Annotated in this window: 55 protein-coding genes (1 of these 55 cut by a window edge); 26 read left to right on the top strand and 29 right to left on the bottom strand. The window is 71.2% G+C overall.

The window, feature by feature from the left end; translation table 11 throughout:
• Positions 1 to 12: 12 nt before the first annotated feature.
• On the bottom strand, positions 13 to 348 hold the full coding sequence (locus ACQEUX_RS31745; protein WP_074316807.1) for a hypothetical protein: 336 nt from the start codon (positions 346 to 348) through the stop codon (positions 13 to 15).
• 31 nt (positions 349 to 379) lie between these two features.
• Entirely contained in the window at positions 380 to 724 is a 345-nt protein-coding gene (locus tag ACQEUX_RS31740) for a hypothetical protein (protein WP_433056328.1), read from the bottom strand.
• Positions 725 to 988: 264 nt separating this feature from the next.
• Between ACQEUX_RS31740 and ACQEUX_RS31735 the strand changes: the two genes are divergently transcribed.
• The 3 genes from ACQEUX_RS31735 to otsB all read left to right on the top strand — a co-directional run bounded on the left by ACQEUX_RS31735 (position 989) and on the right by otsB (position 2,840).
• Positions 989 to 1,432 (top strand): XRE family transcriptional regulator, encoded by a 444-nt coding sequence (locus ACQEUX_RS31735; RefSeq protein ID WP_089021730.1) that lies wholly within the window; start codon positions 989 to 991, stop codon positions 1,430 to 1,432.
• Positions 1,433 to 1,594: 162 nt separating this feature from the next.
• Positions 1,595 to 1,948, top strand: a complete 354-nt coding sequence (locus ACQEUX_RS31730; RefSeq protein WP_433056326.1) for a hypothetical protein — start codon at positions 1,595 to 1,597, stop codon at positions 1,946 to 1,948.
• 67 nt (positions 1,949 to 2,015) lie between these two features.
• Positions 2,016 to 2,840 carry a trehalose-phosphatase gene (otsB, locus tag ACQEUX_RS31725; RefSeq protein WP_433056324.1) on the top strand — a complete coding sequence of 275 codons (825 nt, stop codon included), beginning with the start codon at positions 2,016 to 2,018 and terminating at the stop codon, positions 2,838 to 2,840.
• A gap of 37 nt (positions 2,841 to 2,877) precedes the next feature.
• Here otsB and ACQEUX_RS31720 read toward each other — a convergent pair whose 3' ends face one another.
• The 4 genes from ACQEUX_RS31720 to ACQEUX_RS31705 all read right to left on the bottom strand — a co-directional run bounded on the left by ACQEUX_RS31720 (position 2,878) and on the right by ACQEUX_RS31705 (position 7,987).
• Positions 2,878 to 3,648: an isoprenyl transferase gene (locus ACQEUX_RS31720; RefSeq protein WP_433056322.1), complete on the bottom strand. Its 771-nt coding sequence runs from the start codon at positions 3,646 to 3,648 to the stop codon at positions 2,878 to 2,880.
• A gap of 31 nt (positions 3,649 to 3,679) precedes the next feature.
• Positions 3,680 to 4,822: an NAD(P)/FAD-dependent oxidoreductase gene (locus ACQEUX_RS31715; RefSeq protein ID WP_433056320.1), complete on the bottom strand. Its 1,143-nt coding sequence runs from the start codon at positions 4,820 to 4,822 to the stop codon at positions 3,680 to 3,682.
• Positions 4,823 to 5,250: 428 nt separating this feature from the next.
• Positions 5,251 to 6,105, bottom strand: coding sequence for a hypothetical protein (locus ACQEUX_RS31710; RefSeq protein ID WP_433056318.1), 855 nt, complete (start codon positions 6,103 to 6,105; stop codon positions 5,251 to 5,253).
• A gap of 37 nt (positions 6,106 to 6,142) precedes the next feature.
• Complete coding sequence (locus tag ACQEUX_RS31705; protein ID WP_433056316.1) at positions 6,143 to 7,987, bottom strand: phosphoenolpyruvate carboxykinase (GTP); 1,845 nt, start codon at positions 7,985 to 7,987, stop codon at positions 6,143 to 6,145.
• A gap of 439 nt (positions 7,988 to 8,426) precedes the next feature.
• On the opposite strand from ACQEUX_RS31705, the gene ACQEUX_RS31700 reads away from it, so the two are divergent.
• From ACQEUX_RS31700 to ACQEUX_RS31690, 3 genes are all read left to right on the top strand, one after another.
• The gene (locus ACQEUX_RS31700) at positions 8,427 to 8,963 is read left to right on the top strand and encodes a GtrA family protein (RefSeq protein WP_433057281.1); all 537 of its coding nucleotides are present in this window, start codon (positions 8,427 to 8,429) and stop codon (positions 8,961 to 8,963) included.
• A 63-nt stretch (positions 8,964 to 9,026) separates the two neighbouring features.
• Entirely contained in the window at positions 9,027 to 9,731 is a 705-nt protein-coding gene (locus ACQEUX_RS31695) for a GtrA family protein (RefSeq protein WP_433057279.1), read from the top strand.
• On the top strand, positions 9,728 to 10,381 hold the full coding sequence (locus ACQEUX_RS31690; protein WP_433056314.1) for a MaoC/PaaZ C-terminal domain-containing protein: 654 nt from the start codon (positions 9,728 to 9,730) through the stop codon (positions 10,379 to 10,381). Before ACQEUX_RS31695 ends, ACQEUX_RS31690 begins: the two co-directional genes overlap by 4 nt.
• A gap of 42 nt (positions 10,382 to 10,423) precedes the next feature.
• Here the strand turns inward: ACQEUX_RS31690 and ACQEUX_RS31685 are convergent, their stop codons facing one another.
• Both ACQEUX_RS31685 and ACQEUX_RS31680 read right to left on the bottom strand, forming a co-directional pair.
• Complete coding sequence (locus ACQEUX_RS31685) at positions 10,424 to 10,996, bottom strand: PH domain-containing protein (RefSeq protein ID WP_433056312.1); 573 nt, start codon at positions 10,994 to 10,996, stop codon at positions 10,424 to 10,426.
• A gap of 173 nt (positions 10,997 to 11,169) precedes the next feature.
• On the bottom strand, positions 11,170 to 12,045 hold the full coding sequence (locus ACQEUX_RS31680; protein ID WP_433056310.1) for a biotin--[acetyl-CoA-carboxylase] ligase: 876 nt from the start codon (positions 12,043 to 12,045) through the stop codon (positions 11,170 to 11,172).
• An 84-nt stretch (positions 12,046 to 12,129) separates the two neighbouring features.
• Here ACQEUX_RS31680 and ACQEUX_RS31675 point away from each other — a divergent pair, with 84 nt between their 5' ends.
• Positions 12,130 to 13,713 carry an acyl-CoA carboxylase subunit beta gene (locus tag ACQEUX_RS31675; RefSeq protein WP_433056308.1) on the top strand — a complete coding sequence of 528 codons (1,584 nt, stop codon included), beginning with the start codon at positions 12,130 to 12,132 and terminating at the stop codon, positions 13,711 to 13,713.
• A gap of 36 nt (positions 13,714 to 13,749) precedes the next feature.
• On the opposite strand, the gene ACQEUX_RS31670 is transcribed toward ACQEUX_RS31675, so the two are convergent.
• The 4 genes from ACQEUX_RS31670 to ACQEUX_RS31655 all read right to left on the bottom strand — a co-directional run bounded on the left by ACQEUX_RS31670 (position 13,750) and on the right by ACQEUX_RS31655 (position 16,933).
• Positions 13,750 to 14,610: a hypothetical protein gene (locus ACQEUX_RS31670; RefSeq protein ID WP_433056306.1), complete on the bottom strand. Its 861-nt coding sequence runs from the start codon at positions 14,608 to 14,610 to the stop codon at positions 13,750 to 13,752.
• A complete protein-coding gene (locus ACQEUX_RS31665; protein WP_433056304.1) occupies positions 14,603 to 15,103 on the bottom strand; it encodes a SigE family RNA polymerase sigma factor in 501 nt (166 codons plus the stop codon). Before ACQEUX_RS31665 ends, ACQEUX_RS31670 begins: the two co-directional genes overlap by 8 nt.
• A 62-nt stretch (positions 15,104 to 15,165) precedes the next feature.
• Positions 15,166 to 16,149, bottom strand: a complete 984-nt coding sequence (locus tag ACQEUX_RS31660) for a ketopantoate reductase family protein (protein WP_433056302.1) — start codon at positions 16,147 to 16,149, stop codon at positions 15,166 to 15,168.
• Positions 16,150 to 16,189: 40 nt separating this feature from the next.
• Positions 16,190 to 16,933, bottom strand: coding sequence for a M50 family metallopeptidase (locus tag ACQEUX_RS31655; RefSeq protein WP_433056300.1), 744 nt, complete (start codon positions 16,931 to 16,933; stop codon positions 16,190 to 16,192).
• A 409-nt stretch (positions 16,934 to 17,342) separates the two neighbouring features.
• Between ACQEUX_RS31655 and ACQEUX_RS31650 the strand changes: the two genes are divergently transcribed.
• Complete coding sequence (locus ACQEUX_RS31650) at positions 17,343 to 18,095, top strand: GH25 family lysozyme (protein WP_433056298.1); 753 nt, start codon at positions 17,343 to 17,345, stop codon at positions 18,093 to 18,095.
• Between the two features lie 82 nt (positions 18,096 to 18,177).
• Here the strand turns inward: ACQEUX_RS31650 and ACQEUX_RS31645 are convergent, their stop codons facing one another.
• Both ACQEUX_RS31645 and ACQEUX_RS31640 read right to left on the bottom strand, forming a co-directional pair.
• Positions 18,178 to 18,405: a hypothetical protein gene (locus ACQEUX_RS31645; RefSeq protein ID WP_433056296.1), complete on the bottom strand. Its 228-nt coding sequence runs from the start codon at positions 18,403 to 18,405 to the stop codon at positions 18,178 to 18,180.
• Positions 18,406 to 18,470: 65 nt separating this feature from the next.
• On the bottom strand, positions 18,471 to 20,534 hold the full coding sequence (locus tag ACQEUX_RS31640; protein WP_433056294.1) for a protein kinase domain-containing protein: 2,064 nt from the start codon (positions 20,532 to 20,534) through the stop codon (positions 18,471 to 18,473).
• A gap of 90 nt (positions 20,535 to 20,624) precedes the next feature.
• On the opposite strand from ACQEUX_RS31640, the gene ACQEUX_RS31635 reads away from it, so the two are divergent.
• Both ACQEUX_RS31635 and ACQEUX_RS31630 read left to right on the top strand, forming a co-directional pair.
• Entirely contained in the window at positions 20,625 to 20,819 is a 195-nt protein-coding gene (locus ACQEUX_RS31635; protein ID WP_433056292.1) for an acyl-CoA carboxylase subunit epsilon, read from the top strand.
• A gap of 88 nt (positions 20,820 to 20,907) precedes the next feature.
• Positions 20,908 to 21,366, top strand: coding sequence for a hypothetical protein (locus ACQEUX_RS31630; RefSeq protein WP_433056290.1), 459 nt, complete (start codon positions 20,908 to 20,910; stop codon positions 21,364 to 21,366).
• A 292-nt stretch (positions 21,367 to 21,658) separates the two neighbouring features.
• On the opposite strand, the gene ACQEUX_RS31625 is transcribed toward ACQEUX_RS31630, so the two are convergent.
• The gene (locus tag ACQEUX_RS31625) at positions 21,659 to 21,811 is read right to left on the bottom strand and encodes a hypothetical protein (protein WP_433056288.1); all 153 of its coding nucleotides are present in this window, start codon (positions 21,809 to 21,811) and stop codon (positions 21,659 to 21,661) included.
• Positions 21,812 to 22,741: 930 nt separating this feature from the next.
• Here ACQEUX_RS31625 and mycP point away from each other — a divergent pair.
• The 3 genes from mycP to ACQEUX_RS31610 all read left to right on the top strand — a co-directional run bounded on the left by mycP (position 22,742) and on the right by ACQEUX_RS31610 (position 25,443).
• A complete protein-coding gene (gene mycP / locus ACQEUX_RS31620) occupies positions 22,742 to 23,872 on the top strand; it encodes a type VII secretion-associated serine protease mycosin (RefSeq protein ID WP_433056286.1) in 1,131 nt (376 codons plus the stop codon).
• Positions 23,873 to 24,124: 252 nt separating this feature from the next.
• Positions 24,125 to 24,793, top strand: a complete 669-nt coding sequence (locus tag ACQEUX_RS31615) for a Maf family protein (protein ID WP_433056284.1) — start codon at positions 24,125 to 24,127, stop codon at positions 24,791 to 24,793.
• Positions 24,790 to 25,443, top strand: coding sequence for an O-methyltransferase (locus ACQEUX_RS31610; RefSeq protein WP_433056282.1), 654 nt, complete (start codon positions 24,790 to 24,792; stop codon positions 25,441 to 25,443). Before ACQEUX_RS31615 ends, ACQEUX_RS31610 begins: the two co-directional genes overlap by 4 nt.
• A 74-nt stretch (positions 25,444 to 25,517) precedes the next feature.
• Here ACQEUX_RS31610 and ACQEUX_RS31605 read toward each other — a convergent pair whose 3' ends face one another.
• The 3 genes from ACQEUX_RS31605 to ACQEUX_RS31595 all read right to left on the bottom strand — a co-directional run bounded on the left by ACQEUX_RS31605 (position 25,518) and on the right by ACQEUX_RS31595 (position 27,982).
• A complete protein-coding gene (locus ACQEUX_RS31605) occupies positions 25,518 to 26,273 on the bottom strand; it encodes an ABC transporter permease (RefSeq protein ID WP_433056280.1) in 756 nt (251 codons plus the stop codon).
• 16 nt (positions 26,274 to 26,289) lie between these two features.
• Positions 26,290 to 27,249, bottom strand: a complete 960-nt coding sequence (locus tag ACQEUX_RS31600) for an ATP-binding cassette domain-containing protein (RefSeq protein ID WP_433056278.1) — start codon at positions 27,247 to 27,249, stop codon at positions 26,290 to 26,292.
• A gap of 121 nt (positions 27,250 to 27,370) precedes the next feature.
• Positions 27,371 to 27,982, bottom strand: coding sequence for a PadR family transcriptional regulator (locus ACQEUX_RS31595; protein ID WP_433057277.1), 612 nt, complete (start codon positions 27,980 to 27,982; stop codon positions 27,371 to 27,373).
• A 150-nt stretch (positions 27,983 to 28,132) separates the two neighbouring features.
• Here ACQEUX_RS31595 and ACQEUX_RS31590 point away from each other — a divergent pair, with 150 nt between their 5' ends.
• Positions 28,133 to 29,884 (top strand): acetyl/propionyl/methylcrotonyl-CoA carboxylase subunit alpha, encoded by a 1,752-nt coding sequence (locus ACQEUX_RS31590; RefSeq protein WP_433056276.1) that lies wholly within the window; start codon positions 28,133 to 28,135, stop codon positions 29,882 to 29,884.
• A 21-nt stretch (positions 29,885 to 29,905) separates the two neighbouring features.
• On the opposite strand, the gene ACQEUX_RS31585 is transcribed toward ACQEUX_RS31590, so the two are convergent.
• On the bottom strand, positions 29,906 to 30,799 hold the full coding sequence (locus tag ACQEUX_RS31585) for a LysR family transcriptional regulator ArgP (protein WP_433056274.1): 894 nt from the start codon (positions 30,797 to 30,799) through the stop codon (positions 29,906 to 29,908).
• A gap of 69 nt (positions 30,800 to 30,868) precedes the next feature.
• On the opposite strand from ACQEUX_RS31585, the gene ACQEUX_RS31580 reads away from it, so the two are divergent.
• Complete coding sequence (locus tag ACQEUX_RS31580; protein ID WP_433056272.1) at positions 30,869 to 31,465, top strand: LysE/ArgO family amino acid transporter; 597 nt, start codon at positions 30,869 to 30,871, stop codon at positions 31,463 to 31,465.
• Between the two features lie 90 nt (positions 31,466 to 31,555).
• Positions 31,556 to 32,995, top strand: coding sequence for a GuaB1 family IMP dehydrogenase-related protein (locus ACQEUX_RS31575; RefSeq protein ID WP_433056270.1), 1,440 nt, complete (start codon positions 31,556 to 31,558; stop codon positions 32,993 to 32,995).
• 24 nt (positions 32,996 to 33,019) lie between these two features.
• Here the strand turns inward: ACQEUX_RS31575 and ACQEUX_RS31570 are convergent, their stop codons facing one another.
• On the bottom strand, positions 33,020 to 33,580 hold the full coding sequence (locus tag ACQEUX_RS31570) for a TetR/AcrR family transcriptional regulator (protein ID WP_433056268.1): 561 nt from the start codon (positions 33,578 to 33,580) through the stop codon (positions 33,020 to 33,022).
• A gap of 83 nt (positions 33,581 to 33,663) precedes the next feature.
• On the opposite strand from ACQEUX_RS31570, the gene ACQEUX_RS31565 reads away from it, so the two are divergent.
• From ACQEUX_RS31565 to ACQEUX_RS31550, 4 genes are read left to right on the top strand one after another with little or no spacing between them, the layout of a single operon-like run.
• Positions 33,664 to 34,110 (top strand): DoxX family protein, encoded by a 447-nt coding sequence (locus ACQEUX_RS31565; RefSeq protein WP_433056266.1) that lies wholly within the window; start codon positions 33,664 to 33,666, stop codon positions 34,108 to 34,110.
• Positions 34,111 to 34,135: 25 nt separating this feature from the next.
• Positions 34,136 to 34,618, top strand: coding sequence for a MarR family winged helix-turn-helix transcriptional regulator (locus ACQEUX_RS31560; protein WP_433056264.1), 483 nt, complete (start codon positions 34,136 to 34,138; stop codon positions 34,616 to 34,618).
• The gene (locus ACQEUX_RS31555; RefSeq protein WP_433056262.1) at positions 34,612 to 36,345 is read left to right on the top strand and encodes an ABC transporter ATP-binding protein; all 1,734 of its coding nucleotides are present in this window, start codon (positions 34,612 to 34,614) and stop codon (positions 36,343 to 36,345) included. The genes ACQEUX_RS31560 and ACQEUX_RS31555 overlap by 7 nt, the downstream gene beginning before the upstream one ends.
• Positions 36,342 to 38,408, top strand: a complete 2,067-nt coding sequence (locus tag ACQEUX_RS31550; protein WP_433056260.1) for an ABC transporter ATP-binding protein — start codon at positions 36,342 to 36,344, stop codon at positions 38,406 to 38,408. Before ACQEUX_RS31555 ends, ACQEUX_RS31550 begins: the two co-directional genes overlap by 4 nt.
• A gap of 59 nt (positions 38,409 to 38,467) precedes the next feature.
• Here ACQEUX_RS31550 and thrS read toward each other — a convergent pair whose 3' ends face one another.
• Entirely contained in the window at positions 38,468 to 39,685 is a 1,218-nt protein-coding gene (gene thrS, locus ACQEUX_RS31545) for a threonine--tRNA ligase (protein ID WP_433056258.1), read from the bottom strand.
• A 518-nt stretch (positions 39,686 to 40,203) separates the two neighbouring features.
• Here thrS and ACQEUX_RS31540 point away from each other — a divergent pair.
• Complete coding sequence (locus ACQEUX_RS31540) at positions 40,204 to 40,824, top strand: DedA family protein (protein WP_433056256.1); 621 nt, start codon at positions 40,204 to 40,206, stop codon at positions 40,822 to 40,824.
• A 183-nt stretch (positions 40,825 to 41,007) separates the two neighbouring features.
• Positions 41,008 to 41,637: a DUF998 domain-containing protein gene (locus ACQEUX_RS31535; protein ID WP_433056254.1), complete on the top strand. Its 630-nt coding sequence runs from the start codon at positions 41,008 to 41,010 to the stop codon at positions 41,635 to 41,637.
• Here the strand turns inward: ACQEUX_RS31535 and ACQEUX_RS31530 are convergent.
• Entirely contained in the window at positions 41,615 to 43,018 is a 1,404-nt protein-coding gene (locus ACQEUX_RS31530; protein WP_433056252.1) for an NAD(P)H-quinone dehydrogenase, read from the bottom strand. The two genes, ACQEUX_RS31535 and ACQEUX_RS31530, sit on opposite strands and share 23 nt — an antisense overlap.
• A gap of 106 nt (positions 43,019 to 43,124) precedes the next feature.
• On the opposite strand from ACQEUX_RS31530, the gene ACQEUX_RS31525 reads away from it, so the two are divergent.
• Positions 43,125 to 43,580, top strand: a complete 456-nt coding sequence (locus ACQEUX_RS31525) for a gamma-glutamylcyclotransferase (protein ID WP_433056250.1) — start codon at positions 43,125 to 43,127, stop codon at positions 43,578 to 43,580.
• Between the two features lie 75 nt (positions 43,581 to 43,655).
• On the opposite strand, the gene ACQEUX_RS31520 is transcribed toward ACQEUX_RS31525, so the two are convergent.
• The 4 genes from ACQEUX_RS31520 to ACQEUX_RS31505 form a co-directional block, all read right to left on the bottom strand.
• Positions 43,656 to 44,615: a GNAT family N-acetyltransferase gene (locus ACQEUX_RS31520; protein ID WP_433056248.1), complete on the bottom strand. Its 960-nt coding sequence runs from the start codon at positions 44,613 to 44,615 to the stop codon at positions 43,656 to 43,658.
• A 60-nt stretch (positions 44,616 to 44,675) separates the two neighbouring features.
• The gene (locus ACQEUX_RS31515; protein WP_433056246.1) at positions 44,676 to 45,410 is read right to left on the bottom strand and encodes an SCO6745 family protein; all 735 of its coding nucleotides are present in this window, start codon (positions 45,408 to 45,410) and stop codon (positions 44,676 to 44,678) included.
• Positions 45,411 to 45,514: 104 nt separating this feature from the next.
• Positions 45,515 to 46,486, bottom strand: a complete 972-nt coding sequence (locus ACQEUX_RS31510; RefSeq protein WP_433056244.1) for a hypothetical protein — start codon at positions 46,484 to 46,486, stop codon at positions 45,515 to 45,517.
• A 3-nt stretch (positions 46,487 to 46,489) separates the two neighbouring features.
• The gene (locus ACQEUX_RS31505; RefSeq protein ID WP_433056242.1) at positions 46,490 to 47,122 is read right to left on the bottom strand and encodes an MBL fold metallo-hydrolase; all 633 of its coding nucleotides are present in this window, start codon (positions 47,120 to 47,122) and stop codon (positions 46,490 to 46,492) included.
• Positions 47,123 to 47,215: 93 nt separating this feature from the next.
• On the opposite strand from ACQEUX_RS31505, the gene ACQEUX_RS31500 reads away from it, so the two are divergent.
• Complete coding sequence (locus tag ACQEUX_RS31500; protein ID WP_433056240.1) at positions 47,216 to 48,178, top strand: DUF4349 domain-containing protein; 963 nt, start codon at positions 47,216 to 47,218, stop codon at positions 48,176 to 48,178.
• On the opposite strand, the gene ACQEUX_RS31495 is transcribed toward ACQEUX_RS31500, so the two are convergent.
• Together ACQEUX_RS31495 and ACQEUX_RS31490 are read right to left on the bottom strand one after the other, a co-directional pair.
• Entirely contained in the window at positions 48,135 to 49,394 is a 1,260-nt protein-coding gene (locus ACQEUX_RS31495; RefSeq protein ID WP_433056238.1) for an amidohydrolase, read from the bottom strand. The two genes, ACQEUX_RS31500 and ACQEUX_RS31495, sit on opposite strands and share 44 nt — an antisense overlap.
• 444 nt (positions 49,395 to 49,838) lie before the next feature.
• On the bottom strand, positions 49,839 to 51,422 hold the full coding sequence (locus tag ACQEUX_RS31490; protein WP_433056236.1) for an acyl-CoA mutase large subunit family protein: 1,584 nt from the start codon (positions 51,420 to 51,422) through the stop codon (positions 49,839 to 49,841).
• Positions 51,423 to 51,628: 206 nt separating this feature from the next.
• Between ACQEUX_RS31490 and ACQEUX_RS31485 the strand changes: the two genes are divergently transcribed.
• A complete protein-coding gene (locus ACQEUX_RS31485; protein ID WP_433056234.1) occupies positions 51,629 to 53,689 on the top strand; it encodes a serine/threonine-protein kinase in 2,061 nt (686 codons plus the stop codon).
• Between the two features lie 48 nt (positions 53,690 to 53,737).
• Positions 53,738 to 55,405, top strand: coding sequence for a phospho-sugar mutase (locus ACQEUX_RS31480; protein WP_433056232.1), 1,668 nt, complete (start codon positions 53,738 to 53,740; stop codon positions 55,403 to 55,405).
• A 98-nt stretch (positions 55,406 to 55,503) separates the two neighbouring features.
• Here the strand turns inward: ACQEUX_RS31480 and ACQEUX_RS31475 are convergent, their stop codons facing one another.
• Positions 55,504 to 55,595: the end of a GOLPH3/VPS74 family protein gene (locus ACQEUX_RS31475; RefSeq protein WP_433056230.1), read on the bottom strand. The gene runs 586 nt beyond the window's last position; only the last 92 of its 678 coding nucleotides appear in the window; its start codon lies off the right edge, out of view — the gene reads right to left on this strand; its stop codon occupies positions 55,504 to 55,506.

Below are 55,595 nucleotides of genomic sequence, written 5' to 3'. Positions count from 1 at the left end.
CGCCGACCGACCTCAACCGGTACGTCGAACGAGCGTGCCGGTCGGGTGCCGCCCGGTGATCGGGGCGGCCGGCGCGGTGAACGACGAGCCGGTGTAGGTGGTGCCGGGGCGGGCGACGGTGCCTGCGGAGCGGACGACGCCCGCCGGGGAGACCGACAGCGCGGAGGCGATGGCCGCCTGTGCGTCCCGTCGCCGCCGGTTCCAGGCGCCCCGGTCACCGTCGAAGTAGCCCTGCCGGTAGCCGAACCGGTAGCCGATGCGGTAGCTGAGCTGCCCGTGCAGCCGGCCGGCCGCGTAGCTGGTGGCTCCGAGCACCAGCACGAGGAACACCGCGAGGAAAGGGCTCATCGGGCAGCTCCGGCCCAGCCCGGACGCCAGGTCATCGCTCCTCCGGCTCGATCGTGGTGGGATCCGCGACGAGCAGCCGGTCCAGGTCGTCGGTGCTGACCTCCTCGACCAGCTCGACGCTGATCCGGCAGCCGTCCAGCATCACCTCGGCCACCGAGGATCGGCGGATCTCGCCGCCGGCGTCGTAGACCCGGACGCTCAGCTCCGGGCAGCCGAGATGGGTACGCCAGGCGTTCCATTCGGCGCGGTCACCAACGCTCAGCGACAGGTAGCGGCAGCCTCGGGCGAGGTAGAGGCGCCAGGGGGCGGTCAGCCCCGCGGCCACCCCCTCGGCGATCAGCCCGAAGGCCTGGGCGCGGGTGGCGAGCTCGGTCACCACACCCCCCTGGCACCGGGGGCATGACGCATGTGAGCACCAATCGTCTCATGCACGTGACACACCGTAGATTGTCCCATGGGCGTGACAGTATCAGCTTTTCGTCCGCTTACGTTCGCCACTATGGGCATCTATTCTGCCCGCGTGACACCCCTCAACAGCGGCACTGAATCGTTTACCGGAAATCCGAAGATCCCGTCACGTCTGCGTGACAGTGGCGCGCCGGGGGGCGCGCTCGCCGCCGGCTGGCCGTACCGTCACGGGGTGACCGAGACGGCCAATGCGCGGAAGATCGCCTTCGCCACCTTCGTCCGGCGAGCTCTGGACGAGGCGCGGGCGACCCGAGCCTGGAGTGGCACCGAGGTGTCCCGGCGCACCGGTGTCTCCCGGCAGACCATCAACCGGTGGGTCCGGGGCGACTGGGCCAGTGACCCGGAGGCCGAACGGGTGGTCGCCTTCTGCGAGGGCCTGGGCCTGAATCCGGCCGCCGCCTTCGCCGCACTCGGCTGGGATCGCACCGCGGCCGGCCCCCGCGCGGGCCAGCCGGCCCCTCCGATGGACCCCGACGTGGAGGCACTGCTTCGCCGCCTGGTCGATCCGAACGTGTCGGACGCGGAGAAGTTCCACATCCGCGAGACCATCCGATACCTCGCATACCGCCCAACGTTGCCGGTCGATGTCCGAAAAAGGGGCAATCAGGCAGGGTAGTTCCTCAGATAGCGAAAGAACGCCTGGTCGGGTTCATTCGTTTGCCTCCGGGGCCGGAACGGGCACGCTAGCGTCCCTATTCGTACTGCTTGGGCTCGTCATCGGCGGGGGGACGGGACAAGGCCGAACCCAGCCCTGCGGGACAGAAGGAGGGGTCTGTCCATGACCCTGAAATGGTTGGCAGTCGTGGTCGCGACGGTGTCGATGACACTGTGGGCGACCGGCAACGCAGTGACCCTCGCGGTCGACGGCGGGCAGCTTCCGCTGCTCGTCAACCTCTTTGTGCTCACCACCGCCGGCACCGCGGTCGTCCTGGCCGTCGTCGCCGAGTTGCACGAACGTCTGAACGACCGGATCAGCGCGCTCACCGAGTTCCTGGTGGCGCGGCTCAACGAGATCGAGAACCACACCGGCGATCGCAATACCGGGTTCGTGGAGGGCTACCTGTTGAGCCATGGCCAGGAGGCGGCGGTGGTGCCGTTCGGCCGGCGCGGACGAGGAGCCGCCGAACGCTGACCGCGCACCGCCGAACGGGTCCGCTCGGCCAGGAATGAGCCTCCATCGCCGGGGTACGCTGACGCGCGTGCCGCCGTTGAATCTGGGCAATCAGCAGCCGAGAACCCCGTTGAACGCCGACCAGGCCTGGCAGACCACTGCCAGCCGGGCGGCCGGGACCGTGCTCTTCTTCGACTTCGACGGCACGCTCGCGCCCGTCGACGACGATCCGACCGCGGTACGCCCGGCGCCCCAGGCGCTGGCTGCCATCGAGGCGCTGGCCCCGGTCGTGCGGCGGGTCGCGATCGTCTCCGCCCGACCCGTCGAGTTCCTCCGGGATCAGCTCGGCGGGCTCGTCGGCGTGGATCTCTACGGCCTCTACGGCCTGGAGCACAGCCACTGCGGCGGGGAGACCGTCACCGAGCCGGCCGCGCTGCCCTGGGTGCCGACCATGGCGGAGCTGGCCGACCTGGCGCGGGCGGAGCTGCCGCCCGGCACCCTCGTCGAGTACAAGCGGCTCTCCGTCGCGCTGCACTGGCGTACCGCTCCGCAGCTCGGCTCGACCGTGCAGCAGTGGGGGCAGGCGCAGGCCGACCGGCTGGGGCTGCGGGTGCAGGCCGGGCGGATGGTGCTGGAGCTCAAGCCGCCAGTCGACCGGGACAAGGGCATGGTGATCGGCGAGGCGATCAAGGACGCCACCGGCGCCTGGTACTTCGGCGATGACGTCTCGGACATCAAGGCCTTCGCCGCGCTGCGCGCCCGTGCCGCCGCGGACCCGGACTTCCTCGGCGTCTGCGTGGCCGTCGCCAACCCGGAGACCGGCCACGAGGTGGCCAGCGCCGCCGACCTGACGATCGAGTCCCCGGCCGCCCTGGGCGACTTCCTCACCCGGGCACTGGCCCACCTGCCCTGACCTGGCCGGGCGGCGACAGACAGGCGTCGCCGCCGGCTCAGGCGCCGTAGCGGCGTTGTCTGGTGGCGTACGAGCGCAGTGCGCGCAGGAAGTCGATGTGCCGGAAATCCGGCCAGTTGAGTTCGCAGAAGTAGAACTCCGAGTGCGCGGACTGCCAGAGCATGAAGCCGGACAGCCGTTGCTCGCCGCTGGTGCGGATGACCAGGTCGGGGTCGGGCTGACCACGGGTGTAGAGGTGCTCGGCGATGTGCTCGACGTCCAGCACCTCCGCCAGTTCCTCGATCGTGCCGCCGGAGGCGGCGTGCTCCAGCAGCAGCGAGCGGACCGCGTCGGCGATCTCCCGGCGACCGCCGTAGCCCACCGCGATGTTGACCTCCGCGCCGCCGGTGCGCTCGCGGGTGCGCTCCTCGGCTCCCTTCAGCGCCGCGGCGGTCTGCGCCGGCAGCAGGTCGAGCGCCCCGACGATGCGCAGCCGCCAGGGGTTGCCCTCCTCCGCCAGCTCCACCACCAGGTCCTCAATGATCTTGAGGAGAGGGTCCAGCTCACTGGCCGGACGTCGCAGGTTGTCGGTGGCCAGCAGATAGAGGGTGACGTGCCCGACGCCGGCCTGGTCACACCAGCCGAGGACATGCTTGATCTTTGCCGCGCCGACCCGGTGCCCATCGTTCGGGTCGACGAAGCCCATCTCCCGGGCCCACCGGCGGTTGCCGTCACACATCACCCCGACATGCCGGGGCACCGGCTTACCCGCGAGCTTCGCCGTGAGCCGGCGCTCGTACACGGAGTAGATAAGGTTCCGCAGCGTCATCACCTAGCAGCGTAGCGACCCTTCGGCCAGATCACCGCCTCGGAGCCCCATCCCCGCCGGGCAGACCGACGCCGATCATCGCCAGCGTGCGTGCGGTGAGACGTCCGTCACCCAACCCCAGCTCGACCACGTCATAGAACACCCGGTCGTCCCGACGGGCAGCCCGGACCGCCGCGTCGACCACCCGGCGCCGCCGCGCCAACCAGGCGGCGACCGAGCTGTGCCGCAGGTGGGTGCCGAGGCGGCGGCGCAGCCCGTCGGCGTAGCGGCGGGCGGCCCCCTCGGGCGCCTGAGCCGCCGCCGCCCCGGCGAGCGCACCGGAGAGCAGCGCGTAGAAGATGCCCTCCCCGGTGAACGGGTTGATCAACGACAGTGCGTCCCCGGCCAGCAGCGTGCGCCCCCGACCTGGTGTCGGCCGATGGGTGGACAGCGGCAGGTGGTGGGCGCGCAACGCGGTCACCGTCGCGAGGTCGGTGCCGGGCAGCAGCGTGGCCAGCCGGTCCAGCAGGTAGGCGCGGCTCAGCGGCTCACCGCGCAGCACCTCCCCGTACCCGACGTTCGCCCGTCCGTCACCGATCGGGAACGACCAGGCGTACGCCGGCCAGCGCGCCTTCGAGGTGACGATGAGCTGCTCGGACGGGCCGGGCAGAGCCGGCGCGTACCCCCGGATGGCCAGCGCCAGGTGCCGGTCGGGGTTCTGCGGCTGGCCGAGGGCTCGACGCACCACCGACCCGGCGCCGTCCGCGCCCACCACCACCCGGCCGGACAACTCCCCGTCGAGCACCACCCGGTCAACGCGCGGCTCGACCCGGCGCACGGTGTGCCGGCGCAGCTGCGCGCCGGCCGCCACGGCGGCCGCCACCAGCCGCGCGTCGAAGACCTCCCGGGGCACGGTGTACGCGGGACGGGGCAGCGCCCGGGCCACCGCGCCACCACCCGGTGCGATCATGCGTAACGCCGGCAGCGGCGCGTAGCCGGCCACGGCCTCGGTCACCCCCAGCTCGGCGAGCACGTCCACCGAGTGCGCCGCGATCCCGTCGCCACACGCCTTGTCCCGGGGAAAGTCGGCCCGGTCGAGCAGCAGCACGCTGGCGCCCGCCCGGCGCGCCGTCAGCGCGGCCGCCGCACCGGCCGGCCCCGCTCCCACCACCACCACGTCGAACTCGTCGCCCACCGCGCGCCTCCCTCCGACCAACGCGGCGCGGACCCGCCGTTCCCACACCGCCTCGGCGATCCGCCTGCGCCACCCGCGCCGCCCTCGGTGACCGGCGCCACCCGCCATCCTGCCCCCTGCCCGCTCACGTCGACCGATGCCGCACGGCGCCGATTCTGGGTCTCCTTCATTCGGAGAACACTGCGAGGTGGAGGCGGGGCCGAGCGCGGAGCACACGAAGACGCCCGCCCGGCCAAGGCCCGCATACCTACCCACGCTCCTGTAGACCTGCCCCAGATCTGGGGCAGGCCACGGCCCTGGAACGACACGGATGGGGCTCGGCTCGGAACCGGTCCATTTCTGGGGCAGCTCTACAGGGGCTGCGACCACAGGGTTGTGTCTTCCGGCGCGAGACGGCCGACCAGTCGGGCACCGGGTTGATGCCGTCTTCAGGGCGCGGCGGCTTCGGCGCGGCCCGCCCGGCGCAGACCGTAGAGGGCCAGCACGGCGGCGGCGATCAGCGGGCCGCCGTCGCGGACCAGGCCGTCCAGCCCCAGCAGCCACCAGCACAACGGCAGGTCCACGGCGAGTACGGCCACCGTGACGACGAGCAGCAGGCCACGGGCCCAGTCCTTGCCCCGCATCAGGAACGCGGTGCAGAACAGCACCGCGTAGCTGGCCGCGATGCCAGCACCGAACCAGAACAGCACGGCCGGCACCGCGGTCAGGCGGCCGTCCAGGATGGAACCGCCGGCCACCAGCGCCGGCACCAGCATCAGCGGGCTGTAGGTGAACGCCGCCACCCGGCTGGTCAACAGCCAGGCGCTGGCCTCCGGTCGGCGCGGAGGGGTCTCACGCCAGGAGATGCCGGCCCGGTCGATGACGAGCCGGGGTCGGTGCCGGACCAGGTGCCCCGCCAGCGCCGACGAGCGGTAGAGCAGCCAGACCACCGCGGCGCAGAGCGCGGTGAGTACGGCGAAGCCGAGCAGGCCGGGCAGTGGAGGAACCCCCTGCCGGGGCACGATGAGCCGGCCGACGGCGAAGATCGTGGTGACCGCGAGGATCAGCCCGAACGGGCGAGCCACCGTCCGGCCCCGTCGGACGTGCCCGATCAACAGCAGGAAACCGAACGAGCGCAGCATCGCCCAGCCGGTGCGTACGGCCAGCCCGAAGCCCTGCTCCGGGGCGTACCACCAGTTGAGCAGCTCGACCACGACGGTGGCCGCCGCCGTCGTCGCGAGCAGAACGGTGAGCACCCGGACGGCGGACGGCCGCCGGACCTGGGTCTCGGCGGCCGTCCTCATGGGTTTTGATGATGCCCGCAGGGGGCGATCTTCACACCTAGCGCTGCGGCTGCACCGCGTCCAGGCGTGCGCGGAGCGCGTCCAACTCGGCCCAGAGCACGCCGGGCAGCTTGTCACCGAACTTCTCGAACCACTCGGTGACGAGCGGCAACTCGTTACGCCACTCGTCCGGGTCGACCTTCAGGGCGATCCGAACGTCCTCCGGGGTCATGTCCAGGCCCTCGACGTCCAGCGCGTTGGGCGCGGGAACCATGCCCACCGGCGTCTCGACCGCCTCGGCCGTGCCCTCGATCCGCTCGACGATCCACTTGAGCACCCGGGAGTTCTCCCCGAAGCCGGGCCAGAGGAACGAGCCGTCCGGGTCCTTGCGGAACCAGTTGACGTAGTAGATCTTGGGCAGCTTCGCCTCGTCGCCGTCGGTGCCCTTGCCCATCTCGATCCAGTGCCGGAAGTAGTCCCCGGCGTGGTAGCCGATGAACGGCAGCATCGCCATCGGGTCCCGCCGGACGACGCCGACGGCGCCGGACGCGGCAGCGGTGGTCTCCGAGGAGAGCGTCGCACCCATGTAGACACCGTGCACCCAGTCGCGGGCCTCGGTCACCAGCGGAATGGTGTCCCGCCGACGGCCACCGAAGAGGATCGCGTCGATCGGTACGCCGTTGGGGTCGAAGTACTCCTCGGCGAGGATCGGGCACTGGGTGATCGGGGTGCAGAACCGGCTGTTCGCGTGGGAGGAGAGGCTGCCGCTCTCCGGCGTCCAGTCGTTGCCCTTCCAGTCGATCAGGTGCGCCGGCGGGTCACCCATGCCCTCCCACCAGATGTCGCCATCGTCGGTGAGGCCCACGTTGGTGAAGATGGAGTTGCCCCGGTCGAGGGTGCGCATGGCGTTGGCGTTGGTCTTCCAGTCGGTGCCGGGCGCGACACCGAACAGGCCGTACTCCGGGTTGACCGCGTAGAGACGGCCGTCCGGGCCGAACCGCATCCAGGCGATGTCGTCGCCGATGGTCTCGACCTTCCAGCCGGGAATGGTCGGCTCCACCATGGCCAGGTTGGTCTTGCCGCAGGCCGACGGGAAGGCGCCAGCGATGTGGTACGTCCGACCCTCCGGCGAGGTGATCTTGAGGATCAGCATGTGCTCGGCGAGCCAGCCCTCGTCCCGGCCCATCACGCTGGCGATCCGCAGGGAGTAGCACTTCTTGCCGAGCAGCGAGTTGCCGCCGTAACCGGAGCCGTACGACCAGATCTCCCGGGTCTCCGGGAAGTGCGAGATGTACTTGGTCTCGTTGCACGGCCAGGCGACATCCTGCTGGCCCGGGGCGAGCGGGGCGCCGATCGAGTGCAGCGCGTGCACGAAGTCCGCGTCGTCGCCCATCGCCTCGAGGACCCGGGTGCCCATCCGCGTCATGATTCGCATCGAGGCGACCACGTACGGGCTGTCGGTGATCTCGACACCGAACATCGGGGACTCGGCCTCGACCGGGCCCATGACGAACGGGATGACGTACATGGTGCGACCGCGCATGGAACCGCGGTAGAGATCGGTCATCGTCCGCTTCATCTCGGGCGGCGCCATCCAGTTGTTGGTGGGGCCGGCGTCCGCCTCGTCGACGGAACAGATGAAGGTGCGTTCCTCGACCCGGGCGACGTCCGTCGGGTCGGTACGCGCGTAGAACGAGTTGGGCTTCTTCTCCGGGTTCAGCCGGATCAGCGTGCCGGCCTCGACCAGCTCATCGGTGAGGCGGCGCCACTCCTCGTCGGACCCGTCCACCCAGACGACACGGTCGGGGGTGGTCAGTTCCGCGACCTCACGGACCCAGGCGAGCAGTTTCGGATGGGACGTCGGGGCCTGATCGATACCCCGCACAACAGCCGGAGCAACCATGACACATCTCCTTGTGGTCGACGCTGACCGATCTATGGGATGCACGAGACTCGGCGGCGCGATGCGTCGCCTTCGTGGAAACCTGGGATTGGCCTCAGCGTAAACCGGGCAGCCTTCCGAGTCAGTGGGACTGGTTGTGAAGAACTGCACAAGGTACGGCCACGCTGCGGTATCACGAGCTGATACCCGCTTTCCCGCGCAGTTTCACGCAAATCTTGTTGTGCACCCCGGCGGACGCTTGTTGCGGTCGGGCCGTGGACCTGCCCCGCCGACCGGTGCGTGGATTCCCGTTCCGGAGCGCATCAGTCCTCCCAATTGGTTACGCTGCGTTCAACGGTTCCACACGGGGCGATGGGCTCACCCGAGCGACCACGCCCGCGCGCCGTTGCTACCCCTCTGACTGGCCGACAGCCGGTAGGCTCGCCCCGTGGCCGCCACGATGACCGGGGAGCAACCGGGTCCCCGGCAGACCCGACGGGGTCTCGTCGGCATACTGCTCGACCGCTTCGGTCACCTTGTCCGCGAGATGAGCAAGTTCGCCACCGTGGGCGGGGTCGCCTTCCTCATCGACTTCGCGCTCTTCAACTACCTGACGAGCAGCCGTGGCATCGAGGAGTTGACGGCGAAGACGATCTCCACGGTGATCGCCGCCTCCGTCGCCTTCGTGGGCAACCGGTTCTGGACCTGGCGGCACCGCCAGCGCAGCAACCCGGCCCGTGAGTACGCCCTGTTCTTCTTCTTCAACGCGGTCGGCCTCGGCATCGCGGTGGCCTGCCTCGCGATCAGCCGGTACGGGCTCGGCAGCATCTGGCCGGCCGTGTTCCAGACGCGTCTGGCCGACAACCTCGCCAGCTACATCGTCGGCACGGGCCTCGGCACGCTGTTCCGATTCTGGTCGTACCGGCGGTTCGTCTTCGTCGAAGCGGGAACCCCGACCCTTCCGCAGGTGAAGCCCGACCGTGATCACGGGGCGTGACCTGCCGCCCATCTCGTTCGGCCGGTGATCGCCGGCCACACCGACTGCCCTAAGGTGTTTCGCATGCGTCTTGTCCGTCTGCTGCCTGAGCGCTGGCAGAAGTTCATCCACGAGGCGCTCAAGTTCGGCATCGTCGGCGGCATCAACACCGTCATCAATTACGCGGTGTTCAATGCCCTTGCACTGACCGTTTTCGTCAATGGTCAGCTGAAGGCGACCGTGATCGCGACCATCGTCGCCACGATCACGTCGTATCTAATGAATCGGCACTGGACGTACCGGGATCGCCCGAAATCAGCGCTTCGCCGGGAATACGTCCTCTTTTTCCTGTTCAACGGGGCTGGCCTGCTCATCGAACTGGGCGCCGTGGCAGCGGCGAAGTACGGTCTCGGCGTACATGGCCTGCTGGCGCTGAACGTGGCCAAGACCGTCGGCGTCATGCTGGCCACGCTGTTCCGGTTCTGGTCATACCGGACCTTCGTCTTCCAACCCGTCGCACCGGTCGAGGACGAGGCGAAGCCCGAGTCCACCTGGCACAGCATCCCGCGCGACGAGTGGGACACCATGGCCGAGATGGACCCGGTCGCGGAGTTGGCCGAATCGGTGTCCGAGCTGGAAGAGGCGGAACCCGCCATGCGCGCCGACGCAGCGCCGGGCGCGCCCGCTCAGGCGCGGCCCACGCGGCTGAGCGTCAGCCCTGCCGCCGACCTCGACGCGGAACTCGCCGCGGAGCTGCACGTCGGCACACGCCGCGCGCCCCGCCGGTGACGACACCAGTCGCCCGCTCTGGCACCGGGCAACCCGCCGAGCTGTTCTTCGAGGATCTCGTTCCCGGGCTCACCGTCGACCTCGGCGTGGTCACCGTGGATGGTGACGAGATGGTGGCCTTCGCCCGCCGCTTCGACCCGCAGTGGTATCACGTCGACCCCGACCTGGCCGGCGCGAGCCGGCACGGTGGGCTGATCGCCAGCGGCTTCTACACGGTCAGCCTGTTCATGCGCGCGTACGTCGACCACCTGCTGTCCCGGGCGGCCGCGGACGCGTCCCCCGGCCTGGAGGAGCTGCGCTGGCTCGCGCCCGTACGCGCCGGCGACCGGCTCGCCGTCCGGGTCGACGTGATGGGCGCCCGACCGTCGACCGCGCGCCCGGGCCTCGGCACCGTCAGCCTCACCGGCACCATGCTCCGCCTCGGCCCGGACGACCGGCCCGAGCAGGAGGTGCTACGGACCCGCTTCCGTGGCTGGTTCGCCCTTCACCCGATTGAAGCCGACCCCGCCGAGACCGACCCGCCCGCGAGCGGCCCAGCCGAGGCCGACCTGCCCGAGAGTGGGCGGCCCGGCACCGACCGGGTGGAGACCAGCCCGAGCGGGCCCGAACGGCCCGGGGACGGCCCGTCCCGGGCCGAAACGCACGACTGACCCGCCCCGACACTGTGGCAGGGGCGGGTCTCACCGCCTGGATCAGGTGGTGGTGTCGCGCAGCGGCTTGCCCTCACGCATGTCGGCGAGGATCTCGCGCATCTCCCCGTCGCCCAGCGAGTGCTTGTCGTGCTGTGCCTCGACCAGCTCGTACAGGGTGGTCTGCACCTGGCTGACGCCCGGCACGTCGGCGAGCACCGACTGGCCGCGCTCACCGGCCGACTCGATCGTGAGAGTGCCACAGCCGAGCAGCCGCTCCAGGAAGCGCTGATTCATCGAGTGGTCGTTGACCCGGGTCAGCGGAAGGTCCCGCCGGTCCCGGGAGAAGACACCCTGCTGGATCAGCACCCGCTCGTTGGTGAACAGGTAGTGCGTGGTGCGCCAGACCAGGAACGGCCACAGGCCGAGCCAGAACACCGCGACCAGGGCGATCGCCCCGATCACGGCCAACGCGATCGAACCGCCGCCACTCTCGGGCAGCAGGAGCACACCGACCACCACCGCGGCGATGGCCAGCACCAGCACCACGATCGGCCGGATCAACGCCTTCCAGTGCGGGTGTAGGTGCAGCACGACGTGCTCGTCCTCGGTGAGCACGTCTTCCGGAAACGCCACGGGAACCTCCAACGCCATTTTCTCGACGCGCAGACCGTAAACCCCCCAAGGCCCACCACAACATCCGCCACGCGGCCCCACCCCAGTCTTCACGATCTTGCACTGCGAACGCCGCTCCGCGGCTTTCGCCCGTTCCCCTCGGGGGTAATCGCAAGATCACGCTGAGGGGTGGGTCAGCGCAGGTGAAGGACGTCGCCAGCCGCGAGGGTGCGGGTCGCCGTCGGGGTGGTGAGTTGGAGCTGGCCGTCCTGGTCCACTCCGGTGGCGGTGCCGGTCAGGGCCTCCCCGTTGGGAAGCAGGACGCGCACCTCGCGGCCGACCGTCCCGCAGGCCGCCAGGTAGGCGTCGCGCAGGCCGCTGGCCACCGCGTCGCCACCCGCGGAGCGCCAGCGGTCGTACCACTCGGCGACCGCCCGCAGCAGGGCCCGCAGCAGCGGGTCTCGGTCGGTTGCCGCCGCACCGGCCAGTTGCAGCGAGGTGGCCGGCAACCCGGTCGGGTTCACCGGCAGCTCGTCGGCCCGCAGCGTCACGTTGAGCCCGATGCCGAGCACGATGGCCGGCGCCTGGTCCGGTGAACGCCCCGGCACCGCCTCGGCCAACACGCCCGCGCACTTCGCCTCGTCGATCAGCAGGTCGTTCGGCCACTTCAAGGTGGCCTCCAGCTCCGCCAGCCGGGCCACCGCCTCGACCAGCGCCACGCCGGCCAGCAACGGCAGCCACCCGTACCCCGTCGCTGTCGCCGGCAGCCAGCCGCGGTCCGGCACGGCCTCGCCGGGCCGCAGCAGGACGCTGGTGGTGATGCCGGCCCGCGCCGGCGACTGCCAGACCCGACCCCGTCGGCCCCGCCCGGCGGTCTGCCGCTCGGCGACCACGACCAGGCCCTCGGGCTCACCGGCCCGGGCCGCCTCGGCCACGTCGGCGTTGGTGGAACCGGTCTCGGTGCGTAGCTCCAGCCGGGCCCACGGCCCGTTCGGCGCGACCAGCGCGCGGCGCAGCCGGGCCGCCGACAGCGGCGGGCGGTCCAGATCGGTGTACGGGGAGCCGGGCATTCCGCCAGCCTACGGCGGTGGCCACGTCGCCACTGAGGCGTACTGCACAGCGGCACCGCCCTGAACCATCGTTATATTCCCTGGGTGACTACCGAGACCGGGACCAACATCCACAGCACTGCGGGCAAGCTGGCGGACCTGGAGCGCCGGGTCGACGAGGCGGTGCACGCCGGGTCGGCCCGCGCCGTCGAGAAGCAGCACGCGCGAGGCAAGAAGACCGCGCGCGAGCGAATCGAGATGCTGCTCGACGAGGGCTCCTTCGTCGAGCTCGACGAGCTGGCCCGGCACCGGTCCACGGCCTTCGGGCTGGAGCGGAACCGCCCGTACGGCGACGGCGTGGTCACCGGCTACGGCACGGTGGACGGCCGGCAGGTGTGCGTCTTCGCGCAGGACTTCACGGTCTTCGGTGGCTCCCTCGGTGAGGTCTTCGGCGAGAAGATCGTCAAGGTGATGGACCTGGCCATGAAGATCGGCTGCCCGGTGGTCGGCATCAACGACTCCGGCGGCGCGCGCATCCAGGAGGGCGTGGTCTCGCTCGGCCTCTACGGCGAGATCTTCTTCCGCAACGTGCGGGCCTCCGGCGTCATCCCGCAGATCTCGCTGGTGATGGGTCCCTGCGCCGGTGGCGCGGTCTACTCCCCGGCGGTCACCGACTTCACCGTGATGGTCGACCAGACCTCGCACATGTTCATCACCGGCCCCGACGTGATCAAGACGGTGACCGGCGAGGACGTCGGCATGGAGGAGCTGGGCGGGGCCCGCACGCACAACTCCCGCAGCGGCAACGCGCACTACCTCGCCAGCGACGAGGAGGACGCGGTCGACTACGTCAAGGCGCTGCTGTCGTACCTGCCGTCGAACAACCTCGACGAGCCGGTGGTCTTCGAGGCTCCGGCCGACCTCTCCGTCACGGACGAGGACCGGGCCCTCGACACGCTGATCCCGGACTCGGCCAACCAGCCGTACGACATCCACCGGGTGATCGAGCACGTCCTGGACGACGGGGAGTTCCTCGAGGTCCAGCCCCTCTACGCGCAGAACATCGTGGTCGGCTACGGCCGCGTCGAGGGGCGCCCGGTCGGCGTGGTGGCCAACCAGCCGATGCACTTCGCCGGCACCCTGGACATCGCCGCCTCGGAGAAGGCCGCCCGGTTCGTCCGCACCTGCGACGCGTTCAACATCCCGGTGCTGACCTTCGTGGACGTGCCCGGCTTCCTGCCCGGCACCGGCCAGGAGTGGGACGGCATCATCCGCCGGGGCGCCAAGCTCATCTACGCGTACGCCGAGGCGACCGTCCCCAAGGTCACCGTGATCACGCGCAAGGCGTACGGCGGGGCGTACGACGTGATGGGTTCCAAGCACCTCGGCGCGGACCTGAACTTCGCCTGGCCGACCGCGCAGATCGCCGTGATGGGCGCGCAGGGCGCGGTGAACATCCTCTACCGCTCCGAGCTGGCCGGCGCCGACGACCCGGCGGCGGTCCGCGCCGAGAAGATCGCCGAGTACGAGGACACCCTGGCCAACCCGTACGTGGCGGCCGAGCGCGGATACATCGACTCGGTGATCCCGCCGCACGAGACGCGCACCCAGATCGTCCGGGCGCTCCGTGTCCTGCGCACCAAGCGCGAGACCCTGCCGCCGAAGAAGCACGGCAACATCCCGCTCTGAGTTGTCCCGGCGCTGAAGTCATCGCCGTGGCCAGGGTCAGCAGGCCGGGTTGGCGGCGGCGCACATCCGGGCCGCCGCCGCCACGGCGAGCTGGCGGAGTTCCGCTTCGGTGCCGTCGCCCGCGAGGCGGAGCACCGAGACGGTGTCGCCGACCCGGACGACGGCTGCGAGGGTTGGCGGCGGTGCGTGGCCGAACGTCTGCCCGGTCTGCACGTCCCGGGCGGCCGTGAGCGAGTCCCGCAGGATGGCCGCGTCGTCCCCGGCGAAGCCCCGCTGCACCACCGCCCACCGGTGGACCACCTCCACGGTGTGGGTGCTCCCTACCGTCTCCAGCGGCCCGGCGCTTCGCCACTCGGCGCACGGGGCGACCAGGTCGTCCAGAGTGGCGAGGAGCTGTGTGGCCGTCTCGGGTACCAGCCGGAAGAGATCCTGCATGACCAGGGCGTCGCCCTCCACGAGCATGCCCGTCGAGGGCTTCCGCATGAGGGTCTGTGAGCGGGACAGGATCGACGGCTGCCAGCCGTCCGACAGCCCCTGGCTCGTCCGGCAGTGGCCGAGCACCGAATCCAGCAGGACCGGCTCGCCCAGCCCTGACTGGCTGAGCTGCACGTAAACCGGCTGTGGCAGGTCGGCCGGCTGCAACAGGGCGTCGGTGGTGATCTCGTGCCGGGTCGGCGAGGCCGAGGGCGCGGCGGCCGGCAGGACCGGCGACGGAGACGTCCCCGGGGCGGCGACCGCCACGGCGGAAACCCCGGCAAGGGCCAGCACGACGGTGGCCACCACGATCCTGCGCTGGCTGCGGCGACGGGCTCGGGAGCGAATCTCCTCCGGGCCGAGCCAGCGCACGTCGTGCAGATCCCGCTGGACTCGTTCGACGAACGTCGGGTCGTCACGCATCGGTTGCCTCCTCCAGATCAGAGACGGCGAGCAGCCCGGCGAGCGCGGTGCGCCCCCGGGAGAGTCGGGCCTTGACCGTGCCCACCGGGGCCGCGGTTTCCCGCGCCACCTCCGCGACCGGCATACCCATCAGGTAATAGAGGGCGATGGCGACGCGTTGCTCCTCGGGCAGGAGACGCAGGGCGGCGACCACCTCGACGGTGTCGGTGCCCGGGCCGGGAACGGTCTCGGTGGCCCCGTGTCGCAGATAGGCGCGAGCACGGCTGCGCAGGTTGCGCCACCGGCTGACCGCGATCCGGCTGGCCACCACGCGCACCCACGCCTCCGGGTCGTCGTACGCACTGACCGTCGACCAGCGCTGCCACGCCCGGATGTACGCCTCCTGCACGGCGTCCTGAGCCTCGACACGGTCGCCGGTGAGCGCGTAGACGAAACCGAGCAGCCGTTGCCGGCTGCCTCGGTAGAACTCGTCGAACCCGTCGATGTCCGGCACCCACTACCTCCCCGTGTCGGTCGCAGGGAACACGCACCGGGCGGGGTCGTCGGTTGCCCCGGTCAGGCGATCATCTTCTCCAGCTCGGCGAGCGGGAACGCGCCGGCCCCGATTCGCTCCCGGACCGCCCGGCGGACCGCGCGCTGCACGGCCACGTTGGCCGGCGTCGGTACGCCGTGCAGCCGGCCGAGCAGGGCGATCTCCCCGTTGAGGTGGTCGACCTCGGTCGAACCGGTGCCCCGGGCCAGGCTCTGCCAGGTGGAGCCGCCGGAGCGGGCCTCGCCGTCGACCGGGCGCTGCCCGACCAGGTCGCCGCGTTCGGCCTTCTCCTCCTCCGCCGAGGTGTGCGCGATGCCGGCGGCGGCGAGGGCGGCGACACCTTCGGCGCGTACCCGCTCGGCCAGCGCGTCCGGAATGTCCCGGCCGAGCAGCGCCTGGAGGCCGTTGCCGAGGTTGCTCAGCAGCTTGCCGTACTTCCAGCGCAGCACGTCCGGCCGGACCGGGGCGACGAACCCGGCAGCCGCCAGATCGGCGGCGATCGCCCGGTCGGTGTCGTCGGCGCCGCTGGGGTAGCGACCGATGTGGAGCATTCCGGGGTGCGGGTACCCGTTGGCCACCACCACGCCCGGGTCAAGATGGGTGGCCGGCAGCCAGACGCACACCGGGTGCACGTCGGCGAAGAGCCGCAGCGCCGCCCGCTCGTTGGCCACCCCGTTCTGCGCGGTCACCAGCGGCAGGCGCTCGCCCGCCGTGCCACCGCCGGCCACCGGCGCGTCCACCCAGGCGGCCAGCGCGCCGGCGGTGTCCTGCGACTTGACGGTGAGGACCAGCACCGTGTCCGCCGGCAGCGGCTGGTCAGCAGGGCCGTCCACGACGTTGAGCTGGGCGGTGACCTCGCCGTCGGGCTGCCGCAGCGTCAGACCCCGCGCGCGGATCGCGTCCAGGTGGGCACCCCGGGCCACCAGGGTCACGTCCCGGTCGGCCTCCGCCAGCCGTACGCCGATGGTCCCGCCGACCGCACCCGCCCCGATGATCACGTATCGCATGCCGCCATTCTGCCCGGCCGCGCCCGTCCCTCCGGGATTGTCAGACGGTCAGGCCGGCCTCGGTGAGAATCTGCCCGGTGAGCAGGAGGGCGCCGGCGACCAGAGCGGCCAGGTTCACCAGGGCGAAGACGGTCACCCAGAAGAGTGGCGGGAACGGGGTGAGCCCGGCGAGTTGGTCAGCGTCGGAGGCGGGCATCCGACCGCGCGAGCGCAGCCGTTGCAGCTCGACCACCGGTCGTACCCCGCCGAGCAGCAGGAACCACACCCCGGTGTACGCGAACGCGGCCTGCACCTGCGGGGTGGCGTACCACGAGACGACGAACACGAGCGCGCCGGTGACCAGCAGCGACACCACGCCGAAGGCGTTGCGGATCATGACCAGCATGGCGAGCAGCAACGCCACCGCGACCCAGAGCAGCAGGGTGATCCGGTTGCCGCCGAGCAGCCAGGCGCCGGCCAGGCCGACCAGCGGCGGGGCGACGTAGCCGGCGAGCAGAGTCAGGATCATGCCCGGCCCGGTGGGACGGCCTGCGGAGAGCGTCAGCCCGGACGTGTCCGAGTGCAGCCGGATGCCACGCAGCTTGCGGCCGGTGAGCAGGGCAACCAGAGCGTGTCCACCCTCGTGCGCGATGGTGATGGCGTTGCGGGCGATCCGCCACGGCAGTCGGGTGGACACCACCACCAGGGCGACAGCCGCGGTGATCAGCACCAGCAGTGGGGGCGGGTCCGGCTGCGCGCCGAACAGCGTGTCCCACAGGTCGCTCAGCCCGTCGATCGACATCATGGGGCGCGAGCCTACCGGCGGCGTTCCGTGTCGCTCCCAAGGCACCGCCTCGTATCCCCGTGAGACTGATCGGGTGGCGACTGGAGCTGGAGGTGAACGCAGGTGAGCGCAGCCCCCTTGGAGCCGCACATCGGCCTACAGCATCGAGACCGCAGCAGAAACTCGGGGTCTATCGGTCTACGACGCGATCAACGTCCGTCTGGGCATCGACCGGGTTGTCATTCCGGCGCTGACCGTCGTCGAGCCGTTCCGTTGGCAGCTCGACCCGCCCGCGCTGCGCTGATTCGTTCCACTCCGGTCACCGGGGCGACCGACGCCCGTCGATGAAGCTTTTTTCAGCCACCCTTGTGATCTAGGGCACTTACCTCCAAAGATGGATGTCGATAGAACGACGTCCTTGGAGGCATTCATGGCCCGTACCCGATCATCGCTGCGCCGCGCGCTCGCGGCCGGCCTCACCGTCCTCGCCACCGCGACGGCGGCCCTGGTGGCGACCGCCGGACCGGCGGCCGCGGCCACCACACCCGGCGTCGACGTGTCCCACTACCAGGGCGCCATCAACTGGACCAGCGTCCGTAACGCGGGCATCCAGTTCGCCTTCATCAAGGCGACCGAGGGCACCAGCTACAAGGACCCGAACTTCAACGCGAACTACGTCAACGCGTACAACGCCGGGGTGATCCGCGGGGCGTACCACTTCGCCCGGCCGAACATCTCCGCCGGCTCCACCCAGGCCAACTACCTGGCCTCCAACGGCGGCGCCTGGTCGGCGGACAGCCGCACGCTGCCCGCCGCGCTGGACATCGAGGCCAACCCGTACACCGGCGGTTACTGCTACGGGTTGAGCACGACCGGGATGCGCAACTGGGTGCAGGACTTCCTCAACACCTACCGCTCCCGCACCGGCCGGTACGCGGTCATCTACACCACCACGAGTTGGTGGAACCAGTGCACCGGCAGCTGGACCGGCCCCTGGGCCAACCACCCGCTCTGGCTGGCCCGCTGGTCGAGCACGCCGGGCGCTTTGCCGGCCGGCGCGTCGGTGTGGAGCTTCTGGCAGTACACCAGCACCGGCGCCGTCTCCGGGATCAGCGGCAACGTGGACCGCAACTACTGGAACGGCGACCGGAGCCGGCTGATCGCTCTGGCCAACAACACCTGACCGGGCCGTTGGCGGCAGCGGGATCGACGGTCACCGAACGGTCGACAATCGGTCCGGCTGCCGCCACACCACCGGCTACGGGTCAGGCCCGCCGCCGGCCCATGGCCGGCGCCACGGCTTCCTTGCGAGCCAGAGCGCCCCTGCGCGTCAGCCGCCATGCGGTCGCACCACAGACGGCAACGGTCACGACGCTGAGCAGTGCGATGAAAGCCGAGAGTCCCATGCTGACCAGTAGCAGGATCGCGTCGCCGAGAGCGACGAGCATCCACAGTGCCAGCCGGGGCCGGGCGTCCCTCCGTCGGTAACCCATGTCGCGCCTCCTTCCGTCGTCGAAGGTCAATTACCCCGAACGACGGAAGGTCATGCGACTCGGTTTCAGTCCTGACGGTCGGGCACGAAGCCTTGAGCGATCCGGTCGAAGTTCGGCAGGTTGGCCTGCCAGTCCTTCTCCGCGATCTCCCACCGCAGCGCGTAGCCCCGGTTGCTGGCCGTCACGAAACCTCGGTTACGGACGTGGATCCGGGTGCCGTCCCGGGTCTCCAGCCACTCCCAGTCGCCGCAGGTCTTCCAGAAGTCACAGGACTTGATGCTGAGGTACTGGTAGTTGTTGACGTGGTTCTTGCGGTCCGACTCCTTGCTCCTCCAGTCGGCCACGGCGTCGCTCTGCGGGTTGCTGGTCCACTGCACGAGCAGCTCACCCGGCCCGTTGGACTGGTCGAAGACGACCGTGCTGCCGTCGACCTGCCGGCGCACCCAACCGTCGGGGATCGGCAGGGTGAAGCCGGCCGGGTCCTTGTGCAGCTTCCAGCCCGCCGGCAGCGCGTTCGGGTCGACGGAGGGCGTCGCCGAGGGCGTCGGACTGGGGGCACCCGTGGTGGGCGGCGGCGCCGCCGGTGCGGTGGTCGGTGCGGGCGCCGAGGTGGCGGCCCCGGTCGAGCCGGCCCGCGGGGTCTTGTCGTCGCCCTTGGTCAGCATCGGCACGATCACCACGAGGCCGATGAGCAGCAGGACGACCACCGCACCGATCAGCAGGTTGCGTCGCGTGTTGTTCGGCTTCGTACCATCCGACAGCGGCACCGGCGCGCGCCCGGCCGGAGCCACCGGAGGCATGAGCGACGTGGGCGTCGACGGCTTGCGCTGTTCCGGCGCCACCGGCGGGCCGTCCACGACCGTCGGCTCGTCGTCGACGTCCGTCGTACCGTCACCGGTTGCGTCGCCCGCAGCCGCGACCTTCGCGGTCGGGTCGGCATCGGACGAGGCCGGGCGGTCGATCGTGGCCGTCGGCTCGGCCGGCACCACGGCGGTTGGGTCGGCGTCCGCAGTGGAGGGAGCGACGGCCGTCGGCGTGGGGTCGGCGGCCTTCGGCGTGGGGCCTGCGGCCTTCGGCGTGGGGCCTGCGGCCTTCGGCGTGGGGCCTGCGGCCTTCGGCGTGGGGTCCGCGGCCTTCGGCGTGGGGTCGGCGGCGAAGGCCGCGGCGGCGGCGACGGGCGCTGGCGGCGACACCGGCCGGTCGACACTCCCGGCGGGTCGCGGTGCCGGCACCAGCGGTGGGCGCGGCTCGCGCGGGCCGTTCGGCCCAGGCCGGCGTACGCCATCAAGCAGCGAGATTCCGCGCGACCGCTTGCCCGCGGCGCGGCGCAGCAACCGCTCGGCCACCTCGGCGGTGATCCGCTCGTTCGGGTCCTTGCGCAGCAGCCCGTTGAGGACTGCCTTGAGCGGGCCGGCGTTCTTCGGCGGGGGCATCGGTTCGGTGGCCAGCGCCGCCAGCGTGGCGATCGCCGACGGCCGCGCGTACGGCGACTTGCCCTCGACCGCCGCATAGAGCGTCGCGCCCAGCGACCACAGGTCGGCCTCCGGCCCGGCGGTGCCCTCCCGGGCCCGCTCCGGAGAGATGTACGCGGGCGAACCGAGCACCATGCCGGTGCGGGTCACGTTGGGGTCACCCGGAATGGTGGCGAGACCGAAATCGGTCAACACCACCCGGCCGTCGTCGCCGAGCAGCACATTGCCCGGCTTGACGTCACGGTGCATGACGCCGGCCTTGTGCGCCGCGTTGAGAGCGCCCAACACACCGAGCCCGATCTCGACCGCGCGGGCCGGCGACACCGGCCCGTCCTCGGCGAGAGTGTCCTGCAACGACTTCGACGCCACGTACTCCATGACGATCCACGGATCGCCATCGGTGCGCAGCACGTCGAAGATGCGGACGACGTTGGCGTGGTTGAGCCGGGCGATGGCCCGGGCCTCCCGCAACGAGCGCTCCCGCATCTCGCGGCGCTCCTCGTCGGTGAGACCCGGCGGCGGCACCAACTCCTTGATGGCGACGTCCCGGTGCAGCACCTCGTCGCGCGCCTTCCACACCCGACCCATGCCGCCCTGGCCGAGCGGCGACAGAAGCCGGTATCGGTCAGCGACAAGTTGGGGAAGCGCATTCGACATCGCTGAGACGGTACCCGGACCCGCCGACGGTCACACCGCCGGCACGCCACTGTGCGCTCCCGGCAACTTCCTGCCGCGTACCCTGGCGTCATGTCTGCCGAAGAGCCGCTGTTCCGGGTCGTCCGCGGCGTGCCCACCGCCGAGGAACTGGCCGCCCTGGTGGGGGCGATCGTCGTCCGGTCCCGCCCGGCCGCCGCCCCCGAGCCCGCGACCGCGTCCGCCTGGGCGCGCAGCGGCCGACCGGCCGGCCCTCGTGGGTGGCGCGCCGCCGGCCTCCCCCGCTGACCCGACCTGCCGCGCGGGGGCTGCCAGGGGCACGGACAGCCGTTACCCTCACTCAGGGAAACGGTGCCGTGACAGGTAGGGAGGATCCATGATCCCCGAAGAGGACCGGCCAGCACCCTGGCTGCGCGGTTACGGCGGCATCGAGGCCGACATCAGCCAGCTCAGAGAGTTCGCTGACCGGCTCGCCGCCGAGGTCGAGACCAACTACGCGCCACACCTGTCGTACATCGCCGAAGACATGTCCGCCAAGCTGCCCAACCCGTGCGACGCCTTCATCGAGCTGGTCACGTTCCTGCACGCGCACCACGACACGCAGCAGGCCACCGCCGACATGGTGTACGCCGTCCGAGGCGCCACCGGCCACCTGGCCGCCGCCGCCAACCAGGTCGCCACCCGATACGCCGACAGCGACGCCTTCACCGCCGCCCGGGTGGTGGACGTCCGACAGGCCCTCGCCAACCCGGGGACGATGCTGCCCGGCGGCCCAACGCCAATGCTGACCGACCCGACCGGCCCCGACGCCGAAGGGGCGGTGGTGCTGCCGTGATCGAACGGGGCACCGGCCGCACGTCCGGCCTCACCGACTGGCAGCTGATGGACGTCAACAACATGTGGGCCTGCCTGCAGGACCACGACACCGCCAACCACTGGAAGCAGGTCGCCGGCTGGCGCAAGGTCTGCGACCTGGCGCAGATCCACCTCGGCCGCCTCCAGGACTACCGGCGCGGGCTCGCCGAGGCATGGCCACCCGAAACCAGCGCCGCCTCCAGCACGTACCTCGCGGAACTCGACGACCTGATCGACAAGGTGAAGCGCACCCACGACGCCGCCGCCGCGAACTACGCCGCACTCTCCGCCGCCACCCAGGCCATCGGCACCACCCGCGCCGCACTCCGCAAGATCCACGAGGAGTACGCGACCAAGTTCCAGCAGAAGCAGGCGTACGAGTCGATGGCCGCCGACCCGAAAGCGGTGATGGGCAACCGGGTCACTGAGTCACCTGTTAGCGATGCAGAGTTGGAACGGCTCAACGTGCAGGCACGGAACATGATGTTCAACCTCAGCGGGGAACTCCAACAAGCCCAAGCAACTCTTCAAAAACCACCGCCACGGCCTGCCCCTCGGGTTGATGAACAGGCCGCTGGCACCACAGCAGACGCGGCTCCAGCAATCCCCCCTATCGTTTCGGTTCCAATACGGGTATCAGGGCCTCCTGCATCAACCGACCACTCGTCAAACAGACCCCGAACGGAGCGAGTGCCGACCACAACCGGGTTAGGGCCTGTTCTTGGTGGGGCGCATTCAGGGCCAGCGGTGCCAGTTCAGGACTTGTCGCGTACTCAACAGCTGGGACATGGCAACGCGCCACCTAGTCTTGGAGTGCCGCCAGTCGTGGGCCCCAGCCTCAACGCGCCTGGAAACCTCCGGCCACCGTCTGAGCAGCGAGGGTCAATGGGGCGACCAATACCTGAGAGGGCTCAGAGCGCGGTTACCCCAACAGCACCACCCCGACCCATGCCGCCAGGCGGCTTAATCGGTGGAACACCCGGATTAGGACTTGGCCAACCCGGCCCTGGTCCGACTTCGCCGCGTCGAGTCAATCCGATCGGGGGAGTCATCGGTGGTGGTGGCGCCGGCACGGCGCCGACGGGAGGAGCAGGCTCACGGCCGAGCGCTCCGCGCACCCACAGCGGCGTAAATGCCCCGACTCCCCTCGGCGGCGCCCCTGGGAATGGCTCAAATTGGAGCATGGGCAGGACGCCTGACCGGCCTATACGACGTAATCACAGTGAAGGTGTCGATGAGCCCGATCGGTGGGACCCCGACCATCCGTGGAAGACGGAGCAAGGGGTGTCACCAGTGGTAATTCCACCCGAAGAGGATGGCCCAATCGACCCTGGCCCCGCCCTCGGTCTCCCTCGGTGACCTCCCATCTCCTCACCTCCCTCCTAGTGGCGTTGAGCCTCACAGGGGGAATCGCAACACCACCGTTGCAAACCCGTACTGAACACCTGCAGACGGCGCAGTGGCATCTGGACTTCCTTAAGACGAGCGACGCGCACAAGGTCAGCCAAGGCGATGGGATAACTGTTGCGCTGCCAGATAGTGGCGTAGATCGTCATCCGGACCTGCAAGGCAATCTCCTTCCGGGGAGGGACGTAATAGCGGGAGGAGGCGGCGATGGACTTACCGACAAAGATGGTCACGGTACGGGAATGGCCGGCCTTATTGCGGCACACGGCGAGGGCGACTCGGGCGCAATCGGCATTGCACCCAAAGCAAAGATCCTGCCAATCTTCTGCTCACCTCCCGGCTTGGATGGCGATACTGAGGCGCTTGCGGCCGCTATCGAATATGCCGTTAGCGGCGGCGTGAGCGTCATAAGCGTTTCGATTGCCGGCGGCCCAAGCGCCCGTCTAGAAGAGGCAGTCAGAATGGCACTGCAAGCTGATATCGTAGTTGTTGCCAGTGCCGGCAACGCCCCTGTGACACAGTTCGTCGACTACCCGGCCCGCTACCCAGAGGTAATTGCTGTTGGCGGAATCGACCGAGACGGAAAGCGCGCTGCCTTCTCCGTGACCGGACCGGAGATTGACGTGGTGGCTCCGGCGGTCGACATCTACAGCACGAGTATCGATGGCAAATACCGCAAGGGCACGGGAACCTCTGACGCTACGGCGATTGTGGCGGGGGCGGCCGCGTTGATCAGGTCCAAGTACCCGTACCTGCCGGCGAGGGAGGTGGCGCACCGGCTCACGGCAACAGCCGTCGACAAGGGGCCACCTGGGCGCGACGACGAGTACGGCTACGGCGTGATCGACCTGGTGGCGGCGCTGACTGCGGACGTACCGCCGCTGGGCTTTGAGTCGGTGAGCGCGCCGGCCGGGGCTGGCCCGACGACGGCCGGCGCTCGGCCGGGCGACGACGACAGCGGCGCGACGGCCCGTGGCTTTGCCACCCTTGGGGTGATTTTGGCTGCCGGGGTTGGATGGGCGGTGGTGGTAAGACGCCGCCGGCGTGGTGATGATCCGCCGCCCAGAATCAGTCGCTGACTGGCCGGCGGCCCGGTGATCGACTCGGGTTCCTTGAAGTCGCGGTGTCCGAGGCGGTGGGATACCCCGATTTCAAGGAGGCCGAGTCGATCATGCAGTGCGCGCGCTGTGAGTGCGCGCGCTGTGAGTGCGCGCGCTGTGAGTGCGCGCGCTGTGAGTGCGCGCGCTGTGAGTGCGCGCGCTGTGAGTGGTTGGGAGGCGTGCCGGGCGGGGAGGTCGTTGTGGGGGTTGTGAGCCGGTAACGTCGGGCGGGTGTCTGAATCTCTGCCGCTCCGCCTCGTGCTCGCCTCCGCGAGCCCTGCCCGTCGTAAGTCCCTCCAGGCCGCCGGCATCGAGCCGGACGTGCTGGTCAGCGGGGTCGACGAGTCCCTGGTGGTGACCGATCGGGCCGAGGATCTCTGCCTGGAGTTGGCTCGACTCAAGGCGCAGGCGGTGTTGACCCGACTGAGCCCTGGCGTCGATCAGCGGATGCTGGTGATCGGCTGTGACTCTGTGCTCGCGTTCGACGGCGAGATCCTCGGCAAGCCGGCGGACCCGGCGGACGCAACCCGGCGTTGGCATCGGATGCGGGGGCGCAGCGGCGTTCTGCACAGCGGGCACTGCCTGATCGACGTTACCGCCGGCCGGCGTGCCGAAGCGGTCGCGTCGACCACCGTCCACTTCGCGGACATCAACGACGACGAGATCGCCGCGTACGTGGCCAGTGGTGAGCCGCTGGCGGTGGCCGGCGCGTTCACCATCGACGGGTTGGGTGGGCCGTTCGTGGAGCGGATCGAGGGTGACCCGGGGACGGTGGTCGGGCTGTCGATGCCGCTGCTGCGGAGACTTCTCGCGGAACTGGACCTGCGGATCACCGACCTGTGGACGAAGATCGAGCCCGGGGGCCAATCGGTCGAGCCGCTCGGTAACGTCCGGTCATGACCACCAAGTCGATCCCGCTCACCGACGAGCTACACGCCTACCTGGTCGCACACGGCTCCCCACCCGACGAGATCATCCGGGACCTGGCCGAGGAAACCCGGTCGGTGCTGCCGGAGCACGCCACCATGCAGGTGGCCCCGGAGCAGGCCGCATTCCTGACGTTCCTCACTCGGCTGCTCGACGTACGGCAGGCCGTCGAGGTCGGCACGTTCACCGGGCTGTCGTCGCTGGCGATCGCCCGCGGGTTGCCCGAGGGCGGGCGGCTGACCTGCTTCGACATCTCCGAGGAGTTCACCGGCATCGCCCGGCGTTACTGGGCACGGGCCGGCGTGCAGGATCGGATCGACCTGCGCATCGGCCCCGCCGGGGAGACGCTGCGGGAGCTGCCGCACGAGCGTCACCTGGACTTCGCATTCATCGACGCGGACAAGACCGGCTACCCGGTCTACTGGTCGGAGTTGGTGCCGCGGATGCGGCCGGGTGGGGTGATCGCCGTCGACAACGTGCTGCGCGGCGGCAGGGTGATCGCTCCGCAGGACGCCAACGACCGGGCCATCGCCGCCTTCAACGACGAGGTGCTGGCCGACGTACGGGTCGACCCGGTGATGCTGCCGATCGCGGACGGCCTGACCCTCGCCCGGGTGCGCTGAGCGCCACCGAAACGCGGAGATCGGGGTGTCCTCGTGCGGAGGACACCCCGATTTCCAGAAAAGAACGGGGAACGTCAGCGGACGCTGCGGGCGAACTGGCGGGCGGCCCAGTAGACGCCCAGCGCGGCGAGGACCGCCGTGATGGTCAGGCCCTGCCAGACCTTGTCGCTGCCGAGGTCACCGGCGAACAGCGCCCGGGTGCCGTCGACCGCCCAGGAGAACGGGTTCCAGTCGGCGATGCCCTGCAACCAGCCAGGGGCGAAGGTCAGCGGCAGCAGGATGCCGGAGAGCAGCAGTACCGGCTGTGCCACGGTGTTCATCAGTGGGGCCAGCGCGTCCTCACTCTTGACCTTGAGTGCGACGCCGTAGGAGACGGCCGAGGTCATGAGCGCGATCAGAGCCAACATCAGGTACGCCAGCAGCAGGTCCCCGATGAACACCCGCAGGTCGAACAGGAGCGCCAGCAGGGTGATGATGACCGCCTGCACCATGAGCGAGACCACGTCGCGCAGCGAGCGGCCGAGCAGCAGGGCGAGCCGGCTGATCGGCGTGACCCGGGAGCGTTCGATGACGCCGGCGCGCAGCTCGGCGATCAGGCCGAAGCCCTGGAACAGGCCACCGAAGATGGCCAGCAACACCAGCAGGCCGGGTACGAAGATCTTGTAGGCGGCGGCCTGGGTGGGCGCGTTCAGCGCCGGCTTGAGCAGCGGGGCGAAGAGCAGCAGGTACATGACCGGCTGGAAGACGCCGACGAAGACCCAGACCGGGTTGCGCAGCAGGAGTTGGGTCTGGCGCTGGAAGATCAGCCACGTGTCACGGGCGAATTTCATGAGTCGTCTCCGGTGGTCAGGACTCGCGCAGCGAGCGGCCGGTCTTGGTGAGGAAGACGTCGTCCAGGCTGGGTCGGTGCAGCTCGATCGAGCGCAGCTCCAGCCCGGCGTGGTCGAGTCGGCGCAGCACCTGCGGGATGGCGGTGGCACCCTCGTCGACGTAGAGGCGCAGGCCGCCCTCGTCGGCGGTCTCCAGCTTGTTGACGTACGGCTCACCGTCGAGCGCCTGGGCGGCCTGCGGGGTGGCGGCCAGGTCGAGGCCGACCAGCACCACGTCGCCGGAGATCTCCCGCTTGAGCTCGGCCGGGGTGCCCTCGGCCACCACCTCGCCGTTGTCCATGATCGCGATCCGGTCGCAGAGGGCGTCGGCCTCGTCCAGGTAGTGCGTGGTGATGAAGACGGTCATCCCGTCGGCGCGTAGCCGCCGGATCTCGTCCCACATGTGGGCGCGGCTCTGCGGGTCGAGACCGGTGGTCGGCTCGTCCAGGAAGACGATCTTCGGCTCGTGGATGATGCCGAGCGCGATCTCCACCCGCCGGCGCTGACCGCCGGAGTAGGTCTTGCACTTGCGGTCGGCGTACTCGGTGAGCTGGAAGGCATCCAGAGCGCGGGCGGCGCGGCCCTGCGCGTCGGCCTTGCTGATGCCGTACATGCGGGCGTGCAGCACCAGCTCCTCACGGGCGGTGGACTCGTCCCAGGTGCTGCCGCCCTGCGGGACGTAGCCGATCCGGCGGCGCACCTCGGCCGGGTCTTTCCGCAGGTCGGCGCCGGCGATGGTGGCATCGCCGCCATCCGGCTCGATCAACGTGGCGAGCATCCGCAGCGTGGTGGTCTTGCCGGCGCCGTTCGGGCCGAGGAAGCCGAAGATCTCGCCTTCGGCGACATCGAGGTTGACACCCCGCACGGCGTCCACCGTCTTCGTCTCTCGACCCGCGCGGGAGCGAAACGACTTTCGCAGCCCCCTGGTCTCGATCATTTCTGCTCCTGGTCGTTCGGGCCGGTCGGGCCGGCCGTCGAGTGGGACGACGCCGGACGGCGCACTCCCCCGCTGTGCCGTCAGCAGGCTAACGCGATATAGCTCTTATGGTCAACGTTGATTATTCCGCGTTTGGTCCGGGCCGCTCTTCGCCGTCCCGCCACCCCGTCCAACCATCGGCGCTCTCCAGCCCAGCAGGCAGGTACGACACTCCGGATTCGATCCGCTCCGCGACCCGCTCGCACCAACTCATCTCCGCCTCCGCCCGCGCCGACCACAGCTCGAACATCCAACCGACGTGCACCGGCTTGGTGTTACGGACCCAGTCCGACTGGAGCGAGGCCCGCATCGACTCGATGCCGGCCCGCAGCAGGTTGGCCCGGTTGCGTAGGGCCGCCGCCGCCTCGGACCGTGGCATCGCGGGCAGGAAGGAGAAAGCCGCCGTGAACGGGTCGACCGGCTCGGAGAAGTTCCACCAGAGATTGCGCAGCAGGGTCTCGAACTCGTCCTCACCCTTGGCGGTCACCTCGTACGTGGTGCGTGCCGGACGGGCACCGACCTGCTCGGTGGCGACGGCGCGCAGCAGGCCCTCCTCGGTGAGTTTGCGCAGCGCGTGGTAGATCGAGCCGGGTTGCACGTTGGCCCATTTGTCGGCGCTCCAGCTCAGCAGCTCGCGGCGCACGTCGTAGCCGTGCACGGGCTGCATCCACCGCACCAGACCGAGGATCATCATCCGAGTCGCAGACACTCGGCAAGCGTAATAGCCAAGTTTGACTAATCAGCGCCCGGGCACAGTGCGCCATTCCACACTGAGCGATCGTTAGGGCCACCAGGGCGGCCGATACACTCCCCGTCAGTAACCTGCCCGGGAGGAGCCACGAAGGTGCGCAAGGTACTCATCGCCAACCGCGGCGAGATCGCCGTCCGGGTGATCCGTGCGTGCCGCGACGCCGGTTTGGGCAGCGTCGCCGTGTACGCGGACTCCGACCGCGACGCCCTGCACGCCACCCTCGCGGACGAGGCATACGCGCTTGACGGGGACAGCGCGACCGAGACGTACCTGCGCATCGACAAGCTGCTCGACGTCGCCGCCCGGGCCGGTGCGGACGCCGTGCACCCCGGCTACGGCTTCCTCAGCGAGAACGCCGACTTCGCCCAGGCGGTCATCGACGCCGGGCTGACCTGGATCGGCCCCACCCCGCAGGCGATCCGTGACCTGGGCGACAAGGTCACCGCCCGGCACATCGCCCAGCGCGCCGGGGCCCCGCTGGTCCCCGGCACCCCGGACCCGGTGGCCAGCCCGGACGAGGTGATGGCGTTCGCCGTCGACCACGGCCTGCCGGTCGCCATCAAGGCCGCCTTCGGCGGCGGCGGGCGCGGCCTCAAGGTCGCCCGGACCATGGAGGAGATCCCCCAGCTCTTCGAGTCGGCCACCCGGGAGGCGGTCGCGGCCTTCGGCCGGGGCGAGTGCTTCGTCGAGCGGTACCTGGACCAGCCCCGGCACGTCGAGGCGCAGGTCCTCGCCGACCAGCACGGCAACGTGATCGTGGTGGGCACCCGGGACTGCTCGCTCCAGCGGCGGCATCAGAAGCTGGTGGAGGAGGCGCCCGCGCCGTTCCTCACCGACGCCCAGCGGGCACAGATCCACGACAGCGCCAAGGCGATCTGCCGCGAGGCCGGGTACCACGGCGCCGGCACGGTGGAATACCTGGTCGGCGTGGACGGCACCATCTCCTTCCTGGAGGTCAACACCCGACTCCAGGTCGAACACCCGGTCACCGAGGAGACCGCCGGCATCGACCTGGTCCGCGAGCAGTTCCGGATCGCCGACGGCGAGAAGCTGCGGATCACCGAGGACCCGACGCCGCGCGGGCACTCGATCGAGTTCCGGATCAACGGCGAGGACCCGGGCCGCAACTTCCTGCCCGCGCCGGGCACGGTCACCGCGCTGCGCCTGCCCACCGGCCCGGGTGTGCGGGTGGACACCGGCATCTCGGCCGGCGACGTGATCGGCGGCAACTTCGACTCGCTGCTGGCCAAGGTGATCATCACCGGGGAGACGCGGACCGAGGCGCTGGAGCGTGCCCGCCGCGCGCTGGACGAGATGGTGCTCGATGGGATGGCCACCGCGCTGCCGTTCCACCGACTGGTGGTGCGGGACGAGGCGTTCACCGCCGAGCCGTTCACCGTGCACACCCGCTGGATCGAGACGGAATTCCACAACACCGTGCCGCCGTTCGCCGCCGCCGCCGGCGCCGCCGAGGCGCCGGCCGAGCGCGACACCGTCGTGGTCGAGGTGGGCGGCAAGCGCCTCGAGGTCAGCCTCCCCGCCGGCTTCGGCGGGGGTACGACCACCGCGGCACCCGCCACCCGTAGGCCGGCCCGGCGCGGCGGCGGAGCCAAGGCCGGCGCCCCGGTCGGTGGCGACGCGCTCACCTCCCCGATGCAGGGCACCATCGTCAAGATCGCGGTGGCGGACGGCGACACCGTGGCCGAGGGTGACCTGGTCGTGGTGCTGGAGGCGATGAAGATGGAGCAGCCGCTGCACGCCCACAAGGCGGGCACGGTGAGCGGGCTCACCGCCGAGGTCGGCGCCGTGATCACCGCCGGTGCCCCCATCTGCACCATCGCCTGAGCGGTCCGGACGGACCGGCGGTCAGCGCAGGTTCTCGGCGGCGACCGCGCGGACGGCAGCGGTCAGGGCGTTCAGCACGTCCGACTCCAATCGCCAGTGCTGCCAGTAGAGCGGGACGTCCAGGTGTCGGCCCGGCGCGAGGTCGACACAGCAACCGGAGGCCAGGTCGGCCTCGGCGATCTGTTCCGCAACCAGACTCCAGCCCAACCCGAGCCGGATCGCCTCGTTGAAGGCCGGCACGGACGGCAGGTAGTGCACCGGAGGGTCGAGCGACCGGCCCACCACGGCCCGGATGAACCGGTGTTGCACCCGGTCCTTCCGGTCGAAGACGACCATCGGCGCGCCCTCCAGCGCTGCGGCGGTGAATCCTTCGACGAAGTGGGTCGCCGCGAATTCCGGCGTGGCCAGCGCGCGGTAGCGCATGGCCCCGAGGGGCAGCACCCGGCAGCCCTGCACGGCCTCCCGTTGGGCGGTCACCGCCGCCGTCACCGAGCCGTCCCGGAGCAACTCGGCGGTGTGATCCTGATCGTCCTGCCGCAGGTCGAAGAAGAGCCCGGCCCGCTGCGGCAGTCGGGCCAGCGCGGCGGGGAACCAGGTGGCCAGCGAGTCCGCGTTGACCACCACGGCGACCCGTACGCGACCGCCGCCGGCCAGCGGACCGCGGGCATCGGCCAGTGCCTCCCGTTCCAGCAGCGTGAGCTGGCCGGCCAGGCGCAGCAGCGGGCGACCGGCGTCGGTGGCCACGCACGGTCGGGCCCGGCGGACCAGGACCTGGCCGACGGTCTCCTCCAGTGCCTTGATCCGTTGGCTCACCGCCGACGGCGTGACGTGCAGCAACCGGGCCGCCGCTTCGAAGCTGCCCTCCGCGACCACTGCGGCGAGTGTCCGCAGTTGCGCCGAGTCGAGACCATCCATAAGCAAAGCTTAAGTTACATCAGAATCTTTAGTTGGACTGGTGGATGGCCCAGCCCTAGCGTGAAATCCGTGCTCACCTCCGCCGTCGCCGGCTTCTCGATCTCCATCGCCCTGATCGTCGCCATCGGCGCTCAGAACGCCTTCGTCCTGCGTCAGGGCCTGCGTCGCGAGCATGTCGTACCCGTGGTGCTCACCTGCGCCGCATCGGACGCTCTGCTGATCACGGCGGGCGTCGCCGGGGTCGGCACGCTGGTGACGGGCCGGCCGGGGCTGTTGACGGCGATCCGGTGGGGCGGCGCGGCGTTCCTCCTCTGCTACGCAGCGCTCGCCGCCCGCCGCGCCCTGCGTCCCGGCGCCCTGCTGCCCACCGAGCGGCCGCCGGCCACCCTGGGGGCGACCCTGCTCGCCTGCGCCGCCTTCACCTACCTGAACCCCCACGTCTACCTGGACACCGTGCTGCTGCTCGGCGGGGTGGCCCAGAAGCACCCGCACCGGTGGGTGTTCGGTGCCGGAGCCGCCCTGGCCAGCGTGGTCTGGTTCACCGCCCTCGGTGCCGGCGCGCACCGCCTCGCGCCGCTGCTCGCCCGTGCCGGCACCTGGCGGGTGCTGGACGCGGTCATCGCCGTCGTGATGGCCGCGCTCGCCGGGGCGCTCCTGTTGGGCTGACCGGGCGCCGCTGCGGGAGCAGTCCGGTGACGAGAGTGTTTTCCGCGACCACGGGCGGCTGGACGGGCCACGAGCGGGAATGATGGCCGGGTGCGGTTCCTTCACGGCGCGGTTCCCGCGCACGACCTGACCTATACCGACGTCTTCATGGCGCCGGCCCGCTCCGACCTGGGTTCCCGGCTCGACGTCGACCTGTCCACCGGCGACGGCACGGGCACCACCATCCCGCTGGTGGTGTCGAACATGACCGCGGTCGCCGGCCGGCGGATGGCGGAGACGGTCGCCCGCCGGGGCGCCATCGCGGTGATCCCGCAGGACATTCCGATCGAGGTGGTGGCGAATGTCGTCGCCTGGGTCAAGCAGCGGCACCTGGTCTACGACACGCCGATCACGCTGGGCCCGACCGAGACCGTGGGCGACGCCATCCACCTGCTGCCCAAGCGCTCCCACGGTGCGGTGATCGTGGTCGACGACGCCGGACGGCCGATGGGCGTGGTCACCGAGGCGGACACCACGGGCGTGGACCGGTTCGCTCAACTGCGTCACGTGATGTCCACCGAACTGCACACCATCCCGGCGGACGCGGATCCGCGCACCGGTTTCGACCTGCTCTCGGCGGGCCGTCGCCGGCTCGCCCCGGTGGTGGACGCCGACGGTCGACTGGTCGGGGTGCTGACTCGACAGGGCGCTCTACGGGCCACCCTCTACACGCCGGCCGTGGACGACCGGGGCCGGCTGCGCATCGCGGCGGCCGTCGGAATCAACGGTGACGTCACCGGCAAGGCCGCCGCGCTGCTGGAGGCCGGGGTGGACACGCTGGTCGTGGACACCGCGCACGGCCACCAGGCGCGGATGATCTCGGCGTTGCAGGCGGTTCGCAAGCTGGACCCGGGCGTCCCGGTGGCGGCCGGCAACGTGGTCACCGCCGAGGGTGTACGCGACCTGGTGGAGGCAGGAGCGGACATCATCAAGGTCGGCGTCGGCCCCGGTGCGATGTGCACCACCCGGATGATGACCGGCGTGGGTCGACCGCAGTTCTCCGCCGTACTCGACTGCGCGACCGCGGCCCGCCAGCTGGGCCGACACGTCTGGGCCGACGGCGGGGTGCGGCACCCACGGGACGTGGCGCTCGCGCTCGCCGCCGGCGCGTCGAACGTGATGATCGGCTCCTGGTTCGCCGGCACCTACGAGTCCCCCGGTGACCTGTACACCGAGCCGGACGGCCGGCGGTACAAGGAGAGCTTCGGGATGGCCTCGGCTCGGGCGGTCAGCGCCCGTACCGCCGACGACAGCCCGTACGACCGGGCCCGCAAGGCGGTGTTCGAGGAGGGCATCTCCTCGGCCCGGATGCACCTGGACCCGGCCCGGCCCGGCGTCGAGGACCTGATCGACGAGATCATCGCCGGGGTACGCAGCGCCTTCACCTACGCCGGCGCGCGGGATCTGACGCAGTTCCACGAGCGGGCGATCGTCGGCGTGCAGAGCGCCGCCGGCTTCACCGAAGGAATGCCCCTCCCCACAAGCTGGTAACCCCCGCGCGCCCAGGAGCGGTGGTTACTCGGCCAGGCGGCTCAGGACTTCGCGGGCCGCCTGACGAGGGTTGTCGCCTACGCGGTCCGGCAGTGCGCCCGCCAGCCAGAGGGTGGCGAAGCCGTGCGCGATCGACCAGGCGGCGAGCGCGTCCCGGTCGGTGTCGCTGGGCGCGTCGCCAGCCGGAAGCGCCGCCACCTGGGAACGGAGGGCCGCGCCGGCGCGCTCCCGTGCGGCGGCCAGCTCGGCGTCGTCGGCCCGGTAGAGCTCGGGCCGGAACATCACCTCGAAGTGCGCACGGTGCCGCACGGCGAAGTCGACGTACGCGACTCCGGCGGCCAGCAGGTCGTCGCCGGCCGAGTGCAGGGTCTGAGCCAGCAGGTCGAAGCCCTGGGCGGCGAGGGCGGTGAGCAGACCCGCCTTGTCGCCGAAGTGGTGCGCGGGCGCGGCGTGCGAGACACCGGCCCGACGGGCCAGGTCGCGCAGGCTCAACGCGGCCGGGCCGACCTCCTCGATCGCGTCGAGCGAGGCCGCGAGCAGGGCGCGACGGAGGTCGCCGTGGTGGTAGGCGCGCGTCTCAGTCATGCCCGGAATCCTATCTTGTCATTGACAAGATGCCATCCTCCGACGCAATCTTGTCACTGGCAAGTTTCCCCGAGGAGGATTCCATGGCACCCCTGATCGCCCTGCTCGTCGGCACCGCGCTTTCCCGGCTCGCCGGCCTGGCCGGCATCGCCGCGCTCGACGGCTGGCAGCCGGCACTGCGGGTCGGGCTGGCCCTGATGTTCACGCTGACCGCCGTCGCGCACTTCGTCGGCCAGCGCCGCGCCGACCTGATCGCGATGGTCCCACCCCGATTGCCCCGGCCGGATCTGCTGGTCACCCTCACCGGCGTGCTGGAGTTGGTTGGCGCGATCGGCCTACTGGTTCCGACGACTGCCCAGGCGGCCGCGGCCGGGCTCGGCCTGCTCATGCTCGCGATGTTCCCGGCCAACATCTCGGCCGCACGGCGGCGACTGACCCTCGCCGGGCGCCCGGTCACTCCGCTCGGGCAGCGCGCCGTCCTGCAAATCGTGTTCGTGGCCACTGCGGCGGTAATTTCGTTTGGGCCCTGACTATCAGGGGACTAATCTGCCTCTCGTGGAACTCGTCACTCTCCAGGACGTGCCGCTGGGCCGGCTGCTGGTGGTGGCCGGGCACCTGGTCGGACAGCGGTGGAATCGCTACCTGGCCGAGGAGCACGGCCTCACCCAGGCCGGCATGGTCACCCTGCTGACGCTCGCCCGCCACGGCGAGCTGCCCCACCGGGAGGTCGCCGAGAAGGGCTTCGTCCGCCCGGCGACCCTGACCGGCATCGTGGACACGCTGGCCCGCGACGGGCTCGTCGAGCGGCAGCGCGACGACAGCGACCGACGCAGCGTGCGGCTCGCCCTCACCCCCGCGGGACGGGAACGGGTGGCCGCGCTGAGCGCACTCATGCACTCCGGACGCCCGCTCACCTCGGTCGACGCCGACCCGGTGAAGGCACAGGTGATCCGGGAGTTCCTGCTCGAGGTCATCGGCAGTGGGGACGACCCACGGATGACCGGACGCCCTACCGAACCGAGGGATCCGGCGTGTTGATCCGACTGTTGCGCAGCCAACTGCGCGCCTACCAACGACCGCTGCTGGCGGTGGTGCTGCTCCAGTTCGTGGGCACCATGGCCTCGCTCTACCTGCCCAGCCTCAACGCCGACATCATCGACCAGGGCGTGGCCCGGGGCGACACCGACTACATCGTCGGAATCGGCGGTTGGATGCTGCTGGTCAGCCTGATCCAGATCGTCTGCTCGATCGCCGCGGTCTACCTGGGCGCGCGGATCGCGATGGGCTTCGGCCGGGACGTCCGGGCCACGCTGTTCGGGCACGTCAACCGCTTCTCCGCCCGCGAGGTGGCCCGGTTCGGGGCGCCGTCGCTGATCACCCGCAACACGAACGACGTGCAGCAGGTGCAGATGCTCGTACTGATGAGCTGCACCATGCTGGTCGCCGCGCCGATCATGAGTGTGGGCGGCGTGGTGATGGCGCTCCGCGAGGATGTCGGGCTCTCCTGGCTGATGCTGGTCAGCGTGCCGGTGCTGGCCATCGCGCTCGGCGCGATCATCCGTCGCATGGTGCCGGGCTTCCGGCTGATGCAGACCCGGATCGACACGGTCAACCGGGTGCTGCGCGAGCAGATCACCGGCATCCGGGTGGTCCGTGCCTTCGTCCGCGAGCCCTACGAGACGGATCGCTTCGCCGTCGCCAACGCCGACCTGACCGCCACCGCGCTGCGTACCGGTCGGCTGCTGGCGTTGATCTTCCCGGTGGTCATGCTGGTGCTGAACGTCTCCAGCGTGGCGGTGCTCTGGTTCGGCGCGCAGCGGGTGGACTCCGGCGCGATCGAGATCGGCGCGCTAACCGCGTTCCTGCAGTACCTGATGCAGATCCTGATGGCCGTCATGATGGCCACCTTCATGCTGATGATGGTGCCCCGCGCCGCGGTCTGCGCCGAGCGGATCGTCGAGGTACTGGACACCGAATCCTCGGTGGTTCCCGCCGCCGAGCCGGTCACCGAACTGCCGGCCCGGGCCGAGTTGGAACTGCGTGGGGTGCGCTTCCAGTACCCGGGCGCGGTCGAGCCGGTGCTGCGCGACATCTCCTTCCGAGCCACCCCGGGCACCACCACGGCGATCATCGGTAGCACCGGCGCCGGCAAGACGACCCTGCTGTCGCTGATTCCCCGCCTGGTCGACGTCACCGATGGGGCGGTGCTGGTCGACGGGGTGGACGTGCGGGAACTGGCACCGGACGAGCTGTGGCGGCGGATCGGCCTGGTGCCGCAGCGGCCGTACCTGTTCACCGGCACGGTCGCCAGCAACCTGCGCTACGGCAATCCGGACGCCACCGACGAGGAACTGTGGGCGGCGTTGGAGATCGCCCAGGCCCGGGACTTCGTGGCCCAGATGCCCGGCGGGCTGGACGCGCCGATCGCGCAGGGCGGCACCACCGTCTCCGGTGGGCAGCGGCAGCGCCTGGCCATCGCCCGAGCCCTGGTCCGGCAGCCGGAGATCTACCTCTTCGACGACTCGTTCTCCGCGCTCGACCTCGGCACCGACGCGCGGCTGCGGGCGGCTCTGCGGCCGGTCACCGCGCAGTCCGCAGTGGTCATCGTGGCCCAACGGGTTTCCACGATCATCGATGCCGACCAGATCATCGTTCTTGAGGACGGAGGGGTCGTCGGAGTGGGACGACACGCGGAGCTGTTGGAGACCTGCCCGACGTACGCCGAGATCGTGGCCTCACAGCAGACGGCGGAGGTGCCGGCATGAGCGAGCCCGACGAGCCGCGCACCCCGGCGGTACCCAGTCAAACCGCACGGCCGCCGGGAGGCGACGCGCAGCAGCCGGGCGGCGACGCGCCGACGCCGAAGCGGCTGCCCGACGGCCAGCGCGGCGGCCCGCGGTGGATGAGCGCCGGGATGCCCGCCGAGCGGTCGATGAACTTCGGGCCGTCGGCCCGACGGTTGCTCGGCCGGCTGCGCACGCACCGACTGCACCTGCTCGCGATCATCGGGTTGGCGGTGGTGAGCGTCGGGTTCAGCGTGGCCGGGCCGAAGATCCTCGGCCATGCCACCGACCTGATCTTCAATGGGGTGATCGGCCGTCGGCTGCCCGCCGGCACCACCGCCGAGCAGGCCGTCGCGGCGGCCCGAGCCAGCGGAAACGACAGCTTCGCCGACATGCTGGCCCGGATGGACGTGGTGCCCGGGGTGGGCGTCGACTTCAGCGCCCTGAGCCGGGTGCTGCTGCTGGCGCTCGGGCTCTACCTCGCGGCGGGCCTGCTGTCCTGGTGGCAGGGTTGGCTGCTCAACGGGGTGGTCCAGCGCACCGTGCTGCGGCTGCGCGCCGAGGTGGAGGAGAAGCTCAACCGGCTGCCGCTGCCCTACTTCGACCGGCAGCCCCGGGGCGAGTTGCTCAGCCGGGTCACCAACGACATCGACAACATCGCCACCAGCCTCCAGCAAACCCTCAGTCAGCTGCTCACCTCGCTGCTGACCGTCGTCGGCGTGCTGGCCGTCATGTTCTGGATCTCGCCGCTGCTGGCGCTGGTGGCCCTGGTCGCGGTGCCACTGTCGGTGCTGGTCACCCAGCGCATCGCCAAGCGTTCGCAGAAGCAGTTCATCGCCCAGTGGACACACACCGGTGAGCTGAACGGTCAGATCGAGGAGGCGTACACCGGCCACGAGCTGGTGAAGGTCTTCGGCCGGCAGCGTGAGGTGGAGGCCGCGTTCACCGCCAAGAACGAGGAGCTGTTCCGGGCCAGCTTCGGGGCACAGTTCATCTCCGGGATCATCATGCCGTCGATGATGTTCATCGGAAACCTGAGCTTCGTGGCCGTCGCCGTGGTCGGCGGGCTGCGGGTCGCCTCCGGGACGATGACCCTCGGCGACGTGCAGGCGTTCATCCAGTACTCCCGGCAGTTCACCCAGCCGCTCACCCAACTCGCCTCGATGGCCAACCTGCTCCAGTCCGGGGTGGCCTCGGCCGAGCGGGTCTTCGCGGTCCTCGACGCCGACGAGCAGAGCCCCGACCCGGTCGAGCCGGCCCGGGTGGTCGACCCGCACGGTCGGGTCGAGTTCGAGCACGTCTCGTTCCGCTACGAGGCGGACAAGCCACTGATCGACGACCTGTCGCTGGTCGCCGAGCCGGGGCACACGGTGGCCATCGTCGGCCCGACCGGCGCTGGCAAGACCACACTGGTCAACCTGGTCATGCGGTTCTACGAACTGGACGCCGGCCGGATCACCCTCGACGGGGTGGACATCACGACCATGCGTCGCGACGACCTGCGTGGCCGGATCGGCATGGTGTTGCAGGACACCTGGCTCTTCGGCGGGACCATCCGGGACAACATCGCCTACGGGCGGCCGGACGCGACCGAGGAGGAGATCCTCGCCGCGGCCCGGGCCACCTTCGTGGACCGGTTCGTCCGCAGCCTGCCCGACGGCTACGACACGGTCATCGACGAGGAGGGCAGCAACGTCAGCGCGGGCGAGAAGCAACTGGTCACCATCGCCCGGGCGTTCCTCGCCGAGCCATCGTTGCTGATCCTGGACGAGGCGACCAGTTCGGTGGACACCCGCACCGAGGTGCTGCTCCAACGGGCGATGGCCGCGCTGCGCTCGGACCGGACCAGCTTCGTCATCGCGCACCGGCTCTCCACCATCCGCGACGCCGACCTGATCCTGATGATGGAGAACGGTCGGATCGTCGAGCAGGGCACCCACGAGCAGTTGCTCGCCACCCAGGGCGCGTACCACCGGCTCTACCGCTCGCAGTTCACCGGTGCCGTGGCCGACGAGGAACCCGCCGCCCAACCCGCGTCGGTCTAGGGCCGACCGTCGTGCGGGCGACACGATCGACGACGGTCCGCCCCACACCGGCGGGCGGGTCAGCCGGTCGGCAGGAGGTCGACCGCGCGGGCGGCGACCTGTCCGCCGATCAGGGCCAGCGCGGCGGCGGCGGGCATCGGGGCCAGGGCGCGGCCCCCGCGCAGGCGCAGCGCGAGATGCCCGTCGACCGCCTCCCGGGCGCCCAACACCCCGAGGTACGGGACGCGGCGACGTGCCGCGTCCCGGATCCGGGAGCCCAGCGAGCCGGCGACGTCGACGTCGACCCGCAGGCCGGCGTCGACGGCCCGCCGGGCCAGCTTCGCCGCCGCGTCGGCCTGCCCGGCGTCCACCGGCAGCAGCACCAGGTGGACGGGCGCGTACCAGGCCGGGAAGGCGCCCTCGTGCACCTCGATGAGGTATGCGAACAGCCGCTCCATACTGCCGAGCAGACTGCGGTGCAGCATGACCGGCCGACGGCGCCTGCCGTCGGAGTCGGTGTACGACAGGTCGAACCGCTCCGGCTTGTCGAAGTCGAGTTGAATGGTGGAGATGGTCGACTCCCGGCCGGCCGCGTCGACGATCTGGATGTCGATCTTCGGGCCGTAGAACGCGGCCTCCCCGGGTGCCTCGACGTACGCCACCCCGGCCAGCGCGGCGCGGAGCAGATCCTCCGCGCGGGCCCACTGCGCGTCGTCGCCGACGTACTTCTCGCCCGGCCCGCGCAGCGACAACCGGAATCCGGCCGGGCGGACGCCGAGTGCCGCGTGCGCGGTCCGAATCAGCCCGAGGATCTCCGCGACCTCCTCACCCACCTGCTCCGGCGCGCAGAAGGTGTGCGCGTCGTTGAGCGAGATGGCGCGTACCCGGGACAGGCCACCGAGCACGCCGGAGCGTTCCGAGCGGTACATCCCGCCCAGCTCCGCGATTCGCAACGGCAACTCGCGGTAGGAGCGGCCCCGGGCCCGGAACACCAACGCGTGGTGCGGGCAGAGCGCCGGCCGGAGCACGAACTCGTCGTCGGCACTCAACCGCATCGGCGGGAACATGTCGTCGGCGAAGTAGCCGAGGTGCCCGGAGAGTTCGAAGAGTTCACGTTTGCCCAGCGGTGGCGAGTAGACGTGCTGGTGGCCGGAGCGGCGCTCCAACTCCCGGACGTACTCCTCGACGGCGTGTCGGGCGGCGGCGCCGGCGGGCAGCCAGATCGGCAGGCCGGCGCCGGCCAGCGGATCGGAGACGAAGAGGTCCAGCTCACGGCCGAGTCGGCGGTGGTCGATCATGTCGGGCTCCTGGATCGGGTACGACCCGGAGGCGACCTGGACACCGAACGCCGCGCGGCCCTCGGGGGCGGATCGCCCCGGGGCCTGGTCGACGGTGGTTACGTCAGAGCGGCGCGCCGGGGACACCCGGCGTCGTGGTCACCACTACCGCACTGCGCATACGGCGACGCTACCCATCGGGCCGTCGAGGACGCACCCGGATTTACGGCGGTGGGAGCGGGGGCGGGCCGCCGGCGCGGGACCCGCCGGCGGCCCGGGCGGCCCGAGTCGTCAGGAACGGGGGACCCGACGGGCGGGGCCGCGCCGACAACGGTACGCCGACGAACGCCGATCCGCCGACCGCCGCGGGACGGCTGGGACGGCGGCCGAACCCGTCACCCGAGAGCGGTTCGCCTCGTTGTACCTGGGTGGCCCCGGTGGTGTCGACGGTCACGACGGGCCGGGGCTGTCCACGGTGACGCCGGACACGCCGTCAGGCTCAAGACACCCAATCGGCCGCATCCGGCGAGGTGGCAGGCGTGCCTGAACTACTGACTGACGTCGCATCGCCGACGTGGGCGTACCTGGTGCTGCTAGTTCTGCTGATCGCGGACGCGTTCGTACCGGTCATTCCCACCCAGATCATCATGATCACCAGTGGTGCGCTCACCGTCTACGGCGGGCTCAGCCTGCCGGTCACCATCGCCGTCGGCGCGCTCGGCGTGTTCGCCGGCGACCTCGCCTGCTACCTGCTCGGGCGGAGCGCACCGGACCGGCGGCCACCCCGGCACGCCGAACTGAGCCGGGCCCGCCGGGTGGCCAGCCGGGTCACCCGGGGGTTGCGCCAACCCGGGCCACTGGTCATCCTGCTCTGCCGGTTCGTCCCCGGCGGCCGGATGGCGGCCTGCTTCTCGGCCGGTCGCAGCCGCTACCCGTACCGGCTGTTCCTGCTCTACGAGGCGGTCGCCGCGCTGGGCTGGGCCACCTACGGCGCGCTGGTCGGGCACCTGGGCGGCACCGCGCTCACCGAGTCGGCGTGGCGGCTGGCCATCATCGCCACCGCCGCGGCGGCCGGCTTCGCCGCGGCCGGATGGGCGATGACCCTGGTCAGCGCCCGCCACACCCGCGCCGCCGTCGGAGCCGACATCCCCATCGACTGAGGTCACCCCCTGCCCCAGCGATCTTGCACTTACTGTCCCCGCAATTGGGGCATGCCGCGCATAAGGGCGACCGAAAGTGCAAGATCGCGGAGGGTGTGCGCGGGCCTCTAGGGGTGGTCCCGGGGAGGGATTTCGGTGGCTGTCCCGGATTCGGCTCGGGTGCTCTCGGCGACAGGCTGAGGCATGCCTGTTACCCGGAGTACCGGTTTGCTGGCCCTGGGCGGGATCGCCCTGGCGGCGCTACTCACCGTGATCGGCCACCTCGAAGTCAACGACGACCTCAACCCGTGGGCGTTAACCATCAGCGACTTCGCGGTCTCCGACCGGGGCGGCGCCATCGACATCGCCATGGTGGTGCTCGCGCTCGCCACCGTGGCCTTGCTGTACGGACTGCGCCGCCCCGGCCCACCCCGACCGCGCTCCGGTCGAACGGCCGAGCTGCTGCTCGGCGCATGGGCGGGTGGGCTGCTGCTGGCCGCCGTGGTGCCGACCAACGAGCCGGGGACCGCCATGACCACCGCCGCCTACCTGCACCGGTACGCCTCGGTGATCGCCTTCCTGGCGTTGCCGGCGGCCGGTTGGTTGCTCGCCCGCCGACCCGACCTGACGCCCGCCGCCCGGACGCTACGCGCCCTGGTCCTGCTGAGCCTGGCCCTGGCGGCAGCGATGATCTGGTCCGCCTACCCCGGCGACCGGATGCTCATCGGTCTGGCCGAACGCCTCCTGATCCTCACCGAGGTAGCGGTCCTGGCCACGATCGCGATGATCCAAACGCGGGGGGTGCGCGGGATTACTCCAGCTCGTGGAGCATGAGCTGGCGGGCCGCCTCGGTGATCGAGCCGGAGAGGCTCGGGTAGATGGTGATGGTCTGGGCCAACTCGTTGACCGTGAGGTTGTTCTCCACCGCCATGGTGATCGGCAGGATCAGCTCGCTGGCCTTCGGGGCGACCACCACACCGCCGATCACCTGACCGCTGGCCGGACGGCAGAACAGCTTCACGAAACCGTCGGAGAGGTCGTCCATCTTGGCCCGGGCGTTGCCGGACAGCGGCAGCATCACCTGCCGGGCCGGCACCTTGCCCGCGTCCACCTCGTCCTGGGAGACACCCACGGTGGCCAACTCCGGGTCGGTGAAGACGTTCGCCGCGACGGTACGCAGCCGCAGCGGGCGGACCGCCTCGCCGAGGGCGTGCCACATCGCGATCCGGCCCTGCATGGCGGCCACACTGGCCAGCAGCAGCACGCCGGTGCAGTCGCCGGCGGCGTAGATGCCGGGCACGTTGGTCCGGGAGACCCGGTCGACTGTCACGTAACCGCCCCGACCCAGCTCCACGCCGTACTCGGCCAGGCCCAGGTTGGCCGTGTTCGGAACCGACCCGACCGTGATCAGCGCGTGCGAGCCGGTCACCTTGCGGCCGTCGGAGAGCTCCACCTCGACACCATCGGCGGTACGCCGGACCGCGTCGGCCCGGGAGTTGTTGAGGATTTCCATGCCCCGGTTGCGGAACACCCGCTCGATCGCGGACGCGGCGTCGGCGTCCTCGTGCGGCATCACCCGGTCCCGACTGGAGACCAGGGTGACCTCGACCCCCATCGCCAGGTACGCGCTGGCGAACTCCGCGCCGGTCACACCGGAGCCGACCACGATCAGATGCTCGGGCAGCTCCGGCAGGTCGTACACCTGGCGCCAGGTCAGGATGCGCTCACCGTCCGGTACGGCGGTGGGTAGCTGGCGGGGTGTCGAGCCGGTGGCCACCAGCACGGTGGACGCGGCGATGGAGTATTCCTCGCCGCCGTCGGCGGGGGTGACGATGACCCGGTGGGTGTGCCCGAGGGTGTCCTCGCCGAGCCGGGCCGTGCCGGCCACGAAGGTGACCCCCGCCTTGAGCAGCTTGGCGTGGATGTCGGCGGACTGCGCCAGCGCCAGACGCTTGACCCGCTCGTGCACCGCCCGCGCGTCGACGGTGACCGCCTCCAGGCCGTCCGAGTGCACCCCGAACTCCTCGGTGTCGCGGTACCCGGTGACCACCTCGGAGCTGGCGATGAAGGTCTTCGACGGTACGCAGTCGGAGAGCACGCAGGCCCCACCCGCACCGTCGGCCTCCACCACGGTGACATCGGCGTCCAGCTGGGCGGCGACCAGCGCCGCCTCGTACCCGGCCGGCCCCCCACCGATGATCACGATCCGGCTCACAGCGTTCGCCCTTCGTCCATGCTCACAGTGACTTTCTTCTCCCGAGCGCATTCGACACGCACTGTCGTATTCTCCCCCACCCGTCCGCCGGGCTATCGTCATCGCCGTGCGTCATCACGCCGCCTACGGCTCAAATCTCGACCCCGCCCGGATGCGCGCCTACTGTCCGCATTCGCCGATGGTGGGCACCGGCTGGCTGGAGGGCTGGCGGCTGACCTTCGCCGGGGCGGACGTGATCGGCTGGGAGGGCGCGGTGAGCACCCTGGTCGAGTCCCCCGGTGACCGGGTCTTCGTGGCGCTCTACGACATCCACCCCTACGACGCGGAACAGCTCGACGAGATCGAGGGGGCGACCGCCGGCACGTACCGCAAGCTGCACGTCCGGGTCTCCACCCTCGACGGCGACGTGACCGCGTGGATCTACGTCTTCAACGGGTACGAGGGTGGCCTGCCGACCTCGTGGTATCTCTCCGAGATCGCCAACGCCGCCGAGAAGGCGGGCGCGCCGGACGACTACGTCACCGAGCTGCGGTCCCGCCCCACCGGCACCGCGTCGGCGTAGCAGCGCGTATCGCACGTCACCAGTCTGCTACCGCTGCCGGCGGGTTCGCCCGGCGGGCCCGACCGGGGTCGTCAATCACACACCGGCGGCCGGGACGATCAGCTCGTACATGTCGGTCCACCGGGTCTCCCGTAGACCCACGGACCGGTAGAGCGACAGCGGGGCCGTCGGGTTGGTGAGGTCGACGCCCAGGCCGGCCGTGAGCCGCCCCTTCTCGGCGTAGCGGGCGAAGGCGCGGCGCAGCAGCGCCGCACCAACACCCCGCCGGCGGTACGCGGACAGCACCCCCAGGTTCTTCACGAAGCCCTCCTGCTGGTCGAGCGCCTGATCCGAGGACTGCAACGCGCCAGCCGGCACCCCGTCCACCTCGGCGACGAACCACTCGTCCCAGGCGGTCAGCTCACCGATCCGGGCTCGCCACCGCTCGTACGACAGCGGCTCGTGGTCCGGGGTGTCGGCGAAGGCGACATCGTGGATCCGGTGGAACTCCCGCAGGTCGGCCTCGTCGTCCGGGCGGACCGGCCGCACGGTCACGCCGGGCGGCCCAGCGGGCTCGTCGGGCAGGTCGGCCAGCGGGCGGCTCATCCGGACGTACCGCTTGGCCAGGGTGAACCCGGCCGCCCGCAGGGCGCGGTCCCAGTCGCGTTCCGGCGCGAAGACCGCGCAGCGGACGGTGAGCGCCGGCAGGCCCCGCTCGGCGGCGCGCTCGGCGACCCGGTCCAGCTGCCGGGCCAACAGTGGCGCCCGGACGGCGGCAGCGCGTTCCGGGTCGACGTAGACCTCGACGAACTCCCGACCCACACCGGTCGGGTTGTCCAGCGTCGCCCAGCCGACCACGGTGTCTTCCGGGTCGAGCGCCAGCCAGGAGTCCCGGGTCGGGTCGAAGTAGGGGGCGCTCAGCGACGCCGCGACGTCCTCAGCGTCGAAGTCGGGGTGGCCGATGGCGAAGGTGTCGGCGGCGTGCACCACCGCGAGGATCGCCGGCACGTCGTCGGGCGTGGGCCTGCGCGTTGTCCAACCAGCGGGAAGGGTCACGGCAGAAGATCCTGGCAGCCGACCGCCCGCGGTGCCGCCCATTTTCGTCGGCCGCGAGGCTCAGGCGAGGTCAGCTCGGGTGCGGTGCAGCAACTCCACCAGCTCCGCGCCGCCGTCAGGGCCGAGGGCCGTGAACGCGGGCGCGGCGAGGCGGTTGGTCACCGCCTCCGCCCAGAGTCGCCGCCGCACCAGCGGCCCGATCGGCGGGTACGGAGGTGGCCAGCCGCAGGCCACCGCCCCGGCCTCCCCCTCCGGCCCGGCCAGCACGGCCTCCAGCGGGGTCATCCCGGCGGCGCGTACCGCCAGCAGATACGCGCCGGTGAAGTGCTCGCGGAGCAGTCGCAGCCCGGCGGCGCTCCGGGCCCCCGGGGAGAGGTCCGGCAGCGGCATGGCCCGCCACGCGGCGAAGAGCGGCATCCCACTGGCGTCCGCCGCCACCACCGCCCGCTCGACGAGTGCCGCCAGGCGCTCGGTGGTGGGCAGGGGGTCGAGCCTCTGCGACCCCCATCGACAGCACTCGGCGAGGCTCGCGGCGGCCACCTCGAACGGCGGGACGATCCGGGCTGCGGCGTCCCAACCGTCGGCGACCGCGTCCGGGGCGATGAACCCGACGGCGGCGGCGGCCGTCTCGGCCCGCACGTCGCCGAGCGCGCCGGCCCGACCACTGATGTAGAAGGCCCAGCCGGAGATGCCGAGCAGCCGGGCCCGGCGCAACGTGGTCGGGTCCCGGCTGAACGCGTCGCCCAGGTCGAGCACGACGGGCTTGCTGGCGGCGGCGACCTGCTCCGGAGTCATTCGAGCGCCACCCCCGGGCAACCCGAGCCGTCGACCACGACGACGCCCCGACCCGGGGTCACCCGCCGTGGACGGCCCGCACACTCGTTGTCGTCCATCGATGGTCAGTCTGCCGCGCCACCGCCCGCGTCCGCATCCCCCTCTTCGGCCGCCAGCGCCTCGACCTCGCCCGCGCGCCGCCGAGCCACGGTGACCGCTCGCTCGGCGGCACGCCGAGCGAGCTTGGCCCGACTGAGATCCTGCTCGGCGACCGCTCGCCGCCGCTCCAGCTCGGCCAGCTCAGCCTCGATCCCGTCGAGCACGGCGGCCCCGTCGCGCTCCTGCCCGGCCGCCTCGGTCAGCTCGGCCTCGGCGCGTTCCTGGTCGGCCTGCGCCTTGGCCAACTCCCGGTCCAGGGCGCGGCGCTGCCGGGCCCGCTCGGCACGGGCCGCTCGCTGCGCAGCCCGCTCGGCCTGCTCGGCGCGCTGCGCCGCACGGTCCGTGCGGGGTGCCGCCTCGGGACGCCCCCGCTGGGCACCGGGTCGACGGGCCGGACGTTCCTCCTCCGCCTCCTCGTCGTCGCCGGTGACGAGCCGCAGCTGTGGCCGTGGTACCTCACCGAAGCCGGCGTAGCTGGCTGCCCGGAGCAGGCGGCCGGCCCGGACCTGCTCGGCGACCTCGACGTCGGAGAACGCCGCGTTCAGGGTCGCCTCCACCTCGGCCAGTGGCAGCCGACCGGCCGGCGGGGCGTCCGGCTCCGCCGCGGCGAGCTTGCGGACCTCGGCGACCAGTGCGCCGACCACCGCCCGGCGCTGCGCGGACAGCTCCCGCAGCCGGGGCCCGCGCAACTCCCGCTGGGCGGCCCGCAACGCGTCAGCGAGCTGAACCAGGTCGGCGACCAGCTCGGGACGGCGGATGGCGAGCAGGTTCACCAGCCAGGCGGCCACCGTCGGGCGACGCAACCGGGCCAGCTGTCGGGCGGTGGTCGGGTCGCCGGCCCGGCGCGCCTCGGCCACGGCGGCGTCCCGGGCGGCCACGAACCGGTCCGGTGGGGTGCGGTAGAGCTGCTGTACCAGCTCCGCTGAGGGGCCGGGCATGGTTCAGACGTCCACCCGGGTACCGGGCTCCAGCCGCTGGTATTCGGTGCCGGACAACGCGGTGTACTGCCGGTCGAGCACGGCGAACCCGTTGTCGTTGAGCAGGGCGTCGTGCAGGGCGTACGCGCGCCGCGGTGCGACCGCCCGGATGAAGTCGAGCACCTCGGAGAACTTCGACCAGGGTGCGTGGATCGGCGCGAAGAGCGTGTCGACGGGTGTCTCCTCGGGCACCACCAGGGCGTCACCGGGGTGGTAGACCACGTCGTTGATCAGGTACCCGAGGTTGTCCACCACCGGGATGTCCGGGTGGATGACCGCGTGTCGCCCTCCGTAGGCGCGGACGGCGACCCCGGCGGCGGTGAACGACTCACCGGCGGTGACCGGGCGCAGCGCCTCGGCCGCGTCGCCCAGGGCACTGGCGAGCGACGCCGGCCCGTGGATCGGGAACGGCTGCCGGTCGAGTTGCAGGCGCACCGCCGCCAGGTCGAGGTGGTCGGGGTGTTCGTGGGTGATCAGCACCGCGTCCGCGCCGTCCAACGCGACCGCCGGGTCGCTGAACATCCCGGGGTCGACGACGAGCACTCCCCCGTCGTGTTCCACCCGGAGGCAGGAGTGGGCGTACTTGGTGAGCCGCATCGTGACTCCTCGATTATCGAATCGTGACGTCCTGAGCGCAGTCTGCCGGAACCGGCCGACGCGTGCGCCGCGTCCGAGCTATCGCCATACGGGATGACGACGATGGGAGCGGGGATGGACGGACAGGTGGGACGACGCCGCGGCGCGCTGTTGGCGGCGACGACACTGGCAGCGGCGTTGGCGGTGACGGGATGCGGTGCCGACGACAGCGGGGCGCGGGACACCGCGGGCTCGGCGGCCGAGGCGCCGGCGGCCAACGGCGGCGAGGCGGGCAAGGACGCCGCTGCGGGCGCACCGGAGGCGGCCGGCGCGGGTGCACCGGACCTGCGGGTCGACCAGCGGGCGATCATCTACACCGGAACGATGCGGGTGCAGGTGGACGATGTGGACGTGGCCGCTCGCGAGGCCACCGCCGTGGCTACCCGGGCCGGTGGTTTCGTCGGGGGTGACCAGCGACGCAGCGCCGACGCCGACGCGGTGGCGGAGTTGCAGCTGCGGGTGCCGGCGGCGGCGTTCACCGGCGTGGTGGAGGATCTCGCGAAGCTCGGCCGACAGCAGAGCCGGGAGATCGACACCCAGGACGTCACCGAGGAGACCGTCGACCTCGACGCCCGGATCACCAGTCAGCGCGCCCGGGTGGACAGCGCTCGCCGCCTGCTCGCCCGCGCCACCTCGATCACCGATCTGGTGTCGCTGGAGAACGAGTTGGGTCGCCGGGAGGCCGACCTGGCGTCGCTGGAGGCCAAGAAGCGACGCCTGGCCGACCTGACCGCCCTCTCCACGATCACCGTGTCGCTGGCCGGGCCGGCGGCGAAGGCCACCGAGGAGAAGGCAGAGACCGGTTTCCTGGTCGGGCTCAAGGGCGGCTGGAAGGCGTTCGTCGCCTCGTTGACCGTCCTGCTCACGGTGCTGGGCGCGTTGCTGCCGTGGCTGGTGGCGCTCGGCGTACCGGTGGCGGTGCTGCTGGTGGTGCTGCGTCGACGGCGGAAGTCCCCGGCTCTGGTCGCTCCGGTCAGCGCACCGCCGCCAGTGCCCGCAGCGCGGTCTGCACCATGACGCGTACGCCGGTCGGGATGGCCCGCTCGTCCACGTCGAAGCTTGCCCGGTGCAGGTCGACGTTGGGGCCGGAGCGACCCACGCCGAGTCGGGCGAGGGCGCCGGGGACGTACTCCAGGTACCAGGAGAAGTCCTCGCCGCCCATGCTCTGCGGTGTCTCGGCGATCCCCTCCGGGCCGAGCGCGGCGGCGGTGGCGGCGGTCAGCACCTGGATGGCTCGCGAGTCGTTGCACACCGGCGGCCGGCCGCGCAGGTATTCCAGGTCGACCGTGGCGCCGGTCGGGGCGATCACATCCCGGACCACCTGAGCGACGATCTTGGGAGCCTGCTCCCAGGTGTCGCGGTCCATCACCCGCAGGGTGCCGGAGGCGCACGCCTCCGAGGGGATGACGTTGTAGCGGGTGCCGGCCGAGGCGTGGCCGAAGACCAGCAGCAGGCCGCTGTTGGCCGGCACCCGGCGGTTGACCAGGGCTGGCACCTCGGTGATCAGCCGGCCGAGTGCGTCGACGAGGTCGACGGTCAGGTGCGGGCGGGCGGTGTGCCCGCCCGGGCCCGAGAGCCGGACGGTGACGTTGTCGGCGGCGGCGGTGATCGGGCCGACCCGCAGGCCGACCTGGCCCACCGGCAGGTTCGGGTCGCAGTGCAGCGCGAAGATCTGCACCACGTCGTCCAGCCCGCCGGCCTCGATGACCTCGAGCGAGCCGCAGGGCAGGATCTCCTCGGCCGGCTGGAAGATGAGCCGGACCCGCCCGTCCAGCTCGCCGAGATCGGCGAGCTGGGCCAGCAGCATGCCGACGCCCAGCAGGATCGAGGTGTGCACGTCGTGCCCGCAGGCGTGGCAGACGCCCTCCACGGTCGACCGATAGGGCACGTCCTTGGGGTCGTCGAGCGGCAGGGCGTCGATGTCGGCGCGCAGCGCGACGATCGGGCCGTCCGGCCTTCCGTTGACGTCGCAGATCACGCCGTTGCCCTTGGGCAGCAGGCGCGGGCTCAGCCCGGCCAACGAGAGCTCCCGGGCGATCAGTGCGGCCGTCTCGAACTCCGTGCCGGAAAGCTCGGGGTGCGAGTGGAGGTGACGGCGCGTGGCGATCAGCCCGGGTACCCGGAGCGCGAGCAGGTGGTCCAGGTCGCGGGGCAGGGGCTGGGATCCGGGCGGCGGCTCCGGCCAGGACGACGCCAGCTGGCTGCCGGTGGGCAGCGTCAACGCACTCGTCACGTCGAAATCTCGATCACTAGAGATGGATGGATCATCGGGAACAGCAGACAGCCTAGACCTCCGGCGGTGACGCTGCGCAACCTCGTTACGGTGATAATCAGAGCGCGCAGAGTCACGTATGCCCTGTTGAGGGCGCTCTGGGAGGTGTGAGACAGCAGGTAGATCGCGGTCGAAGGCCGTCATCTGCCCCTCACCTCCTACAACGCGTAACCGATCCCGGCGGTCACGAATCCCGGCGCCGACCATCGGTGCCTATTGCGAATTGTCGCATTAGTCGGGGTGATGAACTGACACTCCGACAATTAGCCGACCACGCTCCGCAACGAGCCGAAAGGACGCTCACACACGCTCGGCCGCCGGGACCGCACAGGCTGTGCGTCACCACCGACCCGGGCGGGGTACCCGCAAACCCGGATCACCACACCGCGTGCCCGTCGGGACGGGTCAGAAGCGATCGGTGGGCCGGTACATCCCCCACACCTCGCGCAGCGTCCCGCAGACCTCACCCACGGTCGCCCGGGCTCGCAGCGCCTCCTTCATCGGGTACAGCACGTTGTCCGTGCCGTCGGCGGCCGTCCGCAGGTCGGCGAGTGCCCGCGCCACCGCGTCGGCGTCCCGCTCGGAGCGCAGCCGCGCCAGCCGGTCGGCCTGGGCCGCCTCGATCGTCGGGTCGACCCGCAGCGGCTCGTACGGCTCCTCCTCGTCCACGGTGAACCGGTTGAGCCCGACCACCACCCGCTCCGCGGAGTCGATCTCCAGGGCGGTCCGGTACGCGGACTGCTCGATCTCCCGCTTCTGGAACCCGGCCTCGATCGCGTCCACCGCCGAGCCGTGGTCGGCCACCCGCTCCATCAACTCCACAGCGGCGGCCTCGATCTCGGCGGTCATCGCCTCCACCACGTAGGAGCCGGCGAACGGGTCCACCGTGGCGGTCAGGTCCGTCTCGTACGCGATCACCTGCTGCGTACGCAGCGCGAGCCGGGCGGCCTTCTCGGTGGGCAGCGCGATCGCCTCGTCGAAGCTGTTGGTGTGCAGCGACTGGGTGCCGCCGAGCACCGCACCGAGCGCCTGCACGGCCACCCGGACCAGGTTGACCTCCGGCTGCTGGGCGGTGAGCTGCACGCCGGCGGTCTGGGTGTGGAAACGCAGCATCATCGACTTCGGATCCTTGGCGCCGAACTCGTCGCGCATCAGCCGAGCCCAGATCCGCCGGGCGGCGCGGAACTTCGCCACCTCCTCCAGCAGCGTGGTGCGGGCCACGAAGAAGAACGACAGCCGGGGCGCGAAGTCGTCCACGGCGAGCCCGGCGGCCAGCGCCGCCCGGACGTACTCCACGCCGTTGGCCAGGGTGAACGCGATCTCCTGCGCGGGCGTCGCGCCGGCCTCGGCCATGTGGTAGCCGGAGATGGAGATCGTGTTCCACTTCGGCACCTCCTTGCGGCAGTACGCGAACGTGTCAGCCACCAGGCGCAGCGAGGGCTTCGGCGGGAAGATGTACGTCCCCCGGGCGATGTACTCCTTGAGGATGTCGTTCTGGATCGTGCCGCTGAGCGCCGAGCCGGGCACCCCGTTCTCCTCGGCGACGAGCTGGTAGAGCAACAGCAGCACCGAGCCAGGCGCGTTGATGGTCATCGAGGTGGACACCTTGTCCAGCGGAATGTCGGCGAAGAGCAGCCGCATGTCCTCGATGGAGTCGATGGCGACGCCCACCTTGCCGACCTCGCCGTGCGCGATCGGCTCGTCGGAGTCGTAGCCCATCTGGGTCGGCAGGTCGAAGGCGACCGAGAGGCCCATCGTGCCGGCCCGCAACAGCTGGTGGTACCGCGCGTTGGACTCGGTGGCGGTGCCGAAGCCGGCGTACTGGCGCATGGTCCACGGTCGGGAGGTGTACATCGTGGGGTAGACCCCCCGGGTGTACGGGAACTCGCCGGGGCCACCCAGCCGGGCGTCCAGGTCCTCCGGAAGGTCGGCCGCCGTGTAGATGCCGTTGATCGGGAAACCGGATTCGCTTGACCGCCGTTCGCTCATCCCCGGATGGTAGGACGCCCGGTCATGCCGCCGGGTGAGGGATACCGCACAGTGCGTCCCGACCGGTCGACAAGAGGTGAACACCAGAGCACGTTCTGTCGACTTCGATAAACGTCCGTCGCGTCGGCTTTCGCATCGGGCGTCGGAACCAGCAAGATAGGGGGGTTGTGTCCCAGCCCCCCTCGATTTCCCCCGGTGGCTTTTCTGTGACTCAGATCCCGACGTGGAGCGGCGGACCAGTTAGTCCCGCCAACGGACGAGCGGCGCCCGGCACCACCATTGGTGGCCGGTACTCGCTGCGGTCCTCGGTGGGCAACGGCGGCATGGGCACGGTGTGGCGCGCCACAGACACCCTGCTGCGCCGCGATGTGGCGGTGAAGGAGGTCGTCCTGCCGCCGGGGCTGGCCCCCAGCGACCGTGACGCGATGTACGAACGCACCCTGCGCGAGGCCCGTGCCGCCGCCGCCATCCAGCACCCCGCCGTCGTGCAGGTGTACGACGTGGTCACCGAGGCTGGCCGGCCGTGGATCGTGATGGAGCTGCTGGACGCCCGCAGCCTCGCCGACATGGTGATCGAGGACGGGCCGGTCGCGCCGCGCGCCGTCGCCAAGATCGGCATCGCGCTGCTCGGCGCGTTGGAGGTCGCGCACGCGATCGGCGTGCTGCACCGCGACGTCAAGCCCGCCAACGTGCTGATCTGCACCGACGGGCGCTGTGTGCTGACCGACTTCGGGGTCGCCCGGATGCCCACCGACGTGCAGCTCACCACCCCCGGCATGGTGCTCGGCTCGCCGCACTTCATCTCGCCCGAGCGAGCCATGGGCCAGGAGTTCGGCCCGCCGAGCGACCTCTTCTCGCTGGGCGTGACGCTCTACACCGCGGTCGAGGGGCGGCCCCCGTTCGACAAGGGCGACCCGATCGAGACCATGCACGCCGTGGTCGAGGACCCACCCGCCCCACCGCAGCGCAGTGGTCCGCTGACCCGCGTGCTGATGGGTCTGCTGGAGAAGGACCCGGCGCGCCGGCTGGACGTGCACACCTCGCGGGCCATGCTGCGCGAGCTGCTCGCCGGCCCGCTCGGCAGCACGGCGACCGCCGTGCACTCGGTCACCGACCCGTACGCCGTGGTGCCGGTGCAGCAGCGCCCCGCGCCGGTCCACACGCCGGCCCAGCCGGAGCCGAAACCGGACAACCAGATCGGCGGCCGGGCGATGCTGGCCCCGGGTGAGTCCCTGACCGACCGGCTCGCCGCGCTGCGTCGGGGCGAACGCCCGCAGCCGGATGGCACGGCCGGCGCCACCGGGCTCGACGAGACCAGCGCCGACGCGTTGGCCGGCCCGCTGCACACGCCCACCGGCGCGATGCCCCCACCCGGCCGACCGGCCGACGGGCGCACCTACGGCGGCAACGCGGACGCCACCCAGCGGGTGGACGCCGGCGGGCACCCGGACGCCACCCAGCGGGTCAGCTACGGCAGTCCGGCCGATGCCACCCAGCAGGTCGGCTACGGCGGCGCACCGGAGGCCACCCAGCGCATCGGCGGCACCTACGGCGGAGGCAACCAGTGGTCGGTGCCGGGCACCGGCCAGCCCTGGGCCGCCTCGCCCGCTGCCTCGGGCGGCGGCGCTCTGGGCAAGGTCCGTGCCACCGGAGGCCAGCTCGTCAGCACGGTCAAGGGCTGGCCGCGCAAGGTGCAGCTCGCCGCTGCCGGTGGGTTGGCCGTCGTGCTGCTGCTCACCGTGATAGCACTGTCCGGCGGCGACGACCCCCCGCCGAGCACCCCGGTGGCGCAGCCCACCCCGTCCGCCCCGGCGGCTCCCGCGGTCGACATGCAGGAGCACACGGCCCGCGGGATCCAGGTCATGGTGCCGAAGGGCTGGAAGAAGACCACCGGGGGCTCGTACACCGACTACATCGACCCGGCGGACAGCGGCCGCAAGGTCCGCATCATCACCGAGAAGTGGTCCAGCAGCTCCGCCCGGTGGGCGGAGACCGCCGAGAACGGCCTCAAGACCAAGAGCACCTCCTGCGTCAAGCCGTACAACCAGATCTCCGCCACCGAGACCGAGCTGGCCAACAAGCCGGCCGCCGAATTCGAGTACACCTGCGGCGAGGGCGACGCCATGCGGCACGGCGTCTGGCGGGGCGTGGCGCAGGGCGGCAAGGCCTACTCGTTCTACCTCACCTCCACCGACGCCAAGTTCGCCGAGAGCAAGCCGATCTTCGACGAGATGGTGCGGACGTTCCAGCTCACCGGGGACGGCTGAGCCGGAGGGAACCGACAGCGGTGATCCGTCGCCGTGCTATCAAGGGGCATGGCGGCGGACACCACTGACATCGACGACATTCGCAAGCAAGCCCGGCGCTGGCTGGCCGACGACCCCGACCCGGCCAGCCGGGACGAGCTGACAGCGGTGCTCGACCGGCTGCCGGCAAGCGCGCCGGAGCTGGCCGACCGGTTCGCCGGCCCGCTGACCTTCGGCACCGCGGGCCTGCGCGGCCCGCTGCGCGCCGGTCCGAACGGAATGAACCTCGCCGTGGTCACCCAGGCCGCGGCCGGCCTGATCGGTTGGCTCGCGGCCCAGGGTGGCACCGGTCCCCTGGTGATCGGGTACGACGCTCGGCACGGCTCCCGGCAGTTCGCCGAACGCACCGCCCAGGTGGCCACCGGGGCTGGCCGGCCGGCGCTGCTGCTGCCCCGCCCGCTGCCCACCCCGGTGCTGGCGTACGCGGTGCGCCACCTCGGGGCGGTCGCCGGGGTGATGGTCACGGCCAGCCACAACCCGCCACAGGACAACGGCTACAAGGTCTACCTCGGCGCGGAGCTGGGCGGTGAACTGGGCGCGGGGGCGCAGATCGTTCCGCCGGCCGACGCCGGTATCGAGGCGGCCATCCGATCGGTCGGTCCACTGGCCCAGGTGCCGCTGGGCCAACCCGGGCAGGTGCTCGGTGACGACCTGGTCGCCTCGTACGTCGACCAGGCCACCGCGGTGATCGACCCGAACGGGCCACGGGACCTGACGGTGGCGTACACGCCGCTGCACGGGGTGGGCGCGGCGGTGCTCACCGCCGCCTTCGCCCGAGCTGGTTTCCCGGTCCCCGGTGTGGTGCCCGACCAGGCTGAGCCGGACCCGGCTTTTCCCACCGTGTCGTTTCCCAACCCGGAGGAGCCGGGGGCGGTGGACCGGCTGATCGCCCTGGCCGACTCCACCGGCGCCGACCTCGCCATCGCCAACGACCCGGACGCGGACCGGTGCGCCGTGGTGGTCCGCGAGGACCGCGACGGCTGGCGGATGCTGCGCGGCGACGAGGTGGGCGTGCTGCTCGCCGACCACCTGATGCGTCGCGGGGTGACCGGGCTCTACGCCACCACCATCGTGTCGTCGTCGCTGCTACGGGCGATGTGCGCGGCCCGGGGCCTGCCCTACGACGAGACGCTGACCGGCTTCAAGTGGATCGTCCGAGCCGGCGGCGGGAGTGCGCCCCTGGTCTTCGGCTACGAGGAGGCGCTCGGCTACTGCGTCGCCCCGGAACACGTCCGGGACAAGGACGGCATCACCGCCGCGCTGACCGTGGCCGAGTTGGCCGCCGGGCTCAAGACGCAGGGCCGCACGTTGACCGACCGGCTGGACGAGTTGGCCGCCGAGTTCGGCGTGCACCACACCGACCAGCTCTCCGTCCGGGTGGACGACCTGCGGGTGATCACCGACGCCATGGCCCGCATCCGGGCGGCCACCCCGGCCACCCTGCTCGGACAGCCGGTAGACAGCGTCCGGGACCTGCTGCCCGAGGCGGACGTGGTGATCCTGCGTACCGCTGTGGCCCGGGTGGTGATCCGCCCCTCCGGGACCGAGCCGAAGCTCAAGGCGTACCTCGAGGTGGTGCAGCCGGTCGTGGACGGTGACGTCCCGACGGCCCGCAGCCGGGCGGCGCAGGCGGTCGCCGCCCTGCGCGGGGAGGTCGCCGCAGCTCTGGGGCTCTGATCGGCGGGCTGCGCCGGGCCAACCACCGGGAACCCGGCCGCCTGCCCCTCGGTGTCCTCTGCTCTGGTCGCAGCTGGGGAAGACCGCCGCGAGCGGCGTCAGCGGCGGGGGCCGAGGGCCTGGTCGACGGCGCGGCCCAGGGCCGCGACGACCAGGCCGACCGACGGGCGGACCACCGAGTCGTCGGTGC

Origin of the sequence: Micromonospora sp. CA-259024 (assembly GCF_050936255.1) — a bacterium.
Lineage (GTDB): Bacteria > Actinomycetota > Actinomycetes > Mycobacteriales > Micromonosporaceae > Micromonospora.
This window is presented reverse-complemented; position numbering and strand designations above follow the sequence as displayed.

What these genes read in the sequence shown, in the direction of transcription:
- ACQEUX_RS31635 (WP_433056292.1), top strand. Translation starts at nt 20,625, where the DNA reads ATGTCTGCCGAAGAGCCGCTGTTCCGGGTCGTCCGCGGCGTGCCCACC.
- ACQEUX_RS31645 (WP_433056296.1), bottom strand. Translation starts at nt 18,405, where the DNA reads ATGGGTTACCGACGGAGGGACGCCCGGCCCCGGCTGGCACTGTGGATG.
- ACQEUX_RS31710 (WP_433056318.1), bottom strand. Translation starts at nt 6,105, where the DNA reads ATGAGGACGGCCGCCGAGACCCAGGTCCGGCGGCCGTCCGCCGTCCGG.
- ACQEUX_RS31730 (WP_433056326.1), top strand. Translation starts at nt 1,595, where the DNA reads ATGACCCTGAAATGGTTGGCAGTCGTGGTCGCGACGGTGTCGATGACA.
- ACQEUX_RS31600 (WP_433056278.1), bottom strand. Translation starts at nt 27,249, where the DNA reads ATGATCGAGACCAGGGGGCTGCGAAAGTCGTTTCGCTCCCGCGCGGGT.
- ACQEUX_RS31720 (WP_433056322.1), bottom strand. Translation starts at nt 3,648, where the DNA reads ATGACGCTGCGGAACCTTATCTACTCCGTGTACGAGCGCCGGCTCACG.
- ACQEUX_RS31670 (WP_433056306.1), bottom strand. Translation starts at nt 14,610, where the DNA reads ATGCGTGACGACCCGACGTTCGTCGAACGAGTCCAGCGGGATCTGCAC.
- ACQEUX_RS31535 (WP_433056254.1), top strand. Translation starts at nt 41,008, where the DNA reads ATGCCTGTTACCCGGAGTACCGGTTTGCTGGCCCTGGGCGGGATCGCC.
- thrS (WP_433056258.1), bottom strand. Translation starts at nt 39,685, where the DNA reads ATGATCGACCACCGCCGACTCGGCCGTGAGCTGGACCTCTTCGTCTCC.
- ACQEUX_RS31515 (WP_433056246.1), bottom strand. Translation starts at nt 45,410, where the DNA reads ATGACTCCGGAGCAGGTCGCCGCCGCCAGCAAGCCCGTCGTGCTCGAC.
- ACQEUX_RS31655 (WP_433056300.1), bottom strand. Translation starts at nt 16,933, where the DNA reads ATGATGTCGATCGACGGGCTGAGCGACCTGTGGGACACGCTGTTCGGC.
- ACQEUX_RS31650 (WP_433056298.1), top strand. Translation starts at nt 17,343, where the DNA reads ATGGCCCGTACCCGATCATCGCTGCGCCGCGCGCTCGCGGCCGGCCTC.
- ACQEUX_RS31705 (WP_433056316.1), bottom strand. Translation starts at nt 7,987, where the DNA reads ATGGTTGCTCCGGCTGTTGTGCGGGGTATCGATCAGGCCCCGACGTCC.
- ACQEUX_RS31510 (WP_433056244.1), bottom strand. Translation starts at nt 46,486, where the DNA reads ATGCCCGGCCCCTCAGCGGAGCTGGTACAGCAGCTCTACCGCACCCCA.
- ACQEUX_RS31570 (WP_433056268.1), bottom strand. Translation starts at nt 33,580, where the DNA reads ATGACTGAGACGCGCGCCTACCACCACGGCGACCTCCGTCGCGCCCTG.
- ACQEUX_RS31480 (WP_433056232.1), top strand. Translation starts at nt 53,738, where the DNA reads ATGGCGGCGGACACCACTGACATCGACGACATTCGCAAGCAAGCCCGG.
- ACQEUX_RS31595 (WP_433057277.1), bottom strand. Translation starts at nt 27,982, where the DNA reads ATGATGATCCTCGGTCTGGTGCGGTGGATGCAGCCCGTGCACGGCTAC.
- ACQEUX_RS31585 (WP_433056274.1), bottom strand. Translation starts at nt 30,799, where the DNA reads ATGGATGGTCTCGACTCGGCGCAACTGCGGACACTCGCCGCAGTGGTC.
- ACQEUX_RS31630 (WP_433056290.1), top strand. Translation starts at nt 20,908, where the DNA reads ATGATCCCCGAAGAGGACCGGCCAGCACCCTGGCTGCGCGGTTACGGC.
- ACQEUX_RS31700 (WP_433057281.1), top strand. Translation starts at nt 8,427, where the DNA reads ATGACCGGGGAGCAACCGGGTCCCCGGCAGACCCGACGGGGTCTCGTC.
- ACQEUX_RS31745 (WP_074316807.1), bottom strand. Translation starts at nt 348, where the DNA reads ATGAGCCCTTTCCTCGCGGTGTTCCTCGTGCTGGTGCTCGGAGCCACC.
- ACQEUX_RS31500 (WP_433056240.1), top strand. Translation starts at nt 47,216, where the DNA reads ATGACGACGATGGGAGCGGGGATGGACGGACAGGTGGGACGACGCCGC.
- ACQEUX_RS31640 (WP_433056294.1), bottom strand. Translation starts at nt 20,534, where the DNA reads ATGTCGAATGCGCTTCCCCAACTTGTCGCTGACCGATACCGGCTTCTG.
- ACQEUX_RS31680 (WP_433056310.1), bottom strand. Translation starts at nt 12,045, where the DNA reads ATGCCCGGCTCCCCGTACACCGATCTGGACCGCCCGCCGCTGTCGGCG.
- ACQEUX_RS31565 (WP_433056266.1), top strand. Translation starts at nt 33,664, where the DNA reads ATGGCACCCCTGATCGCCCTGCTCGTCGGCACCGCGCTTTCCCGGCTC.
- ACQEUX_RS31695 (WP_433057279.1), top strand. Translation starts at nt 9,027, where the DNA reads ATGCGTCTTGTCCGTCTGCTGCCTGAGCGCTGGCAGAAGTTCATCCAC.
- ACQEUX_RS31660 (WP_433056302.1), bottom strand. Translation starts at nt 16,149, where the DNA reads ATGCGATACGTGATCATCGGGGCGGGTGCGGTCGGCGGGACCATCGGC.
- ACQEUX_RS31490 (WP_433056236.1), bottom strand. Translation starts at nt 51,422, where the DNA reads ATGAGCGAACGGCGGTCAAGCGAATCCGGTTTCCCGATCAACGGCATC.
- ACQEUX_RS31550 (WP_433056260.1), top strand. Translation starts at nt 36,342, where the DNA reads ATGAGCGAGCCCGACGAGCCGCGCACCCCGGCGGTACCCAGTCAAACC.
- ACQEUX_RS31505 (WP_433056242.1), bottom strand. Translation starts at nt 47,122, where the DNA reads ATGCGGCTCACCAAGTACGCCCACTCCTGCCTCCGGGTGGAACACGAC.
- ACQEUX_RS31605 (WP_433056280.1), bottom strand. Translation starts at nt 26,273, where the DNA reads ATGAAATTCGCCCGTGACACGTGGCTGATCTTCCAGCGCCAGACCCAA.
- ACQEUX_RS31610 (WP_433056282.1), top strand. Translation starts at nt 24,790, where the DNA reads ATGACCACCAAGTCGATCCCGCTCACCGACGAGCTACACGCCTACCTG.